General features: G+C 74.0%; 50 protein-coding genes and 2 pseudogenes (1 of these 52 only partly in view). 27 read left to right on the top strand and 25 right to left on the bottom strand.

The features are described 5' to 3' along the window. Nucleotides 1–79 precede the first annotated feature (79 nt). The gene (locus tag IO29_RS06630; protein ID WP_030379565.1) at nt 80–616 is read right to left on the bottom strand and encodes an EF-hand domain-containing protein; all 537 of its coding nucleotides are present in this window, start codon (nt 614–616) and stop codon (nt 80–82) included. A 527-nt stretch (nt 617–1,143) separates the two neighbouring features. Between IO29_RS06630 and IO29_RS06625 the strand changes: the two genes are divergently transcribed. From IO29_RS06625 to IO29_RS06595, 7 genes are all read left to right on the top strand, one after another. Continuing rightward, complete coding sequence (locus tag IO29_RS06625; protein ID WP_078618250.1) at nt 1,144–2,142, top strand: UbiA family prenyltransferase; 999 nt, start codon at nt 1,144–1,146, stop codon at nt 2,140–2,142. Continuing rightward, nucleotides 2,139–3,530, top strand: coding sequence for a protoporphyrinogen/coproporphyrinogen oxidase (locus IO29_RS06620; protein WP_030379567.1), 1,392 nt, complete (start codon nt 2,139–2,141; stop codon nt 3,528–3,530). Before IO29_RS06625 ends, IO29_RS06620 begins: the two co-directional genes overlap by 4 nt. A gap of 1 nt (nt 3,531) precedes the next feature. Continuing rightward, nucleotides 3,532–5,112 carry a class I adenylate-forming enzyme family protein gene (locus IO29_RS06615; protein WP_030379568.1) on the top strand — a complete coding sequence of 527 codons (1,581 nt, stop codon included), beginning with the start codon at nt 3,532–3,534 and terminating at the stop codon, nt 5,110–5,112. Nucleotides 5,113–5,200: 88 nt separating this feature from the next. Beyond that, nucleotides 5,201–6,025, top strand: coding sequence for a class I SAM-dependent methyltransferase (locus IO29_RS06610; protein ID WP_030379569.1), 825 nt, complete (start codon nt 5,201–5,203; stop codon nt 6,023–6,025). Further along, entirely contained in the window at nt 6,022–7,866 is a 1,845-nt protein-coding gene (locus IO29_RS06605; protein ID WP_030379570.1) for a CoA transferase, read from the top strand. Before IO29_RS06610 ends, IO29_RS06605 begins: the two co-directional genes overlap by 4 nt. Beyond that, entirely contained in the window at nt 7,863–9,506 is a 1,644-nt protein-coding gene (locus tag IO29_RS06600) for a class I adenylate-forming enzyme family protein (RefSeq protein ID WP_033224587.1), read from the top strand. Before IO29_RS06605 ends, IO29_RS06600 begins: the two co-directional genes overlap by 4 nt. Next, nucleotides 9,493–12,132, top strand: a complete 2,640-nt coding sequence (locus IO29_RS06595; RefSeq protein ID WP_078618251.1) for a SpoIIE family protein phosphatase — start codon at nt 9,493–9,495, stop codon at nt 12,130–12,132. The genes IO29_RS06600 and IO29_RS06595 overlap by 14 nt, the downstream gene beginning before the upstream one ends. 159 nt (nt 12,133–12,291) lie before the next feature. Here the strand turns inward: IO29_RS06595 and IO29_RS06590 are convergent, their stop codons facing one another. Beyond that, a complete protein-coding gene (locus tag IO29_RS06590) occupies nt 12,292–13,209 on the bottom strand; it encodes an MBL fold metallo-hydrolase (protein WP_030379573.1) in 918 nt (305 codons plus the stop codon). Nucleotides 13,210–13,325: 116 nt separating this feature from the next. Between IO29_RS06590 and IO29_RS06585 the strand changes: the two genes are divergently transcribed. After that, complete coding sequence (locus IO29_RS06585; RefSeq protein ID WP_030379574.1) at nt 13,326–14,198, top strand: AraC family transcriptional regulator; 873 nt, start codon at nt 13,326–13,328, stop codon at nt 14,196–14,198. Here the strand turns inward: IO29_RS06585 and IO29_RS06580 are convergent. Next, nucleotides 14,180–15,052, bottom strand: coding sequence for a helix-turn-helix domain-containing protein (locus IO29_RS06580; RefSeq protein WP_030379575.1), 873 nt, complete (start codon nt 15,050–15,052; stop codon nt 14,180–14,182). The genes IO29_RS06585 and IO29_RS06580 overlap by 19 nt on opposite strands. 259 nt (nt 15,053–15,311) lie before the next feature. Between IO29_RS06580 and IO29_RS06575 the strand changes: the two genes are divergently transcribed. Both IO29_RS06575 and IO29_RS06570 read left to right on the top strand, forming a co-directional pair. Continuing rightward, nucleotides 15,312–16,784 (top strand): MFS transporter, encoded by a 1,473-nt coding sequence (locus tag IO29_RS06575; protein ID WP_030379576.1) that lies wholly within the window; start codon nt 15,312–15,314, stop codon nt 16,782–16,784. A gap of 43 nt (nt 16,785–16,827) precedes the next feature. Then, entirely contained in the window at nt 16,828–17,226 is a 399-nt protein-coding gene (locus tag IO29_RS06570; RefSeq protein ID WP_033224589.1) for a GNAT family N-acetyltransferase, read from the top strand. Between the two features lie 80 nt (nt 17,227–17,306). On the opposite strand, the gene IO29_RS06565 is transcribed toward IO29_RS06570, so the two are convergent. Next, complete coding sequence (locus tag IO29_RS06565) at nt 17,307–18,149, bottom strand: helix-turn-helix transcriptional regulator (RefSeq protein WP_030382038.1); 843 nt, start codon at nt 18,147–18,149, stop codon at nt 17,307–17,309. Between the two features lie 129 nt (nt 18,150–18,278). On the opposite strand from IO29_RS06565, the gene IO29_RS06560 reads away from it, so the two are divergent. Beyond that, complete coding sequence (locus IO29_RS06560; RefSeq protein WP_030382037.1) at nt 18,279–19,274, top strand: aldo/keto reductase; 996 nt, start codon at nt 18,279–18,281, stop codon at nt 19,272–19,274. A 73-nt stretch (nt 19,275–19,347) separates the two neighbouring features. On the opposite strand, the gene IO29_RS06555 is transcribed toward IO29_RS06560, so the two are convergent. After that, complete coding sequence (locus tag IO29_RS06555) at nt 19,348–20,118, bottom strand: polysaccharide deacetylase family protein (RefSeq protein WP_030382036.1); 771 nt, start codon at nt 20,116–20,118, stop codon at nt 19,348–19,350. A 247-nt stretch (nt 20,119–20,365) separates the two neighbouring features. Here IO29_RS06555 and IO29_RS06550 point away from each other — a divergent pair, with 247 nt between their 5' ends. Beyond that, nucleotides 20,366–20,881 carry a DUF6924 domain-containing protein gene (locus IO29_RS06550; RefSeq protein WP_030382035.1) on the top strand — a complete coding sequence of 172 codons (516 nt, stop codon included), beginning with the start codon at nt 20,366–20,368 and terminating at the stop codon, nt 20,879–20,881. Here the strand turns inward: IO29_RS06550 and IO29_RS06545 are convergent. Further along, nucleotides 20,869–21,264, bottom strand: coding sequence for an AQJ64_40280 family protein (locus tag IO29_RS06545; RefSeq protein ID WP_033224592.1), 396 nt, complete (start codon nt 21,262–21,264; stop codon nt 20,869–20,871). The two genes, IO29_RS06550 and IO29_RS06545, sit on opposite strands and share 13 nt — an antisense overlap. Before the next feature lie 26 nt (nt 21,265–21,290). After that, complete coding sequence (locus IO29_RS06540) at nt 21,291–21,935, bottom strand: TetR/AcrR family transcriptional regulator (protein WP_267881968.1); 645 nt, start codon at nt 21,933–21,935, stop codon at nt 21,291–21,293. Between the two features lie 126 nt (nt 21,936–22,061). Here IO29_RS06540 and IO29_RS06535 point away from each other — a divergent pair, with 126 nt between their 5' ends. Together IO29_RS06535 and IO29_RS06530 are read left to right on the top strand one after the other, a co-directional pair. Then, nucleotides 22,062–22,958 (top strand): SDR family oxidoreductase, encoded by an 897-nt coding sequence (locus IO29_RS06535; RefSeq protein ID WP_030382032.1) that lies wholly within the window; start codon nt 22,062–22,064, stop codon nt 22,956–22,958. A 13-nt stretch (nt 22,959–22,971) separates the two neighbouring features. After that, nucleotides 22,972–24,504 (top strand): MFS transporter, encoded by a 1,533-nt coding sequence (locus tag IO29_RS06530; protein ID WP_234307632.1) that lies wholly within the window; start codon nt 22,972–22,974, stop codon nt 24,502–24,504. Between the two features lie 10 nt (nt 24,505–24,514). Here the strand turns inward: IO29_RS06530 and IO29_RS06525 are convergent, their stop codons facing one another. After that, nucleotides 24,515–25,231 carry an NADPH-dependent F420 reductase gene (locus IO29_RS06525; protein ID WP_030382030.1) on the bottom strand — a complete coding sequence of 239 codons (717 nt, stop codon included), beginning with the start codon at nt 25,229–25,231 and terminating at the stop codon, nt 24,515–24,517. A gap of 65 nt (nt 25,232–25,296) precedes the next feature. Then, complete coding sequence (locus tag IO29_RS06520; protein WP_030382029.1) at nt 25,297–26,223, bottom strand: LysR family transcriptional regulator; 927 nt, start codon at nt 26,221–26,223, stop codon at nt 25,297–25,299. Between the two features lie 134 nt (nt 26,224–26,357). On the opposite strand from IO29_RS06520, the gene IO29_RS06515 reads away from it, so the two are divergent. Then, nucleotides 26,358–26,957: a short chain dehydrogenase gene (locus tag IO29_RS06515; protein WP_030382028.1), complete on the top strand. Its 600-nt coding sequence runs from the start codon at nt 26,358–26,360 to the stop codon at nt 26,955–26,957. Between the two features lie 72 nt (nt 26,958–27,029). Here IO29_RS06515 and IO29_RS06510 read toward each other — a convergent pair whose 3' ends face one another. Genes IO29_RS06510 through IO29_RS06490 form a run of 5 tightly spaced genes read right to left on the bottom strand, consistent with a single transcriptional unit; the run spans nt 27,030 to nt 32,427 of the window. Beyond that, a complete protein-coding gene (locus IO29_RS06510; RefSeq protein ID WP_030382027.1) occupies nt 27,030–27,884 on the bottom strand; it encodes a class II fructose-bisphosphate aldolase in 855 nt (284 codons plus the stop codon). A 52-nt stretch (nt 27,885–27,936) separates the two neighbouring features. Continuing rightward, nucleotides 27,937–28,893, bottom strand: a complete 957-nt coding sequence (locus IO29_RS06505; RefSeq protein WP_030382026.1) for a DMT family transporter — start codon at nt 28,891–28,893, stop codon at nt 27,937–27,939. Further along, nucleotides 28,880–29,890 carry an N-acetylglucosamine kinase gene (locus tag IO29_RS06500; protein ID WP_030382025.1) on the bottom strand — a complete coding sequence of 337 codons (1,011 nt, stop codon included), beginning with the start codon at nt 29,888–29,890 and terminating at the stop codon, nt 28,880–28,882. Before IO29_RS06500 ends, IO29_RS06505 begins: the two co-directional genes overlap by 14 nt. A gap of 54 nt (nt 29,891–29,944) precedes the next feature. Then, a complete protein-coding gene (locus IO29_RS06495; protein ID WP_030382024.1) occupies nt 29,945–31,117 on the bottom strand; it encodes an SIS domain-containing protein in 1,173 nt (390 codons plus the stop codon). Next, on the bottom strand, nt 31,114–32,427 hold the full coding sequence (locus IO29_RS06490) for a D-tagatose-bisphosphate aldolase, class II, non-catalytic subunit (protein WP_030382023.1): 1,314 nt from the start codon (nt 32,425–32,427) through the stop codon (nt 31,114–31,116). The genes IO29_RS06495 and IO29_RS06490 overlap by 4 nt, the downstream gene beginning before the upstream one ends. Nucleotides 32,428–32,584: 157 nt before the next feature. Between IO29_RS06490 and IO29_RS06485 the strand changes: the two genes are divergently transcribed. Together IO29_RS06485 and IO29_RS06480 are read left to right on the top strand one after the other, a co-directional pair. After that, nucleotides 32,585–33,475, top strand: coding sequence for a GntR family transcriptional regulator (locus IO29_RS06485; protein ID WP_234316380.1), 891 nt, complete (start codon nt 32,585–32,587; stop codon nt 33,473–33,475). A gap of 286 nt (nt 33,476–33,761) precedes the next feature. Beyond that, nucleotides 33,762–34,397: pseudogene (locus IO29_RS06480) on the top strand (trimeric intracellular cation channel family protein); the annotation flags it as partial. A 290-nt stretch (nt 34,398–34,687) separates the two neighbouring features. Here IO29_RS06480 and IO29_RS06475 read toward each other — a convergent pair. The 4 genes from IO29_RS06475 to IO29_RS06460 form a co-directional block, all read right to left on the bottom strand. Beyond that, entirely contained in the window at nt 34,688–36,085 is a 1,398-nt protein-coding gene (locus tag IO29_RS06475) for an erythromycin esterase family protein (RefSeq protein WP_030382020.1), read from the bottom strand. Nucleotides 36,086–36,258: 173 nt separating this feature from the next. Then, complete coding sequence (locus IO29_RS06470) at nt 36,259–37,152, bottom strand: class I SAM-dependent methyltransferase (protein ID WP_030382019.1); 894 nt, start codon at nt 37,150–37,152, stop codon at nt 36,259–36,261. A 179-nt stretch (nt 37,153–37,331) separates the two neighbouring features. Further along, entirely contained in the window at nt 37,332–37,934 is a 603-nt protein-coding gene (locus IO29_RS06465) for a helix-turn-helix domain-containing protein (RefSeq protein ID WP_051707340.1), read from the bottom strand. Between the two features lie 239 nt (nt 37,935–38,173). Beyond that, the gene (locus IO29_RS06460; protein ID WP_051707278.1) at nt 38,174–39,109 is read right to left on the bottom strand and encodes an alpha/beta hydrolase family protein; all 936 of its coding nucleotides are present in this window, start codon (nt 39,107–39,109) and stop codon (nt 38,174–38,176) included. Nucleotides 39,110–39,303: 194 nt separating this feature from the next. Between IO29_RS06460 and IO29_RS06455 the strand changes: the two genes are divergently transcribed. Both IO29_RS06455 and IO29_RS06450 read left to right on the top strand, forming a co-directional pair. Next, nucleotides 39,304–39,885, top strand: coding sequence for a TetR/AcrR family transcriptional regulator (locus IO29_RS06455; protein WP_030382016.1), 582 nt, complete (start codon nt 39,304–39,306; stop codon nt 39,883–39,885). A gap of 38 nt (nt 39,886–39,923) precedes the next feature. Further along, nucleotides 39,924–40,745: an alpha/beta fold hydrolase gene (locus IO29_RS06450; protein WP_030382015.1), complete on the top strand. Its 822-nt coding sequence runs from the start codon at nt 39,924–39,926 to the stop codon at nt 40,743–40,745. 7 nt (nt 40,746–40,752) lie between these two features. Here IO29_RS06450 and IO29_RS06445 read toward each other — a convergent pair whose 3' ends face one another. Both IO29_RS06445 and IO29_RS06440 read right to left on the bottom strand, forming a co-directional pair. Beyond that, nucleotides 40,753–41,919, bottom strand: coding sequence for a DUF6745 domain-containing protein (locus IO29_RS06445; protein WP_078618459.1), 1,167 nt, complete (start codon nt 41,917–41,919; stop codon nt 40,753–40,755). A 103-nt stretch (nt 41,920–42,022) separates the two neighbouring features. Then, a complete protein-coding gene (locus IO29_RS06440) occupies nt 42,023–42,349 on the bottom strand; it encodes a hypothetical protein (protein ID WP_006140196.1) in 327 nt (108 codons plus the stop codon). A gap of 203 nt (nt 42,350–42,552) precedes the next feature. On the opposite strand from IO29_RS06440, the gene IO29_RS06435 reads away from it, so the two are divergent. The 5 genes and pseudogenes from IO29_RS06435 to IO29_RS36360 form a co-directional block, all read left to right on the top strand. Continuing rightward, complete coding sequence (locus tag IO29_RS06435) at nt 42,553–43,512, top strand: STM4015 family protein (protein ID WP_106969699.1); 960 nt, start codon at nt 42,553–42,555, stop codon at nt 43,510–43,512. Next, nucleotides 43,509–44,753, top strand: coding sequence for an STM4014 family protein (locus IO29_RS06430; RefSeq protein WP_030382012.1), 1,245 nt, complete (start codon nt 43,509–43,511; stop codon nt 44,751–44,753). The genes IO29_RS06435 and IO29_RS06430 overlap by 4 nt, the downstream gene beginning before the upstream one ends. A gap of 81 nt (nt 44,754–44,834) precedes the next feature. Then, nucleotides 44,835–45,650 (top strand): STM4013/SEN3800 family hydrolase, encoded by an 816-nt coding sequence (locus tag IO29_RS06425; RefSeq protein ID WP_030382011.1) that lies wholly within the window; start codon nt 44,835–44,837, stop codon nt 45,648–45,650. Then, nucleotides 45,647–47,017 carry an STM4012 family radical SAM protein gene (locus IO29_RS06420; RefSeq protein ID WP_030382010.1) on the top strand — a complete coding sequence of 457 codons (1,371 nt, stop codon included), beginning with the start codon at nt 45,647–45,649 and terminating at the stop codon, nt 47,015–47,017. The genes IO29_RS06425 and IO29_RS06420 overlap by 4 nt, the downstream gene beginning before the upstream one ends. A gap of 10 nt (nt 47,018–47,027) precedes the next feature. After that, a pseudogene (locus tag IO29_RS36360) lies at nt 47,028–47,777 on the top strand (STM4011 family radical SAM protein); the annotation flags it as partial. Nucleotides 47,778–47,903: 126 nt separating this feature from the next. Here the strand turns inward: IO29_RS36360 and htpG are convergent. After that, nucleotides 47,904–49,850, bottom strand: a complete 1,947-nt coding sequence (gene htpG / locus IO29_RS06410) for a molecular chaperone HtpG (protein WP_030382008.1) — start codon at nt 49,848–49,850, stop codon at nt 47,904–47,906. Nucleotides 49,851–50,023: 173 nt separating this feature from the next. Here htpG and IO29_RS06405 point away from each other — a divergent pair, with 173 nt between their 5' ends. Continuing rightward, complete coding sequence (locus tag IO29_RS06405; RefSeq protein ID WP_030382007.1) at nt 50,024–50,434, top strand: TIGR03618 family F420-dependent PPOX class oxidoreductase; 411 nt, start codon at nt 50,024–50,026, stop codon at nt 50,432–50,434. 80 nt (nt 50,435–50,514) lie between these two features. Here IO29_RS06405 and IO29_RS06400 read toward each other — a convergent pair whose 3' ends face one another. Continuing rightward, entirely contained in the window at nt 50,515–50,886 is a 372-nt protein-coding gene (locus IO29_RS06400) for a MerR family transcriptional regulator (protein WP_030382006.1), read from the bottom strand. A gap of 181 nt (nt 50,887–51,067) precedes the next feature. Between IO29_RS06400 and IO29_RS06395 the strand changes: the two genes are divergently transcribed. Beyond that, complete coding sequence (locus tag IO29_RS06395) at nt 51,068–52,045, top strand: alpha/beta hydrolase family protein (RefSeq protein WP_063738120.1); 978 nt, start codon at nt 51,068–51,070, stop codon at nt 52,043–52,045. 4 nt (nt 52,046–52,049) lie between these two features. Here the strand turns inward: IO29_RS06395 and IO29_RS06390 are convergent, their stop codons facing one another. Next, the gene (locus tag IO29_RS06390; RefSeq protein WP_030382004.1) at nt 52,050–53,378 is read right to left on the bottom strand and encodes a GDSL-type esterase/lipase family protein; all 1,329 of its coding nucleotides are present in this window, start codon (nt 53,376–53,378) and stop codon (nt 52,050–52,052) included. A 249-nt stretch (nt 53,379–53,627) separates the two neighbouring features. Between IO29_RS06390 and IO29_RS38445 the strand changes: the two genes are divergently transcribed. After that, the gene (locus IO29_RS38445; protein ID WP_030382003.1) at nt 53,628–54,146 is read left to right on the top strand and encodes a hypothetical protein; all 519 of its coding nucleotides are present in this window, start codon (nt 53,628–53,630) and stop codon (nt 54,144–54,146) included. Between the two features lie 50 nt (nt 54,147–54,196). On the opposite strand, the gene IO29_RS06380 is transcribed toward IO29_RS38445, so the two are convergent. Then, entirely contained in the window at nt 54,197–55,018 is an 822-nt protein-coding gene (locus IO29_RS06380; RefSeq protein ID WP_030382002.1) for a MerR family transcriptional regulator, read from the bottom strand. 75 nt (nt 55,019–55,093) lie between these two features. After that, nucleotides 55,094–55,587, bottom strand: partial view of a TetR/AcrR family transcriptional regulator gene (locus tag IO29_RS06375; protein WP_030382001.1) — the 3' portion only. 97 nt of this gene lie beyond the right edge of the window; only the last 494 of its 591 coding nucleotides appear in the window; the start codon falls outside the window, past its right edge; its stop codon occupies nt 55,094–55,096.

Below are 55,587 nucleotides of genomic sequence, written 5' to 3'. Positions count from 1 at the left end.
CGGGCCCACAGCAGACGACGGCCTTCGAGGCGCGCCGCGGGGCCCGGAGGCGTCCGGCTCGTCCGCTCTCCGGTCCCGGTCAGACGCCGAGCAGGCGAGCGTCCTGCTTGCCCTCGTGGTAGTTGCCGACCGCCGTCACCAGCTCGTCGACGGTGAGCTGTCCGTCGCCGTTGGCGTCGATCGCGCGGAAGGCCTCCTCGGCGTCGATGTCGCCGCTGATGGCCTCGAGCCACTTGCCGAACTCGGCGGGGCTGACCTGCCCGTCGCCGTCGGTGTCGCACAGGTCGACCATGGCGCGGATGCTGGGCCGCAGCACCCTGCCGAAGCCGGCCGCGCCGTGCTGGATCATCTCTTGCCCGGCGACGTTGACGAACTGCTCCTTGGTCATGGACGACCCCGCGCCGAGGCCGGCCCGCGCGACCAGGTAGTCGAACATCTGCGGGTAGGCGTGCAGCAGCGCCTGGGCCCGGGGCGAGCTCTCGTGCTCGCCGAAGGCCCGCACGATGCGCTGGGCCTCGCGTTCGAGGTCCGCGCGGTCGACGCGTCCGTCGTCGTTGGTGTCGTACAGGTCGAAGCGCTGTTCCAGCCGCTTCTTCTGGACGGGGTTGAGGGACATCTCTCTCCTTCTCGCCGCACGGCGGGGAGCGAATTCGGGACCGTTTTCCTCGTGGCGTCCCCATTCCTCCGCCGCCGTGCGGCATGGGGGGTGAATCGTACGAACGCAGAATTACCCAGGCATTCGCGTGCCGAACTCGCCCGGCGACGGATAGCCCGTACGAGTGAGCGGGGGGTGGTGCGAGATCGCTCGGGCGTGCGAGAGGGGAACCTTTGCCCTCCGGGCGTCTTCCCTCTTCAACTGGTGTGTCTTGGTGGATCGTCCAAGCCCTGCGGCGGCCTCGTGGGGCCCCGGGAACGGCTTCGGGGGGTGGCTGCCGTCACTCGTTGGGAGGAACACTTCCGGACCTCGGTGCGAAGCCGCCCCGCCCCGGCCATAAAGTGCTTGTCGGCATTCCGGACGGAATTCTGCGAACGCCGTTCAGCCCGCGACGGCATGTACCCGGAGTGAATTCTGTGACCAGTGATTACCGCATCAGTGATTCCCCGGCCAACGATTCGGATATCCGTGATTCTCCGGCCAAGGATGTGCGCGTCGGTGATTCTCCGGCCAATGATTCAGACCTCAATGACATCCCGGCCGCCACCGTCCCGCCCGCCGAGGGCCGGCTCCGCACCTACGCCCGGCTGGGCAAGCTCGACGTCTACGACTACTACCCGGCCATTGCCGTGGCCCTGTCGGCGCTCCTGCTGCCCTCCGGTCGGCTCACCGCCGGGGAGCTCACGGCCTCGGGCCTGTTCCTGCTCGGCTCGGTCTTCGTGATCATGTCGATGGTCGCGCTCGACGACGTCACCGGCTACCGCGACGGCAGCGACATCGCCAACTACGGCCCGGACGACCCCCTGCGCAACAAACGCCGCAAACCGCTGGTCGCCGGAACGCTGACGGTACGCCAGGCACTGCGCTTCGCCCTGGCCACCGCGGTCGTCGGCGCCGCCCTGTGGGCCGCGGCCGGCCTGGCCGCCCCGCACCGGCCCACCTGGACCCTGGTGCTGCTCGCCGCCCTGTTCGTGGTGTCGTTGCAGTACTCCTACGGCCTGAAGATCAGCTACCACGGCTTCCAGGAGGCGTTCATCTGCGGACTGGGCGTCGGCATGGTGATGGCCACCTACGGGCTCGCCGCCGGGCACTTCTCCGGGTTCCTGCTCGTGCAGGCCGTCCTGTTCGGCTTCGGGCCGCTGATGTTCGGGGTCTACTCCAACACCAACGACATCCCCGGCGACCGTGCCGTGGGCCGCCCCACCGTGGCCGCGCTGACCTCTCCGAGGGGCAACGCCGTCTTCGTCGGGGCGCTGTCCGCCGCCGAGTTCCTGCTCGGCGCGGCCGCCTCCGCCACCGGCCTCGCCCCCTGGTGGTTCGTCCTGCTGATGCTGCCCGTGACCGCCCTGCGCACCCGCCAGTACCTCGTCGGCTTCCGCACCGGAGACATCATGCGGGCCCGCCGGATCGGCTTCCGCACCCACCGCGTCGGGTTCCTCCTGCTGATCGCCGCCAACCTCCTGGCCGGCGCGGAGGCCGTCGCATGAGCCCCGATCTCGACGTCGCCGTCATCGGCGCGGGTGTCGCGGGCCTGACCACCGCGCACGAACTGCGGCGGGCCGGGCTCCAGGTCCGTGTCTTCGAGGAACGGCCGTACGTGGGCGGCCGGATGCACTCCTTCCGCCACGACGGCTACGTCATCGACGAGGGCGCCGAACAGATCCCCACCCGCGGCTACCGCGCCACCTGGGAACTCCTCGGCCGGCTGGGCGTCACCGAACGGGAGGTGCCGCGCATCGGCCGGGCCATCGGCGTCTGGCGGGACGGCCGCGCCCACCCCGGCGTCGCCGACCCCTCCGCCCTCCTGACCGGCGCCGGACTCTCCCCACGCGCCCGCGCCGACCTCGCCCGCTTCCTCGCCTGGACGGCACTGCACCGCCGCGCCTTCGACGGCGACCACCCCGAGCGCACCCCCGCCGGCGACCGCACCGTCGCCCGGTTCGCGCGCCGCTACCACCGGGACCTGCACGACTATCTGCTCCAGCCCGTCGCCGGCTGCTTCTTCGGCTGGGACACCGCACGCTCCGCCGCCGCACCCCTGATCGGCCTGATGCACTCGGTGGGTCCCGTCTCCACCTGGCGCACCTACCACGACGGCATGGACCTCCTCGCCCGCCGGCTCGCCGACGGCCTCGACGTCGCCACCGCCCGCCCCGTCCACGAGGTCGTCACCGAGGGCGACCGGGTCCGGCTGCACGGCCCCGACGGCACCGTCACCGCCCGCGCCGCCGTGCTGTGCGTCCCCGCGCCCGTGGCCGCCCGGCTGCACGCCACCGCCCCCGAGGACGAACGCGCCCACCTGGCCGCCTGCACCTTCACCCCCACCCTCAAGGTGAGCTGTCTGCTCGACCGGCCGCTCGCCCCCGCCTCGCCCACCCCCCTGTACGCGCTCCTCACCCCGGACGCCGAGGACGACACCCTTTCCGGCATCCTCGTCGACCACGCCAAACACCCCGGCCGCGCCCCCGCGGGCAAGGGCCTGCTCACCCTCATGGCCGACCCGCGCCGCATCCCCGAACTGCGCGGCGCCTCCGAGCGGGAGACCACCGACCGGCTCGTGGACGCCGCCACCCGCTACCTCCCCGGCCTCCGTGAGGCAACCCGCCGCCACTTCGTGCACACCTTCGCCCACGGCCTGCCCGAGGCCACGCCCGAGGCGCTGCGCCGCCGGGCCGGCTTCCTGGCCCGGCCCGCGCGCCCGGTGGAGTACGCCGGCGACTGGGTCATGCTGCGCCCCGCGAGCGAGGCCGCCGTCCGCTCCGGGGCGCTCGCCGCCTCCCGCGTGCTGAGCCGGCTGCGCCCCGCCCCCACCACCGTCCGCACGGCCCGCCCGGCCGTCCCCGCCCCGAGGAGCGAGGTCCGTGAAACCGCATGACATGGGCGTCCTGTTCGACGAGTGCGCCGCACACGGCAACCGCACCACCGTCCACCTCGACCGCCCCTTCGACCTCGCCCCCGACCGCGGCACCCACTGGACCGTGCCCGGGCTCGCCTCGCTCGTACGGGAGACGGCCGGACAGCTGACCGCCGCCGGGGTCCGGCCCGGCGACCGGGTGGCGATCGTCAAGGAGAACCACTGGGACTACGACCTGCTCGCCTGCGCCGCCGTGCGCATCGGCGCCGTCCCCGCGCAGCTCTCGGCGCGCCTGTCCGGGCAGGCGCTCGTCACCCTGCTTGCCCGGCTCTCCCCGGCCCTCCTCGTCACCACCGCCCGGGTCCTCGAACGCGCCCGCCGCGAGGACACCGACCCGACCGCCGCGGCCACCACCACCCTCGTCCTGGACCCCGACGCCGGCGTACCGGGCACGCTCGGCCCCGACGACGTACGCGGCCACCCCGCGCCGGCCCCCGTCCGCCGGGGCGACGACCGGCCGCTCGTCATCAACCACACCTCCGGCACCACCGGCGTCCCCAAACTCGTGATCCACTCCACCCGTACGATCATCGGCAAACTCGCCCGCTTCGAGAGCGTCCGCTACCCCCGCATCGGCGTCCGGCGCGACGACACACTGCTCAACGCCAACTCCTTCGCCCACGGGCGGACGTTCTGCTGGACCGCGAGCGCGCTCTGCCTGGCCCCCGCCAAGATCGTCGTCGTCACCGGCCAGGACCCCGACCTCGCCGACCCGTTGCTGCGCGCCCACCCGCCCACCGTCGTCGAGGCGATGCCCGCCACCTACGTCCGCTTCCGGCCCCTCACCGAGCGGCTGGACAACCCCTTCCGCGACACCCGCCTGTTCACCAGCACCTACGACGCCGTGCACCCGCCCACCGTCCGGGCCTACCTCACGGCCAGCCGGCACCGGGCCCCGCTGTGGATGCAGGGCTGGGGCCAGACCGAGACCGGGCCGCTCACGTTCCGGTTCCACACCCGTGCGAGCACCGACGAGGGGCGCGGCCCCGGCAGCCGCAACCTCGGCCGGCCGGTGCCGGTCAAGACCCGGCTGCGGGTGGTCGACCCGGACACCTTCCGGCCGGTGCCCCGGGGCCGCCCCGGACTCGTCCTCGCCCGCACCGGGGCCCGCGCCCTCGGCTATGTCGGCGAGGAGGCCCGCTGGTCCGCCAAACAGCTCGGCACCTGGTGGAACACCGGTGACATCGGCGTCGTCCGGCGCGACGGCAGCGTCGAACTGCTCGACCGCGAGGTCGACCACGGGCCCGCACTGAGCTGCCTGGAAACCGAGGACGTGCTGGAGGAACGGCTGCCGGGGGCGCTGGAGTGCGTCGTCCTGACCGGCACCGACGGCCCGCCCCTGCCCGTCGTCGTCACACCCGACGGCCGCCTGGACGAGGACGGCTGGCGCACCGCGACGCACGGACTGCCGCCCCTGGCCGACCCCGTCGCCCTCAGCTGGGAGCAGGTCCCGCGCACCGACACCGGCAAGGTCCGCCGCACGGCACTGCTGCGGCAGCTCACGGGGACGGCCGGAACCAGCGGCTCGGGCCGCTGGACGTGAACGAGGGCCGCAGCCACGTCTCTTGACAAGGGCCGCAGCGAGGTCTCTTGAAAAGGGACCCGCATCGAGGAAGGGAAGAAACCACCGCATGCTCGCACACCCGGTCGAGGACCCCGGCTACGTCTTCGACAACGACAGCGTGCACAGCCGCGAACAGCACCGCTGCCTCGCCGACGCCTACGACGCCGCCACCTTCGCCCGGCTCGCGGAGACCGGCGTCACGCGCGGCTGGCGCTGCCTGGAGATCGGCTCCGGCGGCGGCAGCGTCGCCCGCTGGCTCGCCGACCGTGTCGCCCCGGACGGCGAGGTCGTCGCCACCGACGTCAAACCGCACCACATCCCGCGGCGTCCCGGTCTGACCGTCCTGCGCCACGACGTGGTCACCGACCCGCTGCCGGAGGCCGCCTTCGACCTCGTCGTCGCCCGCCTCGTCCTCCAGCACGTACCCGAACGGCTCGCCGTCCTGGACACGTTGGTGCGCGCCCTGAAACCGGGCGGCCGGCTGCTGATCGAGGAGTTCGACACGTCGTACGAGCCGCCGCTGCTCACCCCCGACGAGGAGTCGGCGCGGCTGTACGAGACATTCCTCGCCACGAAGTGCGCCGTCATGCGGGCCGGCGGTGGAGACCCCGAGTGGGGCCGGCACGTCCCCGCCGCGATGCGCGCGGCCGGACTCGTCGACATCGACCCCAGGCCGCGCCTCGAACTGCGCACGGCCGACTCGCCCGGCCTGCGGCTGCAACTCCACCACACCCACCATCTGCGGGACAGACTCCTGGCGGCGGGCATGACGGAGGCCCAACTGGACCGCGTGCGCGCGCTGATGAGCGACCCCTCCTTCCGGGCCTCATCCAGCGTCATGTACTCGGTACGGGCCCGCCGCCCCCCGACCGACGGCGGCCGCGGCCGATGACGCACCCCGCCGTCACCGGACCGCCCGTGGCCGCAGGGGTGGCCGGGCGGCTGCTCGCCCTGGTCGGCGACCGGGACACCGCCGCCGTCGGCTGCGCCGTCGACTGGGCCGGCCCGCTGGACCTCGCCCTGTCCGAGGAACGCGCCGTCCAGGCGGCCTGCGGCCTCATGCACGTCCACGGCCGCGCGGCCGGCGAGCCGGTGCCGCTGGCCGTGGACTACGCGTCCACGGTGGCGGGCGTCCTCGCCGCCCAGGGCGCGACGGCGGCCCTGCTCGCCCGGGCGAGGGGCGCGCGCGTCCGCGCGGTGCGCACGTCGGTCGCCCAGGCCGCGCTGATGTCCGTCACCCAGTACCTGGCGGCGGCGACGGCGGGGGAGGGGGCGCCCGGTAGCCCGGGTGGCGGGGAACGCGCGGCGAGCGCCCCCCTGGAAGGGGCGCGGGGAACTGCGCGAGCAGCCACGAACCCACCCGCACCCGACAGCGCGTCCCCCGGGGGTCAGGGGGCGCATCCCCCGGGGACGGGAAGGGCAGGAGCGGCGGGGGCGAAGAACCCCCCACACGCCCACGCCCTCGTCTCCGCCGACGGCACCCGCATCGAACTCGAAGCCCTGGACGCCGAGCCCTGGATCGGCTTCTGGCGACGGCTCGGTGCCCCACCGGAAGCCGTGAAGAACGGCTGGCGCCCCTTCCAGACCCGCTTCGGCACCGCGGTCAATCCCCTCCCGACCGCCCTCGCGGAGGCCGTCCACCGCACCCCGTACCCCGAACTCCACGCAGCCGCCACCGCATCCGGCGCCAGCCTCCTGCCCGTACGGGAGCACCCCGCACCCCCCACCGACGTACCCCCGTGGACACTCACCCCGCTCCCGGGACACGCCGGCACCCCCCGGCCCACCCCATCGCACCCCACCCCGCCCCTCACCGGCCTTCGCATCGTCGAATCGACCCGCCGCGTCCAGGGCCCCCTCGCCGGCCACATCCTGCGCCTGCTCGGCGCGGAGGTGATCCGCGTCGAACCCCCCGGCGGCGACCCCATGCGGGGCATCCCGCCCATGGCGGACGGCTGTTCGGCCAGGTTCGCCGCCCTCAACGCGGGCAAGACCGTCGTGGAGTGCGACATCACCACGGCCGCGGGCCGCGCGGAGGTCCGCGACCTCGTCCGCGACGCCGACGTCTTCCTGCACAACTGGGCCCCCGGCAAGGCGGCCCGGCTCCGCCTGGACGCCGACGACCTGTGCCGCGCACGGCCCGCGCTGGTGTACGCGTGGGCCTCCGGCTGGGGCGACACCCTCGGCCCCCGCCCCCCGCTCGGCACCGACTACCTCGTCCAGGCCCACAGTGGTCTCGCCGCCGCCCTCCGGCCCGCCGACGAACCGCCCGCGCCGTCGCTGATGACCCTCACCGACGTCCTCGGCGGACTGCTCTGCGCCCAGGCCGTGCTCGCGGCGCTGCTGGAGCGGGCGCGCACCGGAGAGGGGCGGCGCGCGGACTCCTCGCTGTACTCCGCCTCCCTGCTCGTCCCGCGCGGGGAGCGGCGCACCCGCTGGGGCCCGTACGACCGGCCGCTGGCCACCGGCGACGGCCACCTGTGGCTGGGCCCCGAGGCCCGCGCCCACCCCGAGCGCGTCGCCCGCGCACTGGGCGCCGGACCCACCACGGACCCGGCCGCCCGCGCCCGCACCCTGCCCGGCGCCGACCTGCTGCCCATGCTGACGAGACACGGCGTCACGGCGATGCCCGTCTGCACCGACCTCGCCGCCCTCGCCCGCGACCCGCGCCTCGCGCCCGCGCTCGGCACCGGCGCGTACGCCTTCCCCCGCGCCCCCTGGGAGTTCGCATGACCCGTGTGCCGGCCTCCGTGTGGACCTCGTCCGCCGGTGTGCAGATCCGCGACCTGGTGCCCGCCGCGCTGCGCCGCTCCTGGGTCGTACGCGGCCACTGCCCGGACCGTGACCTCTACTCCCTCTTCGCCGCCCACGTCCGCGCCCACCCCACCCGTACGGCCGTCGTCGACACGGAGGGCACCCTGGACTACGCGCGCCTGGACGCCGACGTGCGCCACCTCGCCGCCCGGCTGGCCGAGCGCGGGCTCGGCGCGCGGGACGTCATCGCCGTCCGCGTGCCCAACGGGCGCCGCGCGGTGGCCGCGGAACTGGCCGTCGCGGCGCTCGGCGCCGTCGCCCTGCCCTACCCGCCCGGGCACGGCAGCCGGGGCCCCGCGAGCCTCCTGGCCCGCTCCCGGGCCCGTGCGGTGATCGTCGAGGACGCCCGGGACGCCGTGCCGGACGCGCGCCTGCCGCACCTGGAGGCGGTGTTCACCTGGGGCGAGCCGGACCACCCGGCGGGCGTCTGTCTCACCGCCCCGTCGCGCGAGCCGTTCCGGCCGCGGCCGGTGGACGCCGAGGCGCCCGCGCGCATCCTCGTCTCGTCCGGCTCCGAGGCGGAACCGAAGATGGTCGCCTACTCCCACAACGCGATGGCCGGCGGCCGCGCCAACTATCTGCGCGCCCTGGCCGGCGGCGACGCGGACGGCATGCGCAACCTCGTCCTCGTCCCGCTCGCCTCCTCCTTCGGCTCACTGGGCACCTCCGTGACGGTGGCCGCCCTGGGGGCCACCCTGCTCGTCCAGGACGCGTTCGACCCGGGGGAGGCGCTGCGGATGCTCACCGCGCACCGCCCGACGCACGTCTTCGGCGTCCCCACCATGCTGCGCCGGCTCGCCGAACAGCCCCCGGCGCCCGGTGAGGACCTGAGCGGGCTGCGGGCCCTCGTCTCCAGCGGCGCCGCCCTCCCCGGGGCCACGGCGGAGCTCTGCGCGCGCCGCTTCGGGCGGCCGGTCGTCACCGTCTACGGCTCCTCCGACGGCGTCAACTGCCACACCGCCGCCACCGGCCTGGCCCCGGAGACCGGCACCGGACTGCCCGACCCCGCCGTCACCGACATCCGCGTCGCCGCCGGCACCGGCGAGATCCACGCCCGGGGCCCCATGACCCCGCTCTGCTACGTGGCGGCGCCCGACCTCGACGCACGCTACCGCACCCCGGACGGCTGGGTCCGCACCGGCGACCGGGGCCGCCTCGACGCGCACGGCAGGCTGCATGTGCTCGGCCGCCTCAAGCAGATCGTCGTACGCGGCGGGTACAACATCAGCCCCGCCGAGGTCGAACAGGCGCTCGCCGCCCATCCCTCGGTCGCCGAGGCCGCCTGCGTCGGCGTACCCGACGACGAACTGGGCGAACGCCTGTGCGCCTGCGTGCGGGAGCCGCCGGGCGTGCCCCCGGTCACCCTGGCAGACCTCACCGGCTTCCTGGAGGGGGCGTGCGGACTGGAGCGCCGCAAACTGCCCGAACTGCTGCTGCGGGTGCCCGAGATGCCGCTCGGCCCCACCGGCAAGATCTGCCGCCCCACCCTCGCCCGGCTCGCCGTGACCGGAGCCGCCCGTTCCGGTGTGCCGCACACTGGGGGACATGAGCACCCCTGACGACCGGCACCGGGCACGGCGTTTTCCGCCCCGGCCCGAGAGCGCCACGCAGGCCCGGCGGTTCGTGCGGGCCGCGCTGGCGGGTGCGGCGGGGGTGGCGCCGGAACCGGCCCGGACCGCCGAACTGCTGACCGGCGAGCTGGTGACCAACGTCGTGCTGCACGCGCGCACCGAGGCCGACGTCGACGTGCGCACCACCGGCGGAACCGTCCAGGTGCGGGTCGCCGACCGGCGGCCGGACCGGTACCTGGTGTCCCAGCAGCAACACCCCTACACGGCCACCGGCTGGGGCCTCGCCCTCGTCGAACAGCTGACCACCCGCCACGGCGTGGAGACCGACGAGGAGCGCAAGACGGTCTGGTTCGAACTGCTGCCCGAGGGGAGTGCGCCGGTGTCGCCCGCCGCCGGCTTCTCCGTACCGGCCTCCGGGCCGGACGGCACCGTCACCCTGGTCGATCTGCCGTTCGCGCTCTACTCCGCCTCGCAGGCGCACCGCCGCGCCCTCCTGCGCGAACTCGCGCTCGCCGCCGCCACCGGCGACCGGTACGGCGTGGCGCCCCGGGACCTGGCCACCGCCCAGGACGCCAACAACATGATCAGCGCGTCTGTCGCGGCCGCGGCCGAGGGCCGGTACCCGGGCACGGACATCCGCACCCTCCTCCTCGGCATCCCGCCCGAGGCCGCGCCGGCCGTGCACACCCTGCGCCGGGTGCTCGACCTGGCCGAGACCGCCGCACGCCGGGAACGCCTGCTCAGCCGGCCCGCCCTGCCGCACCTGCGCGCCTTCCACCGCTGGCTGCTCGACGAGATCACCGGCCAGCTCGCCGGCGGCCTCCCCGAGGCCTGGACCCTGGTCCCCCGGGAGCCCAGCGCCCGGCCCTCGGAGCTGTCCCCCTGGGACGTCGGCCAGGTCATGGGCAGCCGGGTCCCGACGATCGCCGCCGACGACGCCGACCGCATCGTCGCGGCCAACGGACCGGCCGCCGACCTCCTGGGCCGGCACCCCGACGACCTCGTCGGACAGCGCCTCACCACTCTCATCCCCGAACACCTGCGCGACCGGCATGTGCGGGCCTTCACCGCCCTGCTGCGCACCGGCGAGCCCCGCATCCTCGGCCGCTCCGTACCACTCCCGGCCCTGCACAGCGACGGCCGGCTGGTCCCCGTACGGCTCTTCATCCAGACCCAGGAGGCGGCCGACGGCCGTACCGTGTTCGTCGCCCAGCTCATCCCCAGGAGCAGCACCCTGGAGCCGGCGTACGACGAGGGCGACGGGCACCGGCCCGCGCCCGAGCCGGAGCCGAGGCGGACGGAACCGGGTGCCGGGGAGCCGGTGGGGGAGCACCGGGGTCCCGTCGCCCGCACCGCGCTACAGCGCCTCGCCCTGCTCGCGGACGCCCACAGCGCCCTCGCGGCCACCCCCGACCTGCACGAACGGCTGCGCCGGGTGGGGGAGATCCTGGTCGGACGGTTCGCCGACTGGTGCGCGGTGGACCTCCTCGACGAGCGCGACCAGGTGGACCGGGTGTGCGTCGTCCACCGCGGTGCCGCCGCGCTGCCGCCCGCCGCGTACGAGGGCAGGCTCCCACCGGTGTCCGAGACCGCGCAGGGCCCCCTGCCCCGGGCGCTGCGCGGCGCGGGCCCGCTGCTGCTCACCGAGATCCCGCCGCCCGGCCGGGCCGCCAGCGCGCTGGACGCCCGGCAACTGGAGCTGTTCGCGCAGCTGGGCGCGCACAGCGCCGTCATCGCACCGCTGCGGGCCCGCCGTGAGGTGCTCGGCGCCCTCACCGTCGCCCGCACCGGGGGCGATCGCCCGTTCACCGAGGAGGACCTGCCGCTCCTCACGGACGTGGCCGGCGGACTCGCGCTCGGCGTGGACAACGCCCGCCTCTACCAGGAGACCCGGCAGATCGCCGAACGCCTCCAGCGCTCCCTGCTGCCCGAGCTTCCCGACCTCGGACACCTGCGACTGGCCGCCCGCTACGCGCCGTCCTCCGCCACCGCCCACGTCGGCGGTGACTGGTACGACTCCTTCGTGCTGCCCGACGGCGACCCCGTCCTGGTCATCGGCGACGTCACCGGGCACGACCTGAAGGCCGCCGTCGCCATGAGCGCCCTGCGCAACATGCTGCGCGGCGTGGCCGTCGACCGCCAGGAGCCGCCCGGAGAGGTACTGCGCCGTCTCGACCTCGCCAGCCAGACCCTGTACCGGCAGGCGACCGCCACCTGCATCTACGGCGTGCTCAACGGGGACCCCTCGGCGGACGGCACCGCGAGCCTGCGCTACGCGACCGCCGGTCACCTGCCGCCGCTGCTGACGACAGAGGAGGGCGACACCCGGTTCCTCGACGCCGGCGCGGGCGTGCTGATCGGCATGGACCCCGGACTGCCCCGTCCCACCGGCCGCGAGACGCTGCCGCCGCACTCGACGCTGCTGCTGTACACCGACGGCCTCATCGAACGGCGCGGCGAGTCCCTCGACGACGCCATGACCCGGCTGCGCCAGTGCACCGCGTCCCTCGCCCGTGAACCGCTCGACGTCTTCTGCGACGAACTGCTCCTGGGTCTGGGTGCCGACAGCACGGACGACATCGCCTTGCTGGCGCTACGGGTGACGCCGCCCTGACCTCCCCGGGAGGCGGGCGGCGTCCTCACCGGGCCGGACGGCCGTCAGCAGCCGACAGGGCCGGCGGTCGCTACGGTGCGGCCGCGGTGGGGGGGATGACACCCACTCAAGCGCATTGCCCCCCCCGCGGCGCGCCCCGCGCCGTCGGCCGGCCGGGCGTCAGTTGCCGTCGGGGGCCCAGCCGCTGATCGCGAAGCGGGTGCCGTCGCGGCGGACTTCGGCCGCGCCGGGTCCCGCGAAGTGGGCGGGGACGACGAGTTCGTGTCGGTCGGCGGCGCGTTCGAGTACAGCGCGGCGGGTCGCGGCCGCCGCCCGGGGGTCCTCGCAGAAGCAGCTGTTGTACTCCGGTTCGAGGATCTGTACGGGGCTGTGCAGCATGTCGCCGACGAACACGGCGCGGTCGCCGCCGGAGGACAGCCGCACGACCGAGGAGCCCGGGGTGTGTCCCGGCGCGGGCTCCAGGGTGAGATGGGCGTCGACACGGTGCCCGCCCTCCCACAGCACGGCACGGTCCAGGACCGGCGTGATGCTGTCCGCGTACACCAAGTGGCTGCCCTCGCGCCGCCGTTGCTCGTACTCGTCCCGGGGCACGGGGCGGCGGTGGGCGTTGCGCGGGTCGAAGTACACCTGGTCGGTCTTCGGGATGAGATACGTGGCGTTCGGGAACGTCGGCACCCAGGCGCCGTCGACCAGCCGGGTGTTCCAGCCGACATGGTCGTAGTGGACATGCGTGTTGATCACGACGTCCACGTCCTCGGGCCGGACACCGGCCTCCGCCAGCCGGTCCAGGAAGTCCGTCCGCAGATGGTCGAAGAGCGGCACCTGCGGCCGGGTCCGGTCGTTGCCCGCGCCCGTGTCGACGAGGATCACCCTGCCCTCGCTGCGCAGCACCCAGGTCTGGACGGAACCGTGGTACGCGTCGGTCTCCGGCCGCCAGTGGTCCGGCGCCAGCCAGGACGCGTTGTCCCGCCAGATCTCGGGCGGACTGTCCGGGACCATGAACCGGGCGGGCGCGATCTCGCCCTGCCACTCGACCACCTTGGTGACCTCGACCTCGCCGAGAAGGAAACGTTGCATACGGCCACGCTAGGACACCCCGGTGAGCCGATCCATGCGTGAATGAATCACCTCGTTGCGCGAGCGTCTCACCGCTGCCCGTTCCGGTGCTCGCGCCCCTCCGCTACGGTGGAAGCGTGGACGTACTCAGCGACGTGATCACCACCATGCGCACCGGCCGGCCCTCCTCCAGCCGGCTCCGGGTGGACCCGCCCTGGAGCTACCGGTTCGACCGCTACGAGGGCGCCGGCTTCCACGTCCTGCTGCGCGGCACCGGCTGGCTGCTCGCCGAGGGTGCCGAACCCGCGCCCCTGGGCACCGGGGACGTCGTCCTGGTCCCGCACGGCAGCGCCCATGTCCTTTCGCACGCGCCCCGGGCCGAGGGCGCGGTCCCGCTCGACGGGGCGGTGGCCGACCCGGACGGCCGTACCGAGTTCCTGTGCGGCAAGTACCGCCTCGACCACACCCGCGGCCACCCCCTGCTCGCCGCGCTCCCCGACGTCGTCCATCTGCCCGCGGGGCCCGGCCGCCACCCCGGGCTGCGCGCGGCCGTCGACCTGCTCGCGAGCGAGGTGAGCGGCGGCCGGGCGGGCCGGGACGCCGTCGTCTCCGGTCTCCTCGACCTGCTGCTCGTCTACATGGCGCGCGCCTGGTTCGACGACCATCCGGACGGCGGCTGGCCGCGCGCCCTGCGCGACCGGGAGGTCGCGGCGGTCCTCGAGGCGCTGCACACCGACCCCGCCGCCCCCTGGCGGCTGGAGGAACTGGCCGCCCGCGTCGGCCTCTCGCGCGCGACCCTGGCCCGGCGCTTCACCGCGCTCACCGGGCAGCCGCCCATGACCTACCTCACCTGGTGGCGGATGACCAGCGCGGCCCGGCTGCTCCGGTCGGGCGACCAGCCCCTCGCCGCCGTCGCACGGCAGGTCGGCTACGGCTCGCCCTTCGCCTTCTCACACGCCTTCAAACGCCACTTCGGCAGCACCCCGGGCCACTACCGCGCCTCCGCGTAGTCCCGCGCGTCCGCGGGGTCCAGGCGGAGCATGGCCCGCTCGTCCGGCGTGTCCGGCACCGCCTGGTAGACCACCATCCGCTGGCCGCCCGTCCGGGCCAGTCGCATCACCTCGAAGGTGAGCGTCATCGCGCCGACCTGCGGATGCCGGAAGCACTTCTGCCCGCCGCCGCGCTCACAGACGTCGTACCGCTCCCACAGCCGCGCGAAGTCCGGTGACTTCACGGTGAGTTCGCCGACCAGCGCGGTCAGCTCGGGGTTGTCCGGATCGGCTCCCGCGACCGCCCGCAGATGCGCCACCGAGGAGGCCACCGTGTCCTCCCACGGCTCGTAGAGCGTGCGGCCGACCGGGTGGAGGAAGAGGTAGCGGGTGATGTTGCGCTGCTCCTCCGGCCAGTCCCACAGCCCCGGCAGCAGCCGCCGGCCGGGCGGGTTCGCGGCCAGCACCCGGTTGTAGCGGCTCACCACGTACCCGGGCAGCGGGCGCACCGACTCCAGCATCCGCAGCACCGAGTCGCGCACGGTGTGGTCCGCGGAGGCGGGCAGCTCCCCGGCCCGTCCGGAGGCCAGCTCCGCGAGCTCGTGCAGCCGCTCGTAGCCGTCGCCGCGCAGCCGCAGGGCGCGGCCGAGGGCGTCCACGACGGCGGGGGAGGGGTTGGTCTCCCGGCCGCGCTCCAGCCGGATGTAGTAGTCGACGCTGACCCCGGCCAGCGCGGCCAGCTCCTCCCGGCGCAGCCCCGGCGTCCGGCGCAGTCCCGCCCCGGCCGGGAGCCCGACGTCCTCCGGGCGCACCTGTGCCCTGCGGGCCTTCAGATATCTGCCGAGCTCGGTGCCCCGCGCGTCCACTGCTGCCATCCGGCCATTGTCGCAGGCGGGAGAGGTGCGTGGGGGGCCGTGTCAGGGCCAGGAACGCGGCACCCCGGGAACGGCGCGGTCTGCCGGACGGCGGCGCGGGAGCGCAGAGTTGACCCCGGAGCGGGCGGCCCGGCCGCCGGGGCCCAGGGGGTGCGCGACACCGGACCGCGTCCCCGGCGGTCCGAGGCCGCCCGCCGCTCCCGCAACCGTGCACCGCACGCACGTCCGTACCCGCCGACCGGCCGCCAGAGGAGCCACCATGCCGTCCACCCCGCCCTCCGTACCCACCCACTCCCCGGCCGTGCCCCCGCCCGCCGCCACGCCCGCCGGGGACGAGGCCCCGCCCCCGGGGCCCGAACCACGGGAACGGCCCCCGGACCGTTCGCCCGGCGGTCACGGCCGGGGAGCGGGCCTCCTCGCCTCGCTGCTCGGCTTCACGGTCATCACCATCGACGTCTCGGCCGTCAACATCGCCCTCCCCGCGATCGGGGACTCCCTGCACGGCGGCATGGCCGGACTCCAGTGGGTGGTGGACGCGTACACCCTGATGTTCGCGGCCCTGATGCTCTCCGCCGGCGCCCTCGCCGACCGGGCCGGCGCCCGTCGCGCGTACACCTGGGGCGTCGCCCTGTTCACCCTCGCCTCCCTCGGCTGCGCCCTCGCGCCCGGCATCGGCGCGCTGGTCGCCGCGCGCGTGGCACAGGGCGCCGCGGCCGCCGTCGTCATGCCGGCCTCCCTCGCCCTGATCCGCCAGGCCTACGACGACCCCCGGGCCCGTGCCCGCGCCCTCGCGGTGTGGACGGTCGGCGGTTCGGTGGCCATGGCCGCGGGCCCGGTGCTCGGCGGCCTGCTCACCGACGCGGCCGGCTGGCGGGCGGTCTTCCTCCTCAACCTCCCGGTCGGCGTGGTGATCCTCGGCCTGCTGGCCCGGGTGCCGCGCTCCCCGTCCCGGCCCTCGGCCCTGGACCCCGGCGGCCAGCTCACCGCCGTACTCGCCCTCGCGGGACTGGCGTTCGCCGTGATCGAGGGCGGCCACCTGGGCTGGACCAGCGCGCCCGTGCTGGGCGCCGCCGCGCTCGCCGTCGTCTCCGCCGTCGCCTTCCGTACGGTGGAGGCCCGGCACCGCCGGCCGATGGTGCCGCTGGGCATGCTGGCCGACCGCCGGGTGTCCGTGCCGCTCGTCGTCGGGTTCGCGCTCAACGCGGCCTTCTACGGCGGGATCTTCGTCCTCGGGCTGTACTACCAGCAGTTGCGCGGGATGTCGGGGACCGCGGCCGGGCTGATGTTCGTGCCCATGTCGGTGGTGGTGACCGCGAGCAACCTCCTCTCGCCGCGGCTGGCGGAGCGGTACGGGCGGCGGCCGGTGCTCGTGACCGGGCAACTGGTCTTCGCCGGGGCGATGCTGACCATGCTGCCGCTGGCGGCGCACACCCCGGTGTGGCTCGTACTGGTCCTGCTGCTGCCGCTGAGCATCGGCGGGGCGGTGGTGGTGCCCGTGCTCACCGCGCTGCTGATGGACGCCGTCCCGGGCGAGCGGGCGGGGACCGCGTCGGGGCTGCTCAACTCCCTGCGCCAGACCGGCGGTGCCCTCGCCGTCGCCCTCTTCGGCAGCCTGGTGGCCGGTTCCGGGGGCACGTTCTCCCTGCCGGGCATGCGGGTGGGGCTGCTCGCCGTGGCGGCGCTGCTGCTCGCCACCGCGGCGCTCTCCCGCGCGCTGCTGCCGCGCGGTTGAATCGGCGCCCGGCCAGGGGCGAGCGTGGCTTACGCTCATCGGCGTGACAGTCGTTCAGTACGAGTGGCGGGGCGCGTTCGACAACGCCTCCCTCAACGCGCTCCATGCCGAGGGTTTCGGGCACGCCGTCGACGACACCGACTGGCGTGGCCGGCTCGCGCGCCACAGCCTCGGCTGGGTCTGTGCGCGGCGGGACGGATCACTGATCGGGTTCGTCAACGTGGTCTGGGACGGGGGATCCCACGCGTTCCTCCTGGACACGGTGGTCGGCCGGGGGCATCGGGGGGCGGGGGTCGGGGCGGGGCTCGTCGCCGTCGCGGCGGAGCGGGCGCGGGCGGCCGGGTGCGAGTGGCTGCACGTCGACTTCGAGGAGCCCCTGCGGGGGTTCTACCTCGATGCCTGCGGCTTCGGGGAGACGGCGGCGGGGTTGATCGCTTTGTGAGCCGGCGGGCCGGAGCGGTTGCCCGGGCCTTCTCGCGCCCACGCGGTGGAGCCGCCCATCGGCACCGCCCCGCGCCCCGTTCAGGACCTCGTCGGGAACTCCTCCACGCCCAGGACGCGCAGCAGCTCCAGGCGTTCGCGGGTTTCGGCGTCCGCCGGGGTGAGGACCAGGAGTTGCTGGTTCTGGTCCGGGGTGATCAGGGTCTCGCAGTCCATCAGGAGGGGGCCCACCCTCGGTTGCAGCAGGGTTTTGCGGTCGGCGCGGCGTACCGCCACCTCGTGGGCCTCCCACAGTTCGCGGAACTCGGGGCTCGCCGCGCGCAGCCGGGCGACGAGTCCGGCCACCGCCGGGTCGCCGGCGCGCCGGCCGGCCGCCGCGCGCAGGTCGGCCACGAGCCGGCGGGCGTGGTGCGCGCGCTCCCCGGGCGGCCGGCCCGTCCGCTCGGCGGGCTCGGTGAACCAGCGGTACGCGAGGTAGCGCCGGTCTCCGGTGAGCCCCGTGCGGTCGCCGGCCACCAGTACCGACATCCGGTTCTGGGCGAGGATCTCGCCCAGGTCGGACATGACCAGCGCCGGCGTGTCGCCGAGCAGGTCGAGCATGCGGATCAGCCCGGCGCGGGCCATCCGGGCCACCCCCTCGGCGGGCGGCGGCGGGTGCCCGGCCAGATGGAACAGGTGCGCGCGCTCGTCGTCGGAGAGCCGCAGCGCCCGGGCCAGCGCGCCCAGCAGCTGCGGCGAGGGCTGACTGCTGCGGCCCTGTTCGAGCCGTACGACGTAGTCCACCGACATCCCGGCCAGCATGGCCACCTCCTCCCGGCGCAGACCGGCGGTACGGCGGCGCGGGCCGTCGGTGATCCCCACCTCGGCCGGGCGGATCGCCTCCCGGCGGCGGCGCAGGAAGTCGGCGAGCTGCTCACGTTCCATGCCGTCCATGGTCCCTCCGGGCGGGCGATGCCATCCAGGGAGCGGCTCTCCCACGATGGGCGCTCCGCTCCCGCGTCCCGCCGCGCACGGCCACAGTGGACAGTGCACCGACGACGTGAGGAGAACACGATGCAGACGCGAACCCTGGGCAGCACCGGCCCGGCCGTCTCCGCGCTGGGCCTGGGCGCGATGGGCATGTCGGGACCGTACGGCGAGACCGACCGCGCGGAGAGCGTCGCCACCGTGCACGCGGCACTGGACGCCGGCGTCACGCTCATCGACACCGGCGACTTCTACGGCATGGGCCACAACGAAATGCTGCTCGCGGAGGCACTGCGCGGCCGGGACCGGGACAGTTACCTGCTGAGCGTGAAGTTCGGCGAACTGCGCGGCCCCATGCCCGGACCCGGCACGCAGGACTGCCGTCCCGAGGCGGTGAAGAACTTCCTCGCCCACTCCCTGACCAGGCTCGGCACCGACCACATCGACCTCTACCGCCCGGCCCGGCTGGACCCGAAGGTGCCGATCGAGGAGACGGTCGGCGCGATCAAGGAGATGATCGAGGCCGGCTACGTGCGCCACCTCGGCCTCTCGGAGGTGGACGCGGCCACGATCCGCCGGGCGCACGCCGTGCATCCGGTCGCCGACCTGCAGATCGAGTACTCGCTGCTCTCCCGCGGGGTGGAGGCGGAGATCCTGCCCACGCTGCGGGAGCTGGGCATCGGCATGACGGCGTACGGCGTCCTCGGCCGGGGCCTCATCTCCGGCCACTGGAAGGCCGGCCACCGGGCCGGCCCGGGCGACTTCCGCGCCCACAGCCCGAGGTTCGCGGACGGGAACGTGGAGCACAACCTCGCGCTGGTGGAGGCGGTGCGCGCGGTCGCCGAGGCGAAGGGGTGCACGGTCGCCCAGCTCGTCATCGCCTGGGTGGCCGCCCAGGGCGAGGACATCGTGCCGCTCGTCGGCGCGCGCACCCGCCCACGGCTGGCCGAGGCGCTGCCCGCACTGGAGGTGGACCTCACCGCGGACGACCTGGCCGCGATCGAGCGGGCGGTCCCCCGGGGCGCGGCCCGCGGCGACCGCTACCCGTCCGCCTTCATGGCCGCACTCGGCACGGGAAACTGAGGCAGGTGCGCGACGGGTGAGTGAGGGGTGCGCGACGGGTGAGCGAGGGGGGTGCGCGACGGGCGCGCCCCGCTCAGCGCACCGGGAACCCGAAGCTGCACCCCTGCTGCTTGAGCCACGGCAGGACCTCGCGCAACGCCTCGACGGTCTCGGAACGGTCGCCGCCCGCGTCGTGGAAGAGCACCGTCGGACCGTTGGAGATCTCCTGCTTGACGGTGGCGACGATGGCGGCCGTACCGGGGTGCTCGAAGTCCTTGGTGTCGACGTTCCAGCCCAGCGGCCGCATCCCCCGGGAGGCGGCCAGGTTGCGGCTGTAGGGGGTGAACGCGCCGCCCGGCGCCCGGTAGTACTGCGGGCGTACGCCCCCGGACGCCTTGGTGATCATCTTCTCGGCGTCCAGGATCTGCTGCGACTGGTAGGCCTCGGACTTCTTGTCCATGGTGGTGTCGTGCGACACCGTGTGGTCGCACAGCCGGTGCCCGTCCGCCAGGACCGCCTTCACCAGGTCCGGATGGGCCTGGGCCTGGGTGCCGACCATGCAGAAGGTGGCCTTCACCCCGTTCTCCTTCAGCACCTTCAGCACCTGCGGCGTCCAGGTGGGGTCGGGACCGTCGTCGATGGTGATGTTGACGCCGCGGTCACCCTTGTCCGAGGCATGGGCGATCTCCACCGACACCTTCTTCGGGGCGCTGTCGGCGGTGGCGGACGGGTGCGCCGCGACGCCGTGCCCCTCGGCCGAGCCGGTCCCCGCGGTCCACAGCGCGGTGGCCGTGACCGCCGCCGTCACCCCGACCGCCGCCGCGAGCACCCGGCCGTGCCAACCCCGTCCACCCTGCCTGCTCATGTCCGCCGCTCCGTTCCTGCTGTCCTCGTCGTTCCCGTTGCACCCCAGCAGACGGCAGAACGGGCCCCGGGGATCCCGCTGTTACCGATCAAGAACAATTCCGCGGGAAACCGGGGACAACGCGCACGGCGCCGCGGCAGAGGGAACGCCAACGGCACACCGCCGACGGCCATTTGGCGCGCACGGACCGCAGGGCCGCGATGCGGGCCGTGTGTACACTCGGGGCTTCCCGGACGCCGGAGGACACATGAGCACCGCACCGTTGAGCGGGACCGACCTCTCCCCGCTGCTGCGCACGGACTTCACCGACGACGCGGCGTGGCAGGCGCTGCTGGAGGAGATCGAGCAGAGCTGGCTCACGGTCATGGCGGACCGGGCCCACGAGGGCCTGTCCGTACCGGAGTTGCTCGCCCTGGTCCCGGACGGCAGCCGGTATCCGGCGCTCGTCGTCGCCGACCGCGAGACGTTCGCCGCCGAGGAGCGCACGCTCCTCCTGATCGACGTCCAGGAGGAGCCGGGCCGCACGTTCCGCGTGGCCGTCCCCGACGCGTTCGCCTCCGTCCTCGGCAATCTGGCGATCCAGAACCAGGGTTTCGACGACTACCTCGACTCCGGCTCCCTCGGTGACGACGGTGTCTACCGCCTCTCCGACCGTCACCGCCAGGCCATGGCCGCGTTGCGGAGCGCGCAGAACACGCAGGGCACTCCCGCGTTCGCGGTGGTCCGGGGCAGGGTGCCCGGACCGGGGAATCAGCGCGGCTGACCGTTCCCGCCCATGCCGCCGCCGGCTTCCAGGGTCTCCCGGACCACGACCGGTGCCGCCTCGCCCAGTACCAGATGCACGGACAGACCGGGCAGGGTGGGCAGCGCGGCCCAGTGGGTGACGGGCTCCTCGCAGGGCGGGCCGCCGTACGGGAAGCGGATGACGCCGTCGGAGTCGACGAAGCAGTCGTGGTGCTCGGTGCCGTCCCCGGCGAAGTGGCGCCGCTCGAAGTGCATCGGCAGCACGATCCAGTAGTCCTCGGGGTGGTCCGGGCCGTCCCCGTCCTCCCTGGGCGGGTAGGTACCGGTCACCGCCGCCGCCACGGGCGCCCCGTCGTCGGGGTACCTCCACCGGGCGTCCACCCATTCCACCGTCGCGTCCATACGCTCCTCCGTTTCCCCTCCGGGTCTCACGCCGTGCCCATGATCTCCCCGGCCCGGACCTCGTGCAGGAACGCCTCGGCCCGCTCGCGTGCGACGAGCCGGCCGGGGTCGCGGCCGCTGAGGATCCAGAAGAACGTCGGCCCCACCAGCAGCGCCGTGGCCTGGTCGAGCGGGAGCGCACCGGGCCCCTTCCCCACTACCCGCCGGACGACGGCGCGGGCGCTGTCGCCGAGGATGTCCTTGTGCGCGAGGAGCGCCGCGACGGCCGAGTCGCCCTGCGCCTCCCCGATGAGCGCCCGGTACGCCGCACCGGCCGGCGAGTGGGCGAGGAAGCGGGCCAGCGCCTCCAGATATGCCGTCAGATCCTCGACGGGGTCGTCCGTGGGCTCGACGGCCAGTTCCTCGGCGGCGTCGTTGACGCTGGCCTCGAAGAGGATCTCCGCCTTGGTGGACCACCACCGGTAGACGGTCTGGCGCGAGACCCGCGCCCGTTCGGCGATGCCCTTCATCGTCACGCCCGCGTAGCCGACCTCCAGCAGCAGGTCGTCGACGGCGTGCAGCACGGCCAGGCGCGCCTCCTCGCTGCGCGGCCGGCCGCCGGTGCCGGACTCCTTCGCGCCGGTTCCGTCCGCGCCCTGCCCGGCCCTGGCCTTCTTCGCTGCTTCCGTCACCCCGGAATTCTATACATGGACACGGTGTCTCGTATTAGCTTTCTGGACACGGTGCTCCGTAACTCGGATTCGGGGTGCCGTCCCTGCTGCGACCGCCCCGGAGAGGGCGAGAAGGAGGCCACACGCATGCGTGTGTTCATGACCGGAGCGAGCGGCTGGATCGGATCCGCCGTCGTCGACGACCTGCTGACCGCCGGTCACGAGGTCGTCGGCCTCGCCCGCTCGGAGAGGTCCGCGCGGGCACTGGAACGGAAGGGAGCGGGCGTCCTGCGCGGCGACCTGGACGACCCGGGCGCGCTGCGCCGGGGAGCGGCGGAGGCGGACGGCGTCATCCACCTGGCCAACAAGCACGACTGGTCCGACCCCGCGGGGTCGGACCGCGCCGAACGCAACTCGGTGGACACCCTGGCCCGCGAACTCGCCGGCAGCGACCGCCCGTTCGTCGTCGCGTCGGTGCTCTCCGGCCTCCACCGGGGCCGGCCCGTCCTGGAGACGGACGTCTCGCCCGCCGTGGGACCCGGCTCCAACCGGGGCGGCAGCGAGAACCTCGCGCTGGACTACGTGCGCCAGGGCGTGCGCACGGTCGTCGCCCGCTTCGCGCCGAGCGTGCACGGCGCGGGCGACTGGGGCTTCGTCAAGTTCCTGACGGACGCGGCCCGCGAGCAGGGCGTCTCCGGGTACATCGGCGACGGCTCCACGACCTGGTCGGCGGTACACCGCTCGGACGCCGCCCGGCTCCTCCGGCTCGGCCTGGAGAAGGCCCCCGCCGGGGCCCGGCTCCACGTCAGCGCCGAGGAGGCCGTCACCACCAGGGCGATCGCCGAGGCCATCGGCCGCTCCCTCGGCGTCCCGGTCGTGCGAGTCGCCCCCGAGGACGCCGGCGCGCACTTCGGGTTCGTCGGCGGCTTCTTCGCGCAGACCATGACCGCGTCCAGCGAACTCACCCGCGCGGCGCTGTCCTGGACCCCGACCGGGCCGACCCTGGTCGAGGACATCGAGGGCGGTGCCTATGCCCTCGCCTGAGCCGGGGGGCCTCGTGTCCCCGCGGTCCCCGGCCTCCGGGGCGGTGCCGTCCGGCGCCGCCCCGGGGGGTGGGGCGCGGAACGTGCTGGCCTGCGTCTGCCTGTGCACCGTCCTCGTCGTCGGCTTCGTCGCGGCGGTCAACCTCGCGATACCCCCGCTCGCCGCCGGGAGCCTGCACCCCTCGTCGGCGCAGCTCCTGTGGATCGTCGACAGCTACGTCGTGCTCTTCGCGTGTCTCGTGATCCCGGCCGGCGCCCTCGGCGACCGGGTGGGACGCAAGGGGGTGCTGCTCGGCGGCCTGCTGGTCCTCGCCGCCGGGGCCGTCGTCTCGACCGCCGCCGGCGGTGTGGGCGTGCTGCTCGTCGGCCGCGCCGTCACCGGCATCGGGGCCGCCTGCGTCCTGCCCAACGCGCTCGCCGTGCTGCTGCACGCGACCGAACCGGCCCGCCGCTCCCGCGCGATCGCGGTCTGGGCCGCCATGTCGGGGCTGGGCGGAATGATCGGCAACGTGGGCGGCGGTGCCGTCCTCGGCGCCGGGTCCTGGCGGCTGCTCTTCGCGGCCGTCGCACCCCTCGCCCTGCTGTGCGCGCTGTGGGTGGCGGTGGCGGCGCCCCGCAGCCCGCGCGGCCGGCGCCACCTGGACCTGCGCGCCGCCGCCCTGCTGACCCTGGCCACCCTCGCCCTGCTGCTCGGCATCATCCAGGGGCCGGAACAGGGCTGGGGGAGTGGCGTGGTGCTCGGTGCCTTCGGGTGCTCCCTGGTCCTGTACGGGCTGTGGGCGGCCAGTGAACTGCGGGTGCGGCAGCCCCTGCTGGACCCGCGGCTGTTCGCCGTGCCGGCCCTGCGCGCCGCCTGTCTGGGGATGCTGGTCGTCTTCTTCGGGATGTTCGGCTTCTTCTTCCTCAACGCCTCACTGATGCAGTACGGCCGCGGGTACTCCGTCCTGCGGACCGGGCTGGCCGTCCTGCCGATGACCGTTCCGATGGTGGCCGGCACCCGGTACGTGCCCGCCCTCGTCGCGCGGTTCGGCGACCGGACGGTGCCGGCGGCCTCGTTCGCCGTCACCGGACTCGGCCTTCTCGGGCTCGCCGCCACCGTCGACGCCGGTTACGCCGCCTACGCGCTCTGGCTCGTCGTCGTGGGCACCGGCGTCACCCTGGCGCTGCCGGCGCTCACCGCGGCGATCGCCGGCGCGCTGCCGCGCGAACAGGCCGGTGTCGCGGGCGGACTTCAGGCGACGACACGGGAGTTCGGCAGCGCACTCGGTGTCGCGGTGATCGGCACGGTCCTCACCGGGCGCTTCGTCCACGAGCTGCCGGGCCGGGCGCCCGGTGCCTTCCCTCCCGGTCACACGCCGGGCAGTGTCGCCGAGGCACTGGCGGCCGCGCCGGGGCGGCACCGGGCGATCGTCGCCGCCTACACCGCGAGCGCGCAGACGGCGTTGCAGGTGGCCGCGGTCGTGGTGCTCGCCGCGGGGGCCCTGGTGGTCGCCGAGCTGAGCTGGGCGGCGCGCAGGACCCGCCGCGCCCGTGGAGTCGTCGGCTGAGGTGCGCCCGTCAGGCCTCGGCCAGCAGTGCGCGGATCTCGGCGGCCGAGGCCGGGCCCGCTCCCAGGGACAGGAAGCCGGCCGAGGCGGGACCGGCCGCCAGGGAGCCGAGCGAGTCACGGGGCGCCGCCGAGTACGGGGCCCCGTACGCGGGCGTGCCCGGGGCGAACAGCCTGCCCCGCGCCAGCGGTCCCGCGTCGACGGCGTCGTAGCCGAGGACGTCGAGCAGTTCCGTCGCGTGCCGCTTGGCCTCGGCGCTGTCGCCGGCGAGGGGGAGGGCGCTGCGGTCCGGCGCGCCCGCCGGCCTGCCGAGGACGGCGAGGTGCTGGTGGTGGATGTTGTTGAACGCCTTGACGACGTGCGCCGCTTCGCCGAGGTGACGCTGGAGCAGTTCGCCGCTGGTGACCGAGCCGTCCGCCAGGGCCTCGATCCCGCCGTCGCGCTGCGGCGAGTAGTTGCCGGTGTCGAGGACGGTCTTCCCCGCCAGGGGCTCGCGCGGCAGAGCCCCGTACGCCTTCACGGGCACGCTCACCACGACCCAGTCGCCCGCCGCCGCGGCCTCGGCGGGGGTCGCCGCCCGGGCCCGGGGGCCGAGTTCCGCGACCGGGCCGGCCAGGGTGCCGGGGTCGCGCGAGTTGCTGAGAACGACGTCCAGTCCACCGGCCACGGCGAGCCGCGCGAGGGTGCTGCCGATCCGTCCGCTGCCGATGAGTCCCAGGGTAGCCATGCCGGGCCAACCGGCCGCGCTCCACGGGTATTCCGCGCGCGCCCGCGGCGGGCGGCCCGTGGTGCTCAGACGCTCACGGTCTCCCGGACCGCCGCGGCGAACTCCTCCGTGAGCGGATGCGTGGGGTGGGCCGGGCGGGCCAGATAGACGGTGGCGGCGGGGGCGTCGCGTACAGGGACGAACCGGACCCCCGGGTGGCTGAAGCTCTGCGCGGTGCCGGACGTGCCGAGGCCGAACGCCCCGCCGGTGGCGATGAGGTTGAGCCACTGGTCCACGTTGCCGACCTCGACGGTGCGGGCCGGCCGCTGCCGCGGGGGCCACAACTCGGGCGCGGCGGTGCCGGTGTCGGGCCACAGGGCGAGCGGGAGGTCGGACGGGAGGCCCTGGGCGAGGGCGGACCGGGAGGTGGGTTCGGGACGGGAGGTGGTTTCGGGACGTGAGGTGAGTTCGGCCATCAGTACCGTCTCCCGGTCGGCCAGCGGGTGGTCGTCGGGGAGGGCGGCGACGCGGTCCTCCGTGTAGAGCGCCTCGGTGTGGAACAGCGGGCCGGCGGGGCGGGTGCGCAGCACGGCCACATCGGTGTCGCCGGTGGCGAGCCCGGCGGTGCTGTTGTCCTGCCGGACCACGTCGAGCGGGACCCGCGGGTGCGTACGGCGCCACGAGCGCAGCAGCGGCACGGTCTGCCGCCCCAGCACCGCGCAGGTGTAACCGAGCCGCAGCGGTCGCACCACCGTCCGGGTGTCGGCGAGCGCCGCGTCGAGACGGGCGAGGATCGCCCGCCCATGCCCCAGCAGGGTGGTCCCGGCGGAGGTGAGGGCGAGGTGCCGGCTGGAACGGTCGACGAGCCGCACGCCGACGCGCGTCTCCAACTGGGCGAGGGTGCGGGACAGGGCGGGCTGGGTCATGTGCAGCCGGGCCGCCGCCGCGGTCACGGTGCCCGCCTCGGCCACGGCGTCCAGCGCACGGAGGTGGCGAAGCTCCACATCATCCATGCGCGCCAAGCATAGACCCTGCCCGAACGGCATTTCCGTACGCGGTACCGGCGTCCGTAGCGTCGCAGACACCAGGGGGAACGCCCCTGGGCACACAGGCGGATTCGACGGCCATGGAAAACGGTGGAGCGAGCGTGAGGATTCTTCTGATCGGCGCGGGCGGCACGCTGGGCGGCGCGGTGCGCCGGGCACTGGTGGAGCGCGGGCACGAGGTGATCGGCGTCGGCCGGTCCGGCGGCGACCTGATCGCCGACGTGACCGACCCCGAGGCGGTGACCCGGCTGTACGCGGCGGCCGGCCCGCTGGACGCGGTGGCGGTCGCGGCGGGGGAGGGGGTGTTCCGGCCGCTGGGCGAACTCACCGCCGACGACGTCGTGGCGACCTTCCGCGGCAAGGTGCTCGGCCAGCTGGACCTGGTCCGCCAGGGCGCCCGGCACGTGGCGCCGAACGGCTCCTTCACCCTGGTCAGCGGCATCCTGGGGGAACAGCCGGTACCCGCGAGCGCGGCCGCCGCGGCGGCGAACGGCGCCGTGGAGGCCTTCGTCCGCGCCGCGGCGCTCGAACTGCCGCCGCAGCGGATCAACGCGGTCAGCCCGACCGTCGTCGAGGAGTCCCTGGAGCTCTACGGCCCCTTCTTCCCCGGCATCGAACCGGCCCCGGTCGCCCGTGTGGCGACGGCCTACGTCCGCTCGATAGAGGGGGCGCAGACCGGCCGGACGTACCGGGTCTGGTGACGGCCGGGGCCGGGTGGTCCGCGGTGGGGAAAGACGCGTGCGGGTGCGTCGCGGCTGAGCCCGGGGTTCCCGTTATCGGGGTGCGGACAGCACCGACAGCAGGGTGGTGACCGTTTCCGTCACTTCCGCCCGGGCCGGGCCCAGGTACTTCCTGGGGTCGGTCAGGGCGGGGGCGGCGGCCAGGGTGTCGCGCACCGCCCGGGTGAACGCCACGTTGAGGGCCGTGCCGATGTTGACCTTGGCCATGCCCGCCTCCACCGCCGCGCGGAGGTCCTCGTCGGGGACGCCCGAGGAGCCGTGCAGCACCAGGGGGACCGGCACCGCCTCGCGCAGGCGGGCTATGAGCCCGTGGTCCAGGGAGGCCGTGCGTTCCGTCATCGCGTGGCTGCTGCCGACGGCGACCGCGAGCGCGTCGACGCCGGTGCGTGCCACGTAGTCGGCGGCCTCGCCGGGGTCCGTGCGCACCCCGGCGGCGTGGGCGCTCGCGGGGGCGTCCGGTTTGCCGCCGACGTAGCCGAGTTCGGCCTCCAGCCACAGTCCCGCCCCGTGCGCCCACCGGGCGGCCTCGGCCGTGGCGGCGATGTTGCGGTCGTGGGGGAGCGCGCCCGCGTCGAACATCACCGAGGAGAAGCCGTTGTCCGCGGCCTGGCGCACCAGTTCCATGTCGGTGGCGTGGTCGAGGTGGAGCGCCACCTCCCCCTCGCTCGCCTCGGCGACGGCGGCGGTGGCACGGGCCAGCGGCGCGAGCCGGCCGCCGTGGTAGCGCACGGCGTTCTCGCTGATCTGGAGTATCACCGGACGTCCGGCGGCCTGTGCGCCGTCCGCGATCGCCTCCGCGTGCTCCAGCGTGATCACGTTGAAGGCGGCGACGCACCGCCGGGCGGCGGCGGCCCGGGCGACCAGTTCTCCGGTGGGGACCAGGGGCATGTTCGTGTTCCTCTGACGGCAGACGGGGTGGGCAGGGGGTGCGGGCGCCGGTCTAGCCGGACACGCCCGTCGTCGCCCCGGGGGCCACGGTGCTCTCCTCGCGCTTCTCGTCGGTGTAGACCATGAGCGTCGAACCGGCGAGGGCGAGGACGATGCCGATCGTGCCCCATATCGTGGGCAGGGTCTGGTAGATGATCAGTGACAGCACGATCGTCAGGACCGGTGCCAGCGCGTTGGTGATGGGCGCCACCACGCTCGCCTTGCCGCGGCTGAGCGCCATCACGAGGAACAGCGCGCCCACCGCGTTGAGGACCTGGGTCCCCGCCGTGATCGCCGGGGCCTGCCAGGGAGCCGACGGCAGGCTGCCCATCATCAGATAGGCCACCGGGACCAGCACCAGACCGCTGATCGTCATCCAGCCGAACGTCGTGGCGTCGTTGACGCCCGCGAGCGCGGCCTTGCGCATGAAGAACGCCTGGGCGCCCCACGCCACGCAGATGATGACGGCGAGCACCATCCAGGAGCCGCTGTCGACGCCCCCGCCGGCCCCGGAGGGGATGCTGAGCAGCACGATCGCGATCGTCGCGGCGATCACGCCGACCACGGCGAGCCGCGCTATCCGCTCCCGCAGCAGCGCCACGGCCATCAGGACGGTGATGACGGGCGAGAGCGAGACCACCGGGAAGATCAGATAGGCCGGGCCGTCCGCGAGGGCCTGGAAGAGCAGCAACTGCCCGCCGGCGCCGGTGAGTCCGGCCAGCAGACCGTACACGGCGGCCACCGGACGGCGGTCGAAGCGCTCACGCCGCAGCGCGAAGCCCGCGGGGACGAGCATCGTGAAGGCCCAGATGATGTAGATCATCTCGTCCGGGTAGTCGTACCGTTCGACGGGCTGGCTGGAGGTCGCCCCCCAGACGCCCCAGAACAGCACCAGCAGTCCGGCGTAGACGATCCAGCTCCGGCTCCTGTCGGAGGTGCCGGTCGCGCCGGCCAGGTCAGAAGACGTCATCTCTGTCCTCCGTGGGGTGAGCGCCCGCGCCGGTGCGCAGAGCGGTGAGTGCCGCGGTGTCCAGCGGGGTCCCGGCCCGCTTCGCCGCGTAGAGCGCGGCCCCGACCACCGGGGTGAACAGGGGCGTGCGCAGGTCGTACGCCCCGGCGCCGTCCCGCAGTCGGGCGGTGAAGGCGTCCCGGACGGCGGCGGAGCCGAAGACCCCGCCCGAGTAGGAGACGGGGACCGTCTCGTCGGCGGCGAAGCCCAGCCGGCGCCGCGCGGTGCCGACGAGCGCGGCCAGCTCCCGGCCCGCCCCGGCGAGGATCCCGGCGGCGGCCTCGTCGCCGAGCTCGGCGGCCCTGGCGACGCTGCGGCTCAGTCCGGCGATGTCGCTGCGCCGCCCGTGCCAGCGGTTGAGGACCACGTCGATGACCTCGAGGTCGTCGGTGAGTTCCAGGTGGGTGCGGAGCACGTCGGCCAGGGGGCCCTCCGGCAGCCGGCCGTCGCTCATCCTGGTGAAGGCGTTGAGCCCCTGGACGGCGATCCAGTAGGCCGAGCCCTCGTCGCTGAACAGCTCGCTCCAGCCGCCGACCCGCACCCCCTGGCCGTTCCGCTCGCCGTACACCATGGAGCCGGTGCCGCTGATGACGTTGATGCCGTCGACGGCGCCCAGGGAGCCCGCCCACCCGCAGATCATGTCGTTGTCGCAGGCATAGCGGTCGCTGCCCAGGACCTTGCCGGGGGCGGCGTCCAGTGCGGGCAGGTCGCGGGGGGCCTCGCCGTAGCCGGGCAGGCCGAGGAAGGCGTAGTCGATGCCGTCCGTCGTGATGCCGGCCTCGGCGCAGACCGCGGCGATGCCCTTCTCCAGCACCCGGACGACATGGTCGACGCCGCCCGTGCCGTTCTCCGCGAAGTAGTAGGCGCCGTCGCCGAGGGCCTCGGCCCGGACGGTTCCGGCGCCGTCGACGAGGCAGAAGGCGGTCTTCGTGCCTCCACCATCCACACCCAGAAACATCGTCGTTCCTCCTATCGGCTCGGTGTGCGCATCGGCTCGGTGTGCACGTCGTCGTCACGCACGGTCGCTGCCGCGTTCCGGAAGCGGGTGCAGGGTCACGCCCTGCACCACCCGGTTCACCTCGCCGGAGGGGAACGGGTTGTCGGGGCGGATCCCAAGGGCGAGGGAGGAGCGCAGCGCGATGAGCTGCGCGCACACCACGGCGGGCAGGGCCAGCGCGGCGTCCTCGACCGCCCCGGCGCCGGGGACGAGCCAGGTGCCGTCCTCGGGCAGCCCGTCCGGGCGGCCCGCCACCGCGATGACCGTGCCCTCGGGCAGACCGGCCCGCAGTTCGCTCAGGATGTCCAGGTCGTAGGAGCGGGTGTAGGGGTCGTTGGAGACGTAGACGAGCACCGCTGTGCGGTCGTTGAGGACCGCCTTCGGGCCGTGCCGGAAGCCCAGCGCCGACTCCGAGGAGGCGACGACGGCGCCGCCGGTCAGTTCGAGCAGCTTCAACGCGGACTCCTCCGCCAGCCCCTTCAGCGCACCGCTGCCGAGGTACACCAGCCGCTCGGGGCGGCGGGCGACCAGGGCGTCGATGCCGTCGTCCAGACCGCCGGTGGTGAGGTGCTCCGCGGCCTTCGCCAGCGTCTCGACCTCCTCCTCGCCGGCCACGGCGCCGAAGGCGAGCAGACACGCCAGCACCATGGACGTGAAGCTCGACGTCATGGCGAAGCCGCGGTCGTTGGACGCGGCAGGCATGTGCAGCACGTGGGAGTCGGGGTTCGCGGCGTGCTCGCGGGCGAGCTGGCCCTCGCTGTTGCAGGTGATGACCAGATGGCCGACCCGGGTGAGGCACCGGCCGGCGAGCTCGGCCGCCGCGACGCTCTCGGGGCTGTCCCCGGAGCGCGCGAAGGACACCAGCAGGGTGGGCACGTCCTCGCCGAAGGCGCCCCAGGGGTCGGAGACGATGTCGGTGGTGGCCACGGCGTCGACGCGGCGGCCGGTGCGGCGGGCCAGCACCCCGCGCACGAGCTGCCCCGCGAACGCCGACGTGCCGGCCCCCGTCAGCACGATCCGCAGGTCCGCGCGGGCGAGGAAGGGCGCCAGGAAGGCGTCCAGCGCCGGCCGGCCGTCCGTCAGCATCCGGCCGACCTCGCGCCACATCCGCGGCTGCTGCCCGATCTCGGCCACCGTGTGGTCGGCGCCGTCCTGGCGGGAGGGGAGGGTGTCGGTCGTGGTGGTCACGCGTACTCCTTGTCGTGGCGTGTGGTGGTGCGGCAGGCGCGGTCGTAGTCCCGCAGGACGTCACGGACGCGGTCGACGGCCAGGGCCCGCGGGCTCGCCTGAAGCAGGCCGGCCCGCACGCGCCGGTACTGCTCGGGCAGCCGGGCGCTCAGCAGGGGCAGGGGGATGCCGGTGGCGGAGAGGTTGTCGAAGAGGGCCGTCACGGCTTCCTCTATCGCGGGGTCGGGCCAGTAGTAGCGGACCCGGTCGCTGTAGCTGTAGCGCCGGGCGAGCCGCCGCTCCAGGTCGTCGCCCTCGTAGTACCCCTCCCACCAGGACGGTTCGGCGCGCATCCTCCGCTCGACGACCTCCGGGAGGCCGGAGCGGCGCGCGGCGTCGACCAGTTCCTCCTCGACGCCGGCCAGCGCGTACAGCGCCTCGCGCAGCGCGAAGGTCAGGCCGGGGCCGACCTTGAGCACCGCCCAGTGGTCCTCGACCAGCGCGGCCAGCGCCTCGGGGGTCTGGTAGTCGGTGGAGTGGGCCTCGAAGACCATGCCGGGCTCGGTGTCCAGCACGGTGCGCAGCTCCTCGGTGCGCTCCCGGGCGTAGTCGACGACCTTCAGGTGGTCGAACTCGACGCCCGGCTGGACGACCAGCGCCATGACCCGGGGCCAGACCCCGCTCACCCCGTGCTCCGCGAAGGCCTCGTGGTGACGCTTGAGCGTCAGCCGGGCCGCGTCCGCCGTGGTGGGACGGACCCCGTCCAGCGTCTCGTGGGCGCCGCCCGGCACCGGGACCTCGGTACCGATGACGTACCGGAGCGCGGCGGCCTCATCCGCCCCTGCCTCCCGTGCCGTCGCCTCCGCGACGGCGACCAGGCGGGCGGCCCGGTCGGCGACCACGTCGTCGCTCAGCGGCGCGGGGTCACCGGCGCAGGAGAAGCTGCAATCCAGATGGATCTTGGTGAAGCCGGCCCGTACGTACGAGGCGACCAGTTGTTCCGCCTCCCGCATGGCCTCCTCCGGCGGCAGCGCGCGCCACCGGTTGGGGCCCAGGTGGTCGCCGCCGAGGACGACGCGGTCGGCGGGCAGCCCCAGCCGCTCGGCGATGCCGAGCACCAGGGAGCGGAAGCCGTCCGGCCGCATGCCGGTGTAACCGCCGTACTGGTCCACCTGGTTGGAGGTCGCCTCCACCAGGACCTCGCCCCCGGACTCCAGCGCCTGGAGCACCGCCGCCTCGATCACCAGGGGATGGGCGGAGCAGACCGATGTGATCCCCCGTGCGTCACCACCCTTCTGGTGCCGCACCAGTTCGTCCAAGGCACTGCTCATGATTCACCCCACGGTCGCACAAGTCGGGCGTGACCGGCGAATGCCGCCGAATCGCCCCGGGAGAAGCCAACTGGAACGATACTGGCCTGAAAACTGGTCGTCAATGGTCTGACTCTGGTATATATCTGGTATGGCAACTCACTGGTACGGTACTGGTATGGCCGCCTCGGACTCCGCCCTCCCGCAGGGACTCCTCAGCAACGACGCCCTCCCGCTGTACGCCCAGGTCGCCGCGCGCCTCCTCGAGGACATCTCCGGCGACGGCGCCCGGCCCGGCGACCGCCTCCCCTCGGAGCGCGCGCTGGCCGCCCGCTACGGCGTCTCCCGCGTCACGATGCGCGCGGCGCTCAACGAACTGGCCTCGCGCGACGTCATCGCCTCCGCACCGGCCCGCGGCTGGTTCCTCGCCGAGGGCATCACCCGCGTCCTGTCCGCACCGCGCCGCCCCACGGGCGCCACGGGCCCCGCCGGGGGCCGCACGGTGCAGGGCTTCGCCGACTACGCCGAACAGCACGGCTTCCGCATCCGCGCCGAGGTCCTGGAGTCGGAGGTGCGTCCGGCCACCGTCCGGGAGGCCGAGCGGCTGCGCATCGGCCCCGGCGCCGACCTGTTCGAGATGCGCCGCGTCCGCTACCTGGACGACCGTGTCGTCGTACTGGAACACAACCGGCTGCCCCTCGGGCTGTGCCCGCTGCTCGCCGAGACGGACTTCTCCAAGGACTCCCTCTTCGCCACCCTGCGCCGCGCGGACCCGCCCCAACTGCCGCGCGTCGCCGACTACTCGGTGGAGGCACGGCAGCCCACGGACGTGGAGCGCGAGCTGCTGGAGATCACGGACGCCACCCCGGTCCTGGTGGCGACGCAGCTCGCCTTCAACCAGTACTCCCAGCCGCTGGAGCTGACGGCGGCCATATACCGCCCCCCCGCCCCCCCCCCCCCCGGCCCCCCCCCCCCCCCCCCCCCCCCGCCACGACGCGCTCACCGGCGCCGAGGTGCCCCGGGGAGGTCCGCCGGGTCCGCCGACAGCACCGGGCGCCGGGCCAGTTGACGGCCGCGACACTCCACGACGGCCACCTCGCCCGGGCCTTCGACGACGTCTCGTTTTCATGCCGCGCCACCCCGCCCCCTGGCCGACCCCGCCCTGCTGGAGCGCGCCGTCGCCGCCAACGAGGCGGCGCGGGGCTGACACGAGTGCGTAACTCCCGCGCCGGTATGGGAACTTGACCGCCACAGGAGACGTCTGTCGTCTCGGACGCCCCAGCGGTGCCTCGTCCCGGGCAGGGCGTCCGCCGTACCTCTCGCACCTGCTCACCCCGCCCCGGAGGCCCCTCCCGATGCCGATCAACGAACTGAGCGGCGCGACCCAGTACGTCATGGACCTCCTGGGTATCTTCGCCTTCGCCCTGTCGGGCGCGTTCATCGCCGTACGACGGGACTTCGACGTCTTCGGCACGGTCATCCTGAGCGAGGCCGCCGGACTGGGCGGCGGCCTCTTCCGCGACCTCGTCCTCCAGGTGCCGCCGGCCGCCTTCACCGACCTCGGCTACTACTTCACCCCCTTCGTGGCAGCCGCCGTCGTCTACTTCGGCCACCGGCTCTACGACGATCTCCTGGTGAGCAAGAGCATCATCTTCGACGTGTCCGACGCCGGCGCCCTCGGACTGTTCAGCGTCACCGGCACCATCAAGGCACTCGTCCATGGCTTCAACCTCCCCGCCGCCGTCACCCTCGGTGCCGCGAGCGCCGTCGGCGGCGGCGTACTGGCCAGTGTCCTCGCCATGGAGGTGCCGTCCCTGCTGCGCTGGGACCGTGACCTGTACGCACTGCCCGCCCTCGTGGGAGCGGGCTCGACCGCCGTCCTCCACCTCGCGGGACTGCTCGATGTCGGTACGGCCGTGGGCGCGTCGGTGTTCGCGATCTCCCTGCGGCTGCTCGCCCTGCGCTACGGCTGGCGCAGCCCGCGCTCGCACTTCTGGCGCAACCCCTTCTCGGGGATGCGGCACCAGGAGGCCGTGGAGCCCCTGCGGCCGGCGGCGCCCGCACCGCCCGACGCCGACACCGTGCGGCTGAACCTCCATGAGGCGCACACGGTCCGGATCCAGATCCGGGACCTCGCCGGCGGCGCCGGCCGGCCCGCGCCGGACCCGCGGCTCGGCTGGCGGAGCCCCGCGCTTCCGCACCCCGGACACGAGGACGAAGCGGGCAACGAGCCCCGCCCGCTCTGACGGGGCCGCGCCGCCCGGGCCGCACCCGCCGTGCGTCAGGAAGCGCCGAGATACGTGGTGGCGTGGATCTCGTGGAGGTGGATGAGGACGTCGTGCGCCTCACCGAGCGCCATCTGGTACTGGTAAGTGTCGGGCCAGCCCGCGCCGATGTTGTAGGTGGTGTGCCGCTGGTCCAGCCAGGCGCGCACGGCGGGCGGGGCGGTGCGCGTGTCGAGGATGTAGTCGCGCTGGCGGGCCTCGTCCAGGGTGTACTCGTTCGAACCCGGCCGCGCGCCGCCGACCGTGCGGGTGCGTACCACGCCGTCGTCCGTGCCGAACGCCTTGAAGCTGCCCTCGTAGAAGGTGAAACCGATGCTGACGTAGCCCGTGCCCAGCGCGTCGCGCAGGAACGCGCCCTCGGTCTTGGGATAGCGCGGGTCGAACGAGTCGTAGGACACATGCGTGTTGTGCGCCGACAGCATGATCCGGTCGCCGGTGTGCCGGTGCCACCACAGCGTGTTCTCGGCCATCGTCCGGTCGCGGTACTTCATCATCTCCACGACCTGGGCGTCGTCGTTCATGTCGAAGGAGAAGACCTCGGCCATCTGGTGCACGGCCCGGGCGTTCTGCACCGCCCACAGCTGGGCGCGGGCGTCCGCGCCGCGCCCCGGGCGCTGCTTCGCCAGCAGGTCGAGCACCTTCCCGGTGCGCTCGGCCCGGTCCTTGCGCTCGGCCAGGGACAGTTCGAGGTACTGCTCGCCGTACGTCGCGGCGTCGGTCGTGGGCTTCAGGCCCGCGTAGAGGGACGTGACCCGGTCCAGCAGCTCCGGGTGCGCGTCGGCCACGTAGTCGGTGATCCGGTCGTACAGCTCGGGACCCGCGTACCCCATGTCGTCGCCCACGAAGTGCACCGGGTCGTGCGGGTGGTGGACGTTGTAGTCCCTGATCCACTCGATGAGGTCGCGGTACTCCTGGTTGTTCCAGAGGTCGTACGAGCCCTGGAACTCGTCGTGCGCGATGTCCTCCAGGTTGCCCTTGCCGTGCACCACGTAGTCGTCGAGGCGCAGCCCGCTGCTCCAGGGCAGTTCCAGGGTGAAGGCGCGGAAGCCCTTCTCCTGGACGAGGTAGCGCAGCACCCGGTGCTTCATGCGGAAGAAGTCGCCGGAGCCGTGGGTGGCCTCGCCGAGCCCCACCACCTCGGCGTTCCCGATCATGGGGCTCAGCGCGCGCAGGTCCCGCAGACTGTCCTCGGGGTCGGTGGTGCGCAGGGTGCGGGCGCTGCGCTCGATGCCCCGCACCACCGGGTCGGCGGCCCGGCCGGAGCCGGCCGTGTCCGCCACCGAGACCCGCGCCGGGGAGTGGGTCACCGTGTCCGCAAGGGCCGGTGTGGCCGGGGCGAGGGTGGCGAGGGTGAGGAGTGCCGAGGGAATGAGGATGGCCGTGCGTCGTGTCATGGCCTCAGACTCCCGCGCGCGCCCCCGCGCCCACCAACCCACGCACTGCCCACCTCGGGGTACAGCGGGCACTACCAGGAGCGGGGGGAACGCCGTAGCGTCGGCGTTCCCCGACACGTCCTGTGCCGCGGTCGGTTCGTCACCCTGGTGGCGGCTCAGGCGGCTCAGGCGGCTCAGGCGGCGCGGCGGGCCGCCCAGGCCGTGCGCGTGGTGCGCACCCCGAGGTCGTTCCGGCGCAGCAGGGCCTGCGGGCCGTCCGGGGCGAGCAGTTCGTCCAGCGCGGCCAGGTCCCGCGGCGTCAGTTCGGGGGCGACACCGTCGCGGATCCGGCGCAGACTGCCCAGCGCGTAACGGGCGACCGCGTCGTCGCCGGCCGGGAGGTCCGTGCCCGGCCTCAGGTCGACGGCGAGGGTGCGTTCGTCCTCGACGGTGAACCCGGCGCCCGCCAGCAGGGTCGCCCAGTCGGCGTTGCGGTGGGGCAGGTGTGCGGCGTGGTGGCGGTCGAGCACGGCATGGCAGCGGTCCTCCAGGCCCGGGGCCGCCTCGGGGGCGTCGGCGGGCAGGAACCGTGGGAAACCCGCCAGTTCGACGGCCGCCAGCAGCCCGCCCGGGGCCAGCAGGGCGTGCACCCGGCGCAGCGTACGCTCCGGATCGGCCATGTGGTGCAGGGAGGCCGACGCCCACACCAGGTCGGGAGTGCCCAGGTCGGGCCAGTCGGCGGCGTCGAGGTCGGCCGTGACGGCGCGGACCCGGTCGGCGACGCCCGCCGCGGCCGCCTTCTCCCGCAGCCGGTGCAGATGGGCGGCCGAGGTGTCGACGGCCGTCACCTCCGCCTGTGGGAAGCGGCCGAGCAGGGCGAAGGTGCCGGCGCCGGTGCCGCAGCCGAGATCGACGATGCGGCGGGGGCCGCTTTTGACGGGCAGCCAGTCGATGAGGGAGGCGAGGTGGCCGGCGAGCACCTCCGCGTCCAGGTCGAGCAGCTCCGACTGGTCGTCGGAGTCGTGCGTGTGCTCGTGCTCGTGGCGGTCGGCGTGGTGGTGTGTCGCGTGCGGGGAAGGGTGGTTCATACCGCCACGCTAAGCGGCCCGGCCGCGTACGGTCCGGCCGTTCCCCGCCTGGGCAAGGAAGAGGCGGGCCGTGCTGCCGGACGCGCAAGAAGCGGGCGGCGAGAGGCGGTCGGCAGGAAGCGGTAGGTCACGGGCGGCGGCCAGGAGAGGCCGGGCAGGGCGCGCCCGGCGAGGAGCGGTCAGGACGACGGGCGCGTGGGCCGGTCGGTGCCCTCGCCGCGCCGGTGGCCGCGGCGGGCGTCGCGGTCGAAGATGCCCAGGACCTCGCAGGGTCCGCCCTCCGCCCCGATCGCGTGCGGCAGCATCGTGGGGAACTCCGCCGCCTGGTTGGTCTCGATCCGCAGCCGCCGGTTGCCCAGCAGCAGGGTCGCGGTGCCGGACAGCACGACGAGCCATTCGTGGCCCGGGTGGGCCCGCATCCGGGAGGGATTGTCGGGCGGGGGGTTGGTCATGCGCTGCCGTACGACGGTCACGCCGGGCTGCGCCTTCAGCGGCCAGCTCAGCTGCCCGCGGGCCGCGTCGATCGCCGGGTGGGAGACGACGTCGTCGACGGCGGTCTCGACCAGCTGGTCGAGGGAGGTGTCCAGCGCGCGGGCGAGGGTGACGAGCTGGTCCAGGGCCAGCCGCCGCCGTCCGGTCTCGATCCGGCTGAGCGTGGACTGGCTGAGCCTGGCCCGGGCGGCCAGCTCCTCCAGGGACCACCCCTGGGCCAGGCGCAGGGCACGGATGCGCTTGCGCACCAGACTGTCCAGATCGCCGTCACTGTCCTGGTCTTGCGTCATGAGCAGCATCGTATGCCGTACCGGCAACGCGTGCGCGCGGCCGCCCTCGGCCATGCGATGCGGCTCCTTCGTCCGTCCCCTGGTCCTGCCGGCCACGTTCGGGAACCGTCGCCAGACCTCGCTGCGCCTGCCCGCCTTCAGCGCGCCCATGAAACGGCTGCGGTGCCTGCTGCCCGACTGCCGCACGCCGCTCCCGGAGTGTGTGGCCCGCGAGCGGCGTGGCGGCGCGGCAGCCCGTACTACTTGCTCTCCAGCTTCCCCAGGGGGTTTCGCCCCTCCTCCAGCGCGGCGGCCGCCGCCTGCCAGCCGGTGTCGCCCGGAACGAGGGCGTCGCGCAGGAAGGCCGTCGTGAGCCGCTGGATCAGCGCGACGCGCGCGGGGCTCTCGTCCGTCGTCGACGTCACCTCCTGGCCGTAGATGCCGCCGAGCGAGTGCTCCGCCCCGGACAGCGTGAGCAGGCTCTTCGGGGCCGGGCTGTAGACGTAGGGGTCGGTGAACCAGTCCGGACCGCGGGTGGAGAGGAGGGACTGGTCGTTGTCCCCGGCGACGATGAGGGCCGGCGCGGTCATCCCGTCGAACGAGGGCTTCATGAAGGAGAAGTTCTCCGCGGCGAACGGCGTCAGACTGTCCCCGAGGCCGGTCAGCGCCAGCAGAACGCCCGCCGTGACCCGGCCGTCGGTCATGTCCTCGCCGGGCACGCCCTCGTCGTCCAGGACGCGCGCGCCCAGCAGGGTGCTCACCGACTGAGCGCCCCAGGAATGGCCGGCCACGGCGATCCTGCCGTGGTCGAGCCGCCCGGCGAGGCCCGGCACCGCGGCTTCCAGCAGGGGGAGGTGGTCCAGCACGCGGACCAGGTCCTCGATGCGGTGACGCCAGATGCGCGGCGTGCGGGGGTCCTCGGGGGGAAGGGCGAGCGTCCGGGAATCGAGGTGGGTGGGCTGCACGACCGCGAAACCGGAGGCGGCCCAGTAGTCCACCAGCGGACCGTAGTCGTTCATCGATCCGCCGAAGCCGTGCGAGAAGACGACGATCGGCAGGTCACCGCCGCTCGCGGGGGCGGAGACGCGGACCTGGAGGTCGTCGCCGCGTCCCGGGGCGGGCAGGAGGACCGGGCGCAGGGAGACCACAGGGGTGGGCGGGGGAGCGGTCTCCCGCAGGTCGGCCGTGTTCGGCATGGGTCGAGCCTTCCGTTCGGTATGCGTTGGTGAGTGAGGCGTCCCCAGGGAGCGCCGGGGCGCGCGGATGGACGCCACGCCCTGCGGCTGCCAGGATGGGCAGAAGCGGAACGTTGCTCCGCTCACGATACGGAACGTTGCTCCGCTTCGCAATGTTCCCGCGATCCGCCGATGTGCGAGAAGGGAGCGCCCCGGTGAACGACGGCGCCACACGGGTGGCCGGGGCCAGGCGCAAGGACGCCCGGCGCAATGAGCAGACGCTGCTGGACGCGGCCGCCGAGGTCTTCGTCGCCTCGGGAGTGGACGCGCCCGTGCGCGACATCGCGGCCAGGGCCGGCGTCGGCATGGGCACGCTCTACCGGCACTTCCCCACCCGGGCCGACCTCGTCATCGCCGTCTACCGGCACCAGGTCGACGCCTGCGTCGAGGCCGGACCGGCCCTGCTGGCCTCCGCTCCGACACCGCACGCCGCCCTCGCGCGCTGGGTGGACCTCTTCGTCGACTTCCTGGTCACCAAACACGGCCTGGCCGCCGCATTGCGCACCGACAGCACCCGTTTCGAGACCCTGCACACCTACTTCCTCGACCGGCTGCTGCCGGTGTGCGCGGACCTCCTCGACGCGGCCGTGGCCGCCGGTGAGATCCGCCCGGGCCTCGACGCGCCGCAGTTCCTGCACGGCATCGGCAACCTCTGCATCGGCGCCGAGCGCGACCCCGACTACGACGCGCGACTGCTCGTCCGCCTCCTCGTCGCGGGCCTGCGTGAACAGGGCTGAGGGAAAGGGGTACGGGACGGTGAGGAAGGGGGGCGGGGATGACGTGGACGGAGCGCACGGTCGTCCGGGACGGCGTACGGCTGGTCTGCCGGGACTGGGGCGGCGGCGGACCGCCGGTGGTGCTGCTGCACGGGCTGGCCGGCCACGCCGGCGAATGGGACGCCCTGGCCGCGCGGCTGAGCGCCACGCACCGGGTCGTCGCGGTGGACCAGCGCGGGCACGGCGCGAGCGAACGCCTCCCGCCGGACGTCTCCCGTGACGCGTACGTCACGGATGTCGTCGCCGTGGCGGACCGGTTGGGCCTGGACTCACCCGTCCTGGTCGGTCAGTCGCTCGGCGGGCACACGGCCGTCCTCACCGCCGCACGGCATCCCGGACTGGTCCGCGCGCTCGTCCTCGTCGAAGCCGGAGCGGGCGAGCCGAACCCGGACGCCCCGGCCCGCATCGGGGCGTGGCTGGACTCGTGGCCGGTGCCCTTCTCCTCGCGCGACGCAGCGGTCCGGTTCTTCGGCGGCGGGCCCGTCGGCGAGGGCTGGGCGGACGGCCTCGAGCGGCGCGGCGGACTGCTGTGGCCGCGCTTCGACCGGGATGTCATGGTCGGCTCACTGACTGAACCGGCCAGGCGCTCCTTCGCCCGCGAGTGGCGAGGGGTCGCCTGCCCCACCCTGCTCGTCCTGGCCCGGTCGAGCCTCCTCGCGCCCGCGGAGATCGGTGAACTGCTGCGGCAGCGCCCCGACATGACGTCCGTCAGTGTCCCCGGCACCGGACACGACCTGCATCTGGAACGGCCCGGGGTTCTGTACGAGCTGATCTCGCGGTTTCTCGCCGACGGGGGCCGGCCGCCCGGCGCCCCGGGCTGACCGTGCGTCAGGTCTGCTGCGACGGCGCGTACACCTCCGCGTCGACACCGAACGTCCAGGCCACCCCCTCCTTCGCCGTGCGGGTCCTCGGGGGCACGCGGAGCCAGTAGGTGCGGTGCGTGCCGTCCGGCTCGGGGGTGGAGTTGAGCACCTCCACCATCACCAGCGGTTCGTCACCTACGAGGTCGATGCGCCACAGGGTGCCGGTCTCGTCGCGGTGCAGGGGCTTGGCGTCGGAGTCCTTGAGGTAGCGGTCGTAGCCGTAGTACTCCAGCATCACGCGCCGCAGTTCGGCGTTCTCCTCCTTGTGGATCCGTACCGGCGTCAGCGTCGCCAGTTCGGTGAGGAAGTCGGCCGGGACCGGCATGCCGCGCCAGGCGTGCAGGGCGAAGCCGTCCGGGTAGGCCAGGGCGGGGCCCTCCCCGTTGTCCAGCCGCCCCGCCTCGTCCTGGTGCAGCGACACGGGCCGTTCCGACATCACGGCGACCCGGGCGTACGGCCACCACCAGCCGGCGCCGCGGCACACCTCGGTCAGTGCCTCGAACGGGCCGCCGGCCGGGGCGAACGCGGCGAGCCACGGCGCGTCGTGCTGCCCGAGCACCGCCTCCAGGAGCAGCAGCCGTATCGCCGTCGCCTCCTTGCCCGTCGTCCCGCCGGCCAGATCCTCCAGCACCCCGGTCCTGATCCGGTCCACCAGCGCCTGCGTGGACTCCCACAGCCGGCCGCCCGTCGCCGCCCAGTGCTCCGACCAGCCGCCGGCGCCCAACTCGGCGTGCAGCCGGGCGCGTTCGGCGGCCCAGGGGGCGTCACGGACCGCGTCCCGGACGCAGGCGCCCCGGTCGGTCAGCTCCCGTATCAACGACACGGCCGCGCGCGGGGACCCGGCCCACACGATCCGCTCGGGCTCGGGGAGCCCGGCCTCCCGGTAGGCCGCCCGGACGCCCGCCTCGGCCGCCGCGCGGTCGGCGGGGACGGTGGCCCGCGCCCACGCGCGCCACGTGCCCAGGCCGTCGACGGAGCCGTCGTCCGTCGAAGTGGCGTCCGCCGAACCGTCGTCCGCCGACGTCGCGTTCACGGCGCCGCCGTTCTCCGGCTCCGTCCCGGCGGCGGCCGTCACGCCGTTCCCGTCCGCCCCGCTGTCCATGCCCGCCCCGCTCATGCCCGCCCCGCTCATGTCCGTTCCGCTCCCGCTCATCGTCGTGTCCCTCATGTCTTCCGGCCCCGCGCCGGCGCCCACACCCGCGTCCGTCCGCTCCGCGCCGGCGCCGCGCACCCGCTCAGTCCGCCACGATGCGCACGGACCCGGGCACGTACTCCCGCTGCCTGATGACCCGGAACCAGCCCTCGGGCAGCGTGATCACCGCATGCTCCTCGTGCACCACCCGGCCGCCCCGGGGCAGATGCAGCAGCATCGGCCCGAACGGACCCGGCTCGCGTATCAACTCGCCCGGTCCGACGACCGCGTGGGCGTGTCCCGTGACCTCGCCGAGCGCCAGCACGAGCCGGCCCCGCGCGTCCCGCCGCTCCCTCGGCGCGTGGGCCACATGAGCCGGGACCGCTTCCTCCGCGACGGGCACGATCAGTACGTCTCCCTGCCGGTACATGGCTCTCCCCTCCGGCCGGGTGCACCGCGCACCGGCCTCATGAACGACACCGTAGGACCCACCACTGACAACGCCCCCCGCACCGCCGCCCGATCCGCCCCCGCACCGGGGTCCGTCCGCCCCGCCGACGGCGAGTGTCAGTGGCTCTTGGTAGAACTGCGGCAATCGCGAGACCGCTCAATCAACTGCCAAGGAGCATGCGCGTGTACGACGCCGACGAGATCGAGACGCTGTACGGCTTGCCCGCCCACGACTTCCCGGCCCCCGACGAGCCCCTGGACGGCCTGCCCGCCGCCGACTCCGTCGCATGGCGCGTGAGCAGCCGCGTGTACGAGGTGGACGAGGAGTGGCCCAAGGCGTTCGGGCGGTTTTGCGCCGGCGTCGACACCACCCGTGTACGGGCGCTGATCGTGGGCTCCTGGTCGGAGCCGTACGAACGTGACTCCTCCGAAGTCATCGAGGCGTTGGTGGCCGCGCGGGACCGTTTCCCGGCGCTGCGCGCGATCTTCCTCGGCGACATCGCGATGGAGGAGGCCGAGATATCGTGGATCAACCAGAACGACGTCAGCCCGCTGCTCGCCGCCTACCCGGCGCTGGAGGAGTTCGGGGTGCGCGGCGGTACCGGACTGGAGTTCACCGCGCTGCGCCACGAGGGCCTGCGCCGGCTCCAGGCGCAGGCCGGCGGGCTGCCCGCCGTGGTGGTGCGGGGGATCGGCGCCAGCGACCTGCCCGCGCTCGAACACCTCGACCTGTGGCTCGGCACCCCCGACTACAGCGGCGACAGCGAGGTCACCGACCTGGAGCCCATCCTCTCCGGCGCGCGCCTGCCGAAGCTGCGCCATCTCGCCCTGCGCAACAGCGAGATGCAGGACGCGGTGGCCGCGGCCGTCGCGGCCGCCCCGGTCGTGGCCCGGCTCGAGGTGCTGGACATGTCCATGGGCGTACTGACGGACGAGGGCGCCGCCGCGCTCCTCGGCGGACAGCCGCTGACCCATCTCCGCAGGCTCGACCTGCACCACAACTACCTCAGCGAGCCCATGCGGGACCGCCTCCGCCAGGTGCTGGAGCCGGCGGGCGTGGAGCTCGAACTGGAACGGGGCGACGCCGACGAGGACACGGAGGACGACGGCACCGTGTGGCGCTACATCGCCGTGGGCGAATGAGCCTCCCCTACGTGGCGGGACGGCGGACGGTGCGCCCGGTGCCGTCCGCGGTCCCGCCGGCCGGGTCATCGGCCGTGCCGCCGCCGCACGGCCGGCGCCTGACAGTGATCGGCAACCCCGGCAACCGCCGGGTGACGCTGTTCGCGCAGGCGGTGCGCGCGGCCGGGCTGCCCGGTCCGCGCGTCGTGCCGTGGCTCGACGTGCTGCGCGAGGGAGGCGCGGACTTCGCCGCCGACGAGATCGTGCGCCTCGACTCGCCGGGCGAGGACCCCGAGACCGACCGCCTGCTGCGGGACGTCGAGGATCCCGCCCGTGTGGAGGGCTCGGCCCGCTGGTACGCGCGCTTCACGGCCGCGGTGGGCACCCTGCGCGGCGGTGTCCGCCTGGACGACCCCGGCGACCTCGCGGTGCTGTTCGACAAACGCCGCTGCCACGCCGTCCTCCGGGCGGCCGGTGTTCCGGTCCCCGCCTCGCCCACCTCGGGAGCGGGCCCGGACGCCGCCCCGGTGCGCGGCTGGGACGACGTGCGGTCGCTGATGCGCGCCCACCGGATGCCGCGTGCGTTCGTGAAGCTCGCGCACGGCTCGTCCGCCTCGGGGGTCCTGGCCGTCGAGACGGGCGGCGGCGGCCGGATCCGGGCCACCACCTCGGTGGAACGGACCCCGGACGGCCGGCTCTACAACTCCCTCAAGGTGCGCCGCTACGAGAGCGAACAGGAGATCGCCGCGATCGTCGACGCCCTCGCACCCGACGGGCTGCACCTGGAACGCTGGCTGCCCAAGGCCTCCCAGCAGGGCCGCGCGGCCGACCTGAGGGTGGTCGTGGTGGCCGGCCGGGCCACCCACGCCGTGGTCCGCACCAGCCGTACCCCGATGACCAACCTCCACCTCGGCGGCCGGCGCGGGGATCTCGACGCGGTGCGCGAGGCGGTGGAGACCGCGGGCGCCCGCTGGGTGGACCTGCTCCAGGTGTGCGAGCGGGCCGCGGCCTGCTTCCCGCGCACCCTGTGCGTCGGCGTGGACCTGCTGCCCGCGATCGGCTGGCGCAGGGCCTTCGTCGGCGAGGTGAACGCCTTCGGCGACCTGCTGCCCGGGCTGACCGGTCTGCCCGGCAGCGGCGCGGAGGGGGCCGACACGTACGCGGCACAGGTCGCGGCCGCCCTGCACGGCCACGGCACCCAGGACCCGGCGGGCACCACCCGCCACAGCGCGCCACAACCGCAACACCTGCGACATCCGTAACGAACAGGACCACCCATGCACCAACCCACCGCACCCGGCCCACCGGCCACACCCGGTCCGCCCGGCCCACCGTCCCCCGACATGAACTCCATCGTCGGCGACCACGACATCCTGCTGGTCACCCTCGACACCCTGCGCCACGACGTGGCCGTCGAACTGGCCGAACAGGGCCGGCTGCCGAACCTCGCCCGCCACCTCCCCGGCGGCCGCTGGGAGGAGCGGCACGCGCCCGGCAGCTTCACCTACGCCTCCCACCAGGCCATCTTCGCGGGCTTCCTGCCCACCCCGGCCGGACCCGGCCCGCATCCGCGGCTGTTCGCGGCGAGCTTCGCCGGCAGCGAGAGCACCGCGCCCGGCACCTTCGTCTACGACACCCCCGACCTCGTCTCCGGACTGGCCCGGCAGGGCTACCGCACGGTGTGCGTCGGCGGCGTGGGCTTCTTCAACGGACAGGGCCCGCTCGGCTCCGTGCTCCCCGGCCTCTTCCAGGAGTCGCACTGGGAACCGGAGTTCGGCGTCACCTCGCCCCACTCCTTCGAGCACCAGATCGACCGGGCCGAGCAGGTCGTCGCCCGGCTCCCCGCCGGACAGCGGCTGTTCCTCTTCGTCAACGTCTCCGCGCTGCACCAGCCCAACTGGTTCCACCTGCCCGGCGCCACCCGCGAGGCCGGCGACACCCGGCGGACGCACGCCGCCGCCCTGGAGTACGTCGACCGGCACATCGGCCGCCTGTTCGCGGCCGCCGCCTCCCGCCGCCAATGCTTCGCCATCGTCTGCTCCGACCACGGCACCGCCTACGGCGACGACGGCTACACCGGTCACCGCCTCGGCCACCCCTGTGTGTGGACCGTGCCCTACGCCCACTTCTTCCTCGACCCCGCCGAGGCCCACCGATGACGACAGCCCCGACCCTCACGACCCCGGCCACTACCGCACCGCCGGACACCCCCTACCAGCACTACGTCTACGCCTACCCCCACAAGAGCGCCTACCGCCGGCTCCCCGACCGCCCCACCCTGACGTCCCTGTGGGCGGCGGAGGACAAGAGCGCCCTCTCCCTCTATCTGCACATCCCCTTCTGCGAAGTACGCTGCGGCTTCTGCAACCTCTTCACCCGCATCGGCGCCCCCGACGGACTCACCGGCGCCTACCTGGACGCCCTCGAACGCCAGGCCGACGCCGTGCGCGACGCGCTCGGTGACAGCGAGGACATCCGGTTCGCCACCGCCGCGTTCGGCGGCGGAACGCCCACCTTCCTCACCGCGCGCGAGCTTGAACGCCTGTGCGACATCGCCGAGTCGCGCATGGGCGCCCGGCTGGACGCGATCCCCCTCTCCGTCGAGGCCTCACCCGCCACGGCCACCGCCGACCGCCTCGCCGTCCTGGCCGCCCGGGGAGCCACCCGGCTCAGCCTCGGCGTGCAGAGCTTCGTCGAGGCCGAGGCCCGCGCCGCCGTACGCCCCCAGCGCCGCGCCGACGTCGAGGCGGCACTCGGCCGGATCCGCGACGCCCGCATCCCGGTGCTCAACATCGACCTGATCTACGGCATCGACGGCCAGACCGAGGACACCTGGCGCCAGTCCCTGGACGCCGCCCTCGCCTGGAACCCCGAGGAGCTCTACCTCTACCCGCTCTACGTCCGCCCCCTCACCGGCCTCGACCGCCACCGTGCCCTCTCCGGACCCGGCGGCGACCCGGCCTGGGACGCCCAGCGGCTGCGCCTGTACCGCGCCGGCCGCGACCACCTGCTCGCCCGCGGCTACACCCAGCAGTCCATGCGGATGTTCCGCCGCGCGGACGCCCCGTCCCAGGGCGCGGACGACTACGCCTGCCAGACCGACGGCATGATCGGCCTCGGCTGCGGCGCCCGCTCGTACACCGCCGGGCTCCACTACTCCTTCGACTACGCCGTCGGCATGCACGCCATCCGCGGCATCATCGACGACTACGTCGCCACCGAGGACTTCACCCGCGCCGAGGTCGGCCACCGGATGGACGCCCACGAGGCCCGCCGCCGGCACCTCCTTCAGTCCCTCCTCCAGGCCGAGGGCATGACCGAGAGCGACTACCGCACCCGCTTCGGACAGGCCCCCGCCGACGACTTCGGCACCGAGCTGGACGTGCTCGCCGACCGGGGCTGGCTCTCCGCCGCCGACGGCCGGCTGCGTCTCACGCCCGAGGGGCTGGCCCACTCCGACGCCGTGGGACCGCTGCTGTTCTCCCCGGCCGTGCGCGCCGCCATGGCCGCGTACGAGAGGAAGTGACCCGCCGCCCATGGACCTGACCGTCCTGTACCGGGGGCCGCTCGCCTCCTGCGACTACGACTGCCCGTACTGCCCGTTCGCCAAGCGCCGCGACTCCACCGCCCAGCTCCGCGCCGACCGCGCCGCCCTGGAACGCTTCGCGCACTGGGCCGCCGACCAGAAGGACGACCGCCTCTCCCTGCTGTTCACCCCGTGGGGAGAGGGCCTGGTCCGTTCCTGGTACCGGCGGACCCTCGCCGAACTGTCGCACCTGCCGCACATCCGCCGCGTCGCCATCCAGACCAACCTCAGCTGCCGCACCGACTGGCTCGCCGGGGCCGACCCCGACACCCTCGCCCTGTGGTGCACGTACCACCCGGGCCAGACCCCCTACGACCGCTTCCTCGGCAAGTGCCGCGAACTGGCCGACCGGGGCGTCCGGTTCAGCGTCGGCGTCGTCGGCCTGCCCGCACACCTCGACGCCGCCCGCCGGCTCCGCGCGGACCTGCCCGACCACGTCTACCTGTGGATCAACGCGGCCGAGGACCACACCTACACCGACGCCGAGGCCGGCCTCTGGACGGCCCTGGACCCCCTCTTCCCCTACAGCCGCCACCCGCACGCCAGCGCCGGACTGCCCTGCCGCACCGGCGAGTCGGTGATCTCCGTCGACGGCGAGGGCACCGTCCGCCGCTGCCACTTCGTCCGCGCCGAACTCGGCAACCTCTACGACGGCTCCTACCGCGCCGCACTGCGCCCCCGCCCCTGCCCGCTCGCCGTCCGGCCGCCCCCCCCCCCCGCCGGCGGGGGGGGCCGGGGGCCCGCCGTACCGGGTGAGCCGGTACGGCGGGCGGGACGGAACGGGCAGGAGTGCCGGCGCCCGTTCGCGAGGCGACCGGCCGGGGTGTCAGAGCGTGTGCGCCAGGCGGTCGGCCACCGCCCTGACGAACCGTCCGGGCTCCTCCGGCCGGCCGCCCTCGGCGAGCACGGCCAGGGTGTGCAGCAGCTCGGCGGTCTCCACCAGACCGCCGCGGTCCTCGCGCTCCCCGTACGCCCGGTTCAGGGCGCTCACCAGCGGGTGCCCGGCGTTGAGTTCCAGGATGCGCTTCACCTTCGGCACCTCCTGGCCCATCGCGCGGTACATGTTCTCCAGCGCGGGGGAGAGGTCGTCGGAGTCGGAGACGACACAGGCGGGGGAGGTGGTGAGCCGTGCCGACAGCCGGACGTCCTTGACCTCCGCCGCCAACTGCTCCTTCATCCAGCCGAGCAGCGCGGCGTACTCCTCGCCCTGCTTCTCGCGCTCCTCCTCGCTCTTCTCGTCCGGGACGGGGTCGACCTCGCCCTTGGCGACCGAGCGCAGCCGCTTGCCCTCGAACTCGCCGACGGTGTCGACCCACACCTCGTCGACCGGGTCGGTGAGGAGCAGCACCTCGACGTCCCGGGCACGCAGCGCCTCCATGTGCGGAGAGCTCTCGATGCTCTGCCGGGACTCGCCGGTCATGTAGTAGATGTCGTCCTGGCCGTCCCGCATCCGCTCCACGTACTCCTGGAGGGTGGTCGGCTCCTCGCCGTGCGTGCTGGCGAGGGTGGTGACGGCGAGGATCGCGTCCCGGCTGTCGGAGTCGGTGACCAGCCCCTCCTTGACCGCCGTCCCGAACTCCCGCCAGAACGTGGCGAACCGCTCGGGGCTCTTGGCCTTCATGTCCTTGAGCGAGGACAGCACCTTCTTGGTGAGCCGCCGCTGGATCATGCGGATGTGCCGGTCCTGCTGGAGGATCTCGCGGGAGACGTTGAGCGAGAGGTCCTGCGCGTCCACGACACCCTTGACGAACCGCAGGTAGGACGGCAGCAGCGCCTCGCAGTCGTCCATGATGAGGACGCGCTTCACATAGAGCTGTAGTCCGTGCCGGTAGCCGCGCGTGAACAGGTCGTGCGGGGCGTGCTCCGGGAGGAACAGCAGCGCCTGGTACTCGAACGTGCCCTCGGCCTGGAAGCGGATGGTCTCCAGCGGGGGACGCCAGTCGTGGCCGATGTGCTTGTACAGCTCGTGGTACTCGTCGTCGGACACCTCGTTCTGCGGGCGCGCCCACAGCGCCTTCATCGAGTTCAGCGTCTCGGGCGCGGCCTGCGCGTCCCCGTCCTCGCCCGCCTCGCCGCCCTCCGTCTTCGCCCCGGCCATCCGGATGGGCCAGGTGATGAAGTCGGAGTACCGCTTGACGATCTCGCGGATCGTGTACGGGGAGGTGTAGTCGTGGAGCTGGTCGTCGGGGTCGGCCGGCTTGAGGTGCAGGGTGACGGCGGTGCCCTGCGGGGCCTCGTCGACCTTCTCCAGGCTGTACGTGCCCTCGCCGCGCGAACTCCAGCGGGTGCCCTGCGACTCGCCGGCCCGGCGGGTCACCACGGTCATCTCGTCGGCCACCATGAAGCCGGAGTAGAAGCCGACGCCGAACTGGCCGATGAGCCCTTCGGCGCCGTCGGCGTCACCGCCGCCCTCCTTGGTGCCTTCCTCGGCGCTCTTCTTGGCCTCGCGCAGTTCCCGCAGGAACTCGGCGGTCCCCGAGTTGGCGATGGTGCCGATGAGCCGTCCGACCTCGTCGTACGACATCCCGATGCCGTTGTCCCGCACGGTGAGCGTCCGGGCGTCCGGGTCGGTCTCGATCTCGATGTGCAGATCGCTCGTGTCGGCGTCGAGGGTGTCGTCGCGGAGCGCCTCCAGCCGCAGCTTGTCCAGTGCGTCGGAGGCGTTCGAGACGATTTCGCGCAGGAAGACGTCCTTGTTCGAGTAGACCGAGTGGATCATCAGCTGGAGCAGCTGACGGGCCTCTACTTGGAACTCAAACGTTTCGGCCGGCATGGCTGGCGTTCACCTCACAGGTCGGGTCACCGGTATGGGTCGACGTCACTTTAAAACAGCCGGGCGGCGGGACGGATCCGTTCCCGGCGCTCCTAGGATGAGTGCGGTCGTCCCCGGGGCGGCCGGGCGGTCCACCGCCCGCCGTACCGCTCGCCTTCGCACGAGGAGATCACGTGTCCGCCGACAGCCCGTCCGCACCCGGTGACGCGTTCTGGCAGGAGCGCCGGGTCTGCTTCCTCGTCACCCCGCGTCCCGACGGGACACCGCACCAGGTGCCGGTCGGCGTCACCTACGATCCCGCGACGCGGACCGCGCGGGTCATCAGCAGCGGGGGCAGCAGGAAGGTCCGCAACGTCCTCGCCGCCGGTGCGGCGGGCGCACGGGTCGCCCTCAGCCAGGTCGACGGCCGCCGGTGGTGCACGCTGGAGGGGGTCGCCGTCGTCCGCGACGACGCCGCCTCCGTCGCCGAGGCCGAACACCGGTACGCCGAGCGGTACAAGCCGCCGCGGCCCAACCCCGAGCGGGTGGTCATCGAGGTCGCCGTCGACCGGGTCATGGGCACGGTGAAGCCGTCCGGCTGGTAGGCGCGGGATCTTCGCGCGGCAGTCAGTGGTGGTGAGTGGTGCGGGGCCGCGGCGGTCGGTGAGGTGGGCGCCGGCGGCGGTCAGTGCTGGGGGCAGCGGCGGCCCGTCCGCCGGCTGTCGGTGGCGAGGGCGATCACCTCGTCCAGTGCGCCCCGGGTGCTCACGAGGTCGTCGATCCGCCCGTCGAGCCGCCGCCGCTCGGCGGAGAGCCGGTCGAGGAGCTCCGGTGTGGCCTCGCCGTCCGCCGCGCGCGGCAGCAGCTCCCTGATCGTCCGGCTCGACAGACCCGCCGCGTACAGCCGCTGGATCAGCCGGACGCGGTCGACCGCGTCGTCCGGGTACCGGCGCCGGCCGCCGGGACCGCGCTCGGCGGCGAGCAGTTCCTGCTCCTCGTAGTACCGCAGAGCCCGCACGCTGACGCCCGTGAGGGCGGCGAGTTCGCCGATGCGCATCGATGCCTCCGGGGCGGACGGACGCCGGGGCTTGCTCCTGACGTCGACGTGAGCTTTTAGCGTAGTCCTCGCCGCATCCGCCCCCGTTGGGGTGCGGGGCGGGGCAGTGCCCTGCCCGTCCGGCGGCCTCCCCTTCTGCTTCCACCCTCCGAAAGAGGATCTTCCCGTGCCCGAAAACGACATGTCCGCTATGTCGGCAATCGATGCTCACCTCACCGCCGCCGTCCCCGTCGTCTCGGTCAAGCCGGTGACGCTGGAATCGCCCGACCGTGGTATCGATCTGCGAGTCAGGATCTCCGCGCCGGTGACCGGGGGCGCACTTCCCGTCGTCCTCTTCTCCCACGGCTACGGCTCCTCGCTGGACGGCTACGGGCCGCTGGCCGACTTCTGGGCCGCGCACGGCTTCGTGGTGATCCAGCCCACTCACCTCGACTCCCGTACCGTCGGCCTGCCCCAGGACGACCCCCGCACACCGCGGCTGTGGCGGATCCGGGTCGAGGACATGAAGCGCGTCCTGGACCACCTCGATGTGCTGGAGGCCGCCGTCCCCGGCCTCCGCGGACGTGTCGACCGGGACCGTGTCGCCGCGGCCGGGCACTCCTTCGGCGGCCAGACGACCGGCAACCTCCTCGGTCTGCGCGTCCTCGACCCGGTGACCGGGAAGGAGGAGGACGACCTGTCCGACGCGCGGATCAGGGCGGGCGTCCTCCTCGCCACGGCCGGGAAGGGCGGCGCCGACCTGACCCCCTTCGCGGCCGGCAACTTCCCCTTCCTCAACCCGAGTTTCGCCCGTATGACGACGCCGGCCCTGGTCGTCGCCGGCGACCGGGACGACTCCCCGCTGTCCCACCGGGGGCCGGACTGGATGACGGACGCCTACACCATGAGCCCGGGCGGGAAGAGTCTGCTCACTCTGGTCGGGGCCGAGCACTCCCTGGGCGGGATCCCCGGCTACGAGGCCGCCGAGACGACGGACGCGGACCCCGTGCGTGTCGCCCTGCTCCAGCGCGTCACCTGGGCCTATCTGCGCCACGCCCTCGGGATCGACGACGCGGCCTGGGCGGCGGCGCGCAGGGCGCTCGCCGGCGACGGGGGCGACGGTGCCATCGCCCGGGCCCGCCTGGAGACCAGGGAGCCGGGCGGAGCATCCGCGCGGTAGGACGTCAGCGGCGGGCCGAAGCCGCGAGCATCGGGAGCGAGATGACATCGGCCAGGGCCTGCTGGCCGGCGATGTTGGCGTGGATGCCGTCGCCGAGGTCGTACGCCGGGTCGATGCTGTTCGGCTTCACCGGGTCCGCCAGCACCTGGTCGAAGGGGAGGACGCCGTCGCAGGTGCCGGTGCAGTTGTTCCACGTCGACACGAACGTGCCGACGGTGTGCCGGTCGCGGTTGTTCCGGTCGCTGTAGCCGGGGCGGGGGGTGATGGGCGTGACGTACACCTTGATCCCCGCGTCCCGCAGCCGCTGGAAGACCTCGCGGTAGCTGGCGAGGGTCTGGTCGGCGTCGCAGCCGTCCGCGAGGTCGTTGGTGCCGTAGTAGTAGAGGACGCCGGTGACTCCGTGCAGTGCGAGGACGTCCCGCTCCAGCCGGGAGGCGGCGTCCAGGCCGCGGAGCGAGTCACCGATGCCGGGGCAGGTGGCGGCGCTGGTGGTGCCGCCGATGCCTTCGTTGGCGACGGCGAACTGACGCGAGGCGGGGAGTTCGGTGGTGATGCGCCGGGCCAGGTCGTCCGTCCAGCGCAGGTTCTCGCCCGGGCGCTCGCAGCCCGGGCCGCAGCTGGTGGAACCGGTGCCGTCCACGACCGAGCTGCCGAAGGCGACGAGGGTGCCGCGCAGCCGGGTGTTGTGCACGTCGACGGCGCTCACCAGGTAGGTGGACTCCGTCTTCTCGGTGTACGCCGCACCGCTCGCGTCGGCGGTGTGGTCGCCGGAGCCGGGCGGGGTGAGGTAGTTGGTGCGGAACGCGCTGTCGTGCCGGCCGGCGGGTGCCGTACCGGAGACGGACAGCGACACCGCGACGTCGCCCTGGGCCTTGGTGGTGAGCCGGGTGCTGTCGCTCCACACCTCGCCGTGGGCCGGGACGACGACCGTGCGCCGGCCGTCGAACGTGACGGTGCGTGGGGTGCCTTCCGTCGCGGCGCTCTTGCCGGTGGTGCGGGCCACCGTGGCCGCGTCGACGGTGAGGGGGGTGTCGCCGAAGGTGTTCTGGACGCGCACGCGCAGCGCGTCACCGCCCTGGCTGAGGTGGGTGATCATGCGCACGGACCGCTCGCGCAGCGGGGTGCCGGACAGGTGCTGCTGGGAGGTGGCCCACGAGGTGAACCAGCCGTGGTCGCGGCCGTGTTGGCCGGCGGCGGCCTCGGCGGGGGCGGCCGCGGTGGTCGCGGACGTGGCGATGACCGACGAGGCGACGGTCAGGGCCAGCGCGGCCGCGACACGTCTGGTGCGGCGGGTCCGGGCGGGGTGGAGCACGCGGGCGAACAGTGGACGCATGGGGGTGCCTTCCGACGTGAGCGGACGGGTGCGGTCATCTGCGCGCGGGCCATGGGGCGGATCCGTTCCGGGCCACTGTGACGACTTCCGCATCCTAGACACCATCGCCCCACCCCGAAACAGTGCGTGGACGCACCGACGGCGCGGGACGAAGCACGGTTGAGAGGGCGTGCGACAGGGGAGGACTGGGCATGACAGCGCCGCACCATGTCCGGCGAACGCAGGGGTGGGGAGGCGTGGTTGAGGGAAATGACCGAGCTCGCGGAACGGGTCGCGCTCATCGACGCCCGCATCGAGCCCATCGCCACGCGACCGGTGGACATGACCGACCCGGAATGGCCGCGCGCCATGCGGGAGGCCCCGCACCCGCTGGACGAGGCGGGGGTCAGGGCCGAGGCCGAGACGGCGCTGCGGGAGGTGCTCCGCTGCTACGAGGAGGGCGACGAGGACACCCGGGCGGCCCTGCGCGCGCTCCTCGCCCGCTGCGACTCCTTCCGCTGGGCGACGTCGCTGCCCTTCACACCCACGGCCGAGGGCTTCACGCGGCGTCTGCTGGAGCTGTCCGTCCAGGACCAGGGCGGTGACACCCGGGACATGATGGTCGACCTGAACGATCTGTGCGCACAGGCACGGGACGCCGGTGTCGACATCCGGCCGCTGCTCCTGGACGCGGCCGCGCTCTCCAGCGACGTGGACAGGTACGGGATGGGCTCCACCCGGGGAATTCTGCGCCGGGCGGCGGCGAGGGAGCCCTACGGGCTCTGGTGACGGCGGGCGCGGCGGGGTGCCGTCGCCACGCCCGCCGTGGGGCCCTGGTGTCAGGTCCGCGTCACCGGGGCCTGGAGTTCGGTCACCCAGGCGTCGCGGTCCTCGGGGCACTCCAGGTTGATCTCGCGGGGGTAGCCCGTCGGGCGGTAGCCGTGGGCGTCGGTCCAGTGGGCCAGGGTCTGGGCGGTGGAGAGGACGGTGTCCATCGAGCCGCGGTGGACGATGGTGGCCGCCTGCTCCAGGGCAGGGAGGTCGAGGATCCGGAAGTCGCCGTCCTGGAGCGGGGCGGAGACCTGGACGGCGGCGTGGACGGTGATCCGGCCGCCGCCCTCCGGGGCGTCCTCGTAGTACGCGACACCGGGCCCCGTCGGCGTGACGCCCGCCGCCTCCAGGCGCCGGAACAGTTCGTCGTAGAGCGGGCCGATGACCGGGCCGATGTGCTCGGGCCCGAAGCTCGCGGCGGTCGCGGTCAGTTCCGCCACCCGGAGGGTGGGGACGGCGGTGAGGACGACGTCGTTCGTGGGCATGTGCCCCTCGCTCTCGATCGCTCGGAGCCTCGCCTCGACCTGGACCAGCCGCGCCCGCGTCTCGGCCACGGCGGCCTCCAGTTCGGCCCGCCGCAGCCGCAGCATGCCGCGCAGCTCCTCGGCGCCCAGCTTCTCGTCGACGATGTCCCGGACCTGGCGCAGGGTGAAGCCGAGGTCCTTCAGCGCGACGATCCGGTTGAGGCGGGCGAGTTGGCCGGCGGTGTAGTGGCGGTAGCCGTTGACGGGGTCGACGTGGGCCGGGCACAGCAGACCGGTCGCGTCGTAGTGACGCAGCATCCGGACCGAGACGCGGCCGTGCCGGGCGAAGTCTCCGATGGTGAACATGATGTCTCCGAGTGGACCGCCTGACACGGTGTGAGGGTCAAGCGCCGCCCGGTGACCGGGTCGTCCCGGCGTGGGTCAGTGCTCCCGGTGCTCCGCGCGCACGCCGTCGATCGCGATGTCCAGGAGCCGGCGCGCCTGTTCGTCGTCGTCCTGGTGCTCGGTGGCGAGTGAGATGGTGCTGACGAGTGCGAGCAGATCCTCGATGCGGATGCCGGGGCGGGCCGCGCCCGACCGCTGTGCCTGGCGCAGCAGTTCGCCGGCCGCGGCGGTGATCATCGTGATGCAGCCGTCCTGCTGCCGCACCGGCCCCGGGTCCCGGCCGTCGTGCACGAGCGAGGCGACCAGACCGCGGCTGGTGGCCGCGTAGGCGTTGAAGTCCCGCAGCCAGGAGAAGAGGGCGGTGCCGGGTTCGCTCTCCCGCGCGTACTGGTGCGCCTTGGCGCAGAGGGCCTCGACGCGGTCGCGGAAGACGGCGTCCAGCAGCGACCACCGGGAGGGGAAGTGCCGGTGCAGGGTCGCCGAGCCGACCCCCGCCCGGCGGGCGATCTCTTCCAGCGAGGCACCGGCTC

It is taken from the genome of Streptomyces sp. NRRL F-6676 (assembly GCF_000725625.1).
In the GTDB taxonomy this organism is placed as follows: domain Bacteria; phylum Actinomycetota; class Actinomycetes; order Streptomycetales; family Streptomycetaceae; genus Streptomyces.
The sequence above is the reverse complement of the archived record's forward strand: the minus strand, read 5'-3'. Positions and strand labels throughout refer to the sequence as shown.

Excerpts from the sequence above, each read along its gene's own strand:
- IO29_RS06475 (WP_030382020.1), bottom strand. The coding sequence starts at position 36,085 with ATGACACGACGCACGGCCATCCTCATTCCCTCGGCACTCCTCACCCTC.
- IO29_RS06505 (WP_030382026.1), bottom strand. The coding sequence starts at position 28,893 with ATGACGTCTTCTGACCTGGCCGGCGCGACCGGCACCTCCGACAGGAGC.
- IO29_RS06565 (WP_030382038.1), bottom strand. The coding sequence starts at position 18,149 with ATGGAACGTGAGCAGCTCGCCGACTTCCTGCGCCGCCGCCGGGAGGCG.
- IO29_RS06605 (WP_030379570.1), top strand. The coding sequence starts at position 6,022 with ATGACGCACCCCGCCGTCACCGGACCGCCCGTGGCCGCAGGGGTGGCC.
- IO29_RS06550 (WP_030382035.1), top strand. The coding sequence starts at position 20,366 with ATGAGCACCGCACCGTTGAGCGGGACCGACCTCTCCCCGCTGCTGCGC.
- IO29_RS06390 (WP_030382004.1), bottom strand. The coding sequence starts at position 53,378 with ATGCGTCCACTGTTCGCCCGCGTGCTCCACCCCGCCCGGACCCGCCGC.
- htpG (WP_030382008.1), bottom strand. The coding sequence starts at position 49,850 with ATGCCGGCCGAAACGTTTGAGTTCCAAGTAGAGGCCCGTCAGCTGCTC.
- IO29_RS06545 (WP_033224592.1), bottom strand. The coding sequence starts at position 21,264 with ATGGACGCGACGGTGGAATGGGTGGACGCCCGGTGGAGGTACCCCGAC.
- IO29_RS06555 (WP_030382036.1), bottom strand. The coding sequence starts at position 20,118 with ATGAGCAGGCAGGGTGGACGGGGTTGGCACGGCCGGGTGCTCGCGGCG.
- IO29_RS06535 (WP_030382032.1), top strand. The coding sequence starts at position 22,062 with ATGCGTGTGTTCATGACCGGAGCGAGCGGCTGGATCGGATCCGCCGTC.
- IO29_RS06420 (WP_030382010.1), top strand. The coding sequence starts at position 45,647 with ATGACGACAGCCCCGACCCTCACGACCCCGGCCACTACCGCACCGCCG.
- IO29_RS06465 (WP_051707340.1), bottom strand. The coding sequence starts at position 37,934 with ATGACGCAAGACCAGGACAGTGACGGCGATCTGGACAGTCTGGTGCGC.
- IO29_RS06500 (WP_030382025.1), bottom strand. The coding sequence starts at position 29,890 with ATGTTTCTGGGTGTGGATGGTGGAGGCACGAAGACCGCCTTCTGCCTC.
- IO29_RS06630 (WP_030379565.1), bottom strand. The coding sequence starts at position 616 with ATGTCCCTCAACCCCGTCCAGAAGAAGCGGCTGGAACAGCGCTTCGAC.
- IO29_RS06470 (WP_030382019.1), bottom strand. The coding sequence starts at position 37,152 with ATGAACCACCCTTCCCCGCACGCGACACACCACCACGCCGACCGCCAC.
- IO29_RS06560 (WP_030382037.1), top strand. The coding sequence starts at position 18,279 with ATGCAGACGCGAACCCTGGGCAGCACCGGCCCGGCCGTCTCCGCGCTG.
- IO29_RS06425 (WP_030382011.1), top strand. The coding sequence starts at position 44,835 with ATGAACTCCATCGTCGGCGACCACGACATCCTGCTGGTCACCCTCGAC.
- IO29_RS38445 (WP_030382003.1), top strand. The coding sequence starts at position 53,628 with ATGACCGAGCTCGCGGAACGGGTCGCGCTCATCGACGCCCGCATCGAG.
- IO29_RS06510 (WP_030382027.1), bottom strand. The coding sequence starts at position 27,884 with ATGCCCCTGGTCCCCACCGGAGAACTGGTCGCCCGGGCCGCCGCCGCC.
- IO29_RS06440 (WP_006140196.1), bottom strand. The coding sequence starts at position 42,349 with ATGTACCGGCAGGGAGACGTACTGATCGTGCCCGTCGCGGAGGAAGCG.
- IO29_RS06395 (WP_063738120.1), top strand. The coding sequence starts at position 51,068 with ATGTCCGCTATGTCGGCAATCGATGCTCACCTCACCGCCGCCGTCCCC.
- IO29_RS06580 (WP_030379575.1), bottom strand. The coding sequence starts at position 15,052 with ATGGCAGCAGTGGACGCGCGGGGCACCGAGCTCGGCAGATATCTGAAG.
- IO29_RS06520 (WP_030382029.1), bottom strand. The coding sequence starts at position 26,223 with ATGGATGATGTGGAGCTTCGCCACCTCCGTGCGCTGGACGCCGTGGCC.
- IO29_RS06430 (WP_030382012.1), top strand. The coding sequence starts at position 43,509 with ATGAGCCTCCCCTACGTGGCGGGACGGCGGACGGTGCGCCCGGTGCCG.
- IO29_RS06590 (WP_030379573.1), bottom strand. The coding sequence starts at position 13,209 with ATGCAACGTTTCCTTCTCGGCGAGGTCGAGGTCACCAAGGTGGTCGAG.
- IO29_RS06575 (WP_030379576.1), top strand. The coding sequence starts at position 15,312 with ATGCCGTCCACCCCGCCCTCCGTACCCACCCACTCCCCGGCCGTGCCC.
- IO29_RS06400 (WP_030382006.1), bottom strand. The coding sequence starts at position 50,886 with ATGCGCATCGGCGAACTCGCCGCCCTCACGGGCGTCAGCGTGCGGGCT.
- IO29_RS06380 (WP_030382002.1), bottom strand. The coding sequence starts at position 55,018 with ATGTTCACCATCGGAGACTTCGCCCGGCACGGCCGCGTCTCGGTCCGG.
- IO29_RS06445 (WP_078618459.1), bottom strand. The coding sequence starts at position 41,919 with ATGAGCGGGGCGGGCATGAGCGGGGCGGGCATGGACAGCGGGGCGGAC.
- IO29_RS06525 (WP_030382030.1), bottom strand. The coding sequence starts at position 25,231 with ATGGCTACCCTGGGACTCATCGGCAGCGGACGGATCGGCAGCACCCTC.
- IO29_RS06450 (WP_030382015.1), top strand. The coding sequence starts at position 39,924 with ATGACGTGGACGGAGCGCACGGTCGTCCGGGACGGCGTACGGCTGGTC.
- IO29_RS06490 (WP_030382023.1), bottom strand. The coding sequence starts at position 32,427 with ATGAGCAGTGCCTTGGACGAACTGGTGCGGCACCAGAAGGGTGGTGAC.
- IO29_RS06595 (WP_078618251.1), top strand. The coding sequence starts at position 9,493 with ATGAGCACCCCTGACGACCGGCACCGGGCACGGCGTTTTCCGCCCCGG.
- IO29_RS06460 (WP_051707278.1), bottom strand. The coding sequence starts at position 39,109 with ATGCCGAACACGGCCGACCTGCGGGAGACCGCTCCCCCGCCCACCCCT.
- IO29_RS06485 (WP_234316380.1), top strand. The coding sequence starts at position 32,585 with ATGGCCGCCTCGGACTCCGCCCTCCCGCAGGGACTCCTCAGCAACGAC.
- IO29_RS06600 (WP_033224587.1), top strand. The coding sequence starts at position 7,863 with ATGACCCGTGTGCCGGCCTCCGTGTGGACCTCGTCCGCCGGTGTGCAG.
- IO29_RS06620 (WP_030379567.1), top strand. The coding sequence starts at position 2,139 with ATGAGCCCCGATCTCGACGTCGCCGTCATCGGCGCGGGTGTCGCGGGC.
- IO29_RS06615 (WP_030379568.1), top strand. The coding sequence starts at position 3,532 with ATGGGCGTCCTGTTCGACGAGTGCGCCGCACACGGCAACCGCACCACC.
- IO29_RS06610 (WP_030379569.1), top strand. The coding sequence starts at position 5,201 with ATGCTCGCACACCCGGTCGAGGACCCCGGCTACGTCTTCGACAACGAC.